Source organism: Litoribrevibacter euphylliae, from assembly GCF_042646085.1.
GTDB lineage: Bacteria > Pseudomonadota > Gammaproteobacteria > Pseudomonadales > Litoribrevibacteraceae > Litoribrevibacter > Litoribrevibacter euphylliae.
Map to the genome: position 1 here is coordinate 576,717 of NZ_JBHRSZ010000007.1, position 57,671 is coordinate 634,387.

At 46.4% G+C, this 57,671-nt stretch carries 43 protein-coding genes (2 of these 43 cut by a window edge); 21 read left to right on the forward strand and 22 right to left on the reverse strand.

Annotated elements, in window-relative coordinates; all coding sequences use genetic code 11:
• Positions 1–844, reverse strand: partial view of a substrate-binding domain-containing protein gene (locus ACFOEK_RS17740; RefSeq protein ID WP_386722811.1) — the 5' portion only. The gene continues 281 nt to the left of window position 1, outside the view; 844 of the gene's 1,125 nt are visible here — the first part of the coding sequence; its start codon is at positions 842–844; its stop codon lies off the left edge, out of view.
• A gap of 765 nt (positions 845–1,609) precedes the next feature.
• Between ACFOEK_RS17740 and ACFOEK_RS17745 the strand changes: the two genes are divergently transcribed.
• The gene (locus ACFOEK_RS17745; RefSeq protein ID WP_386722812.1) at positions 1,610–2,431 is read left to right on the forward strand and encodes a type IV pili methyl-accepting chemotaxis transducer N-terminal domain-containing protein; all 822 of its coding nucleotides are present in this window, start codon (positions 1,610–1,612) and stop codon (positions 2,429–2,431) included.
• A gap of 38 nt (positions 2,432–2,469) precedes the next feature.
• Positions 2,470–2,709, forward strand: a complete 240-nt coding sequence (locus tag ACFOEK_RS17750) for a DUF3565 domain-containing protein (RefSeq protein ID WP_386722813.1) — start codon at positions 2,470–2,472, stop codon at positions 2,707–2,709.
• 32 nt (positions 2,710–2,741) lie between these two features.
• Here the strand turns inward: ACFOEK_RS17750 and ACFOEK_RS17755 are convergent, their stop codons facing one another.
• Positions 2,742–3,422 (reverse strand): DNA-3-methyladenine glycosylase I, encoded by a 681-nt coding sequence (locus tag ACFOEK_RS17755; RefSeq protein ID WP_386722814.1) that lies wholly within the window; start codon positions 3,420–3,422, stop codon positions 2,742–2,744.
• A 137-nt stretch (positions 3,423–3,559) separates the two neighbouring features.
• Entirely contained in the window at positions 3,560–4,771 is a 1,212-nt protein-coding gene (locus ACFOEK_RS17760; protein ID WP_386722815.1) for an EAL and HDOD domain-containing protein, read from the reverse strand.
• 238 nt (positions 4,772–5,009) lie between these two features.
• Here ACFOEK_RS17760 and ACFOEK_RS17765 point away from each other — a divergent pair, with 238 nt between their 5' ends.
• The 3 genes from ACFOEK_RS17765 to ACFOEK_RS17775 all read left to right on the forward strand — a co-directional run bounded on the left by ACFOEK_RS17765 (position 5,010) and on the right by ACFOEK_RS17775 (position 8,073).
• Positions 5,010–6,818, forward strand: coding sequence for a GMC oxidoreductase (locus ACFOEK_RS17765; protein ID WP_386722816.1), 1,809 nt, complete (start codon positions 5,010–5,012; stop codon positions 6,816–6,818).
• Positions 6,819–7,026: 208 nt separating this feature from the next.
• The gene (locus tag ACFOEK_RS17770; protein ID WP_386722817.1) at positions 7,027–7,593 is read left to right on the forward strand and encodes a porin family protein; all 567 of its coding nucleotides are present in this window, start codon (positions 7,027–7,029) and stop codon (positions 7,591–7,593) included.
• Between the two features lie 78 nt (positions 7,594–7,671).
• On the forward strand, positions 7,672–8,073 hold the full coding sequence (locus ACFOEK_RS17775; RefSeq protein ID WP_386722818.1) for a hypothetical protein: 402 nt from the start codon (positions 7,672–7,674) through the stop codon (positions 8,071–8,073).
• A 90-nt stretch (positions 8,074–8,163) separates the two neighbouring features.
• Here the strand turns inward: ACFOEK_RS17775 and ACFOEK_RS17780 are convergent, their stop codons facing one another.
• From ACFOEK_RS17780 to ACFOEK_RS17790, 3 genes are all read right to left on the reverse strand, one after another.
• The gene (locus ACFOEK_RS17780) at positions 8,164–10,206 is read right to left on the reverse strand and encodes an oxidoreductase (protein WP_386722819.1); all 2,043 of its coding nucleotides are present in this window, start codon (positions 10,204–10,206) and stop codon (positions 8,164–8,166) included.
• 356 nt (positions 10,207–10,562) lie between these two features.
• The gene (locus tag ACFOEK_RS17785; protein WP_386722820.1) at positions 10,563–12,191 is read right to left on the reverse strand and encodes an alkaline phosphatase; all 1,629 of its coding nucleotides are present in this window, start codon (positions 12,189–12,191) and stop codon (positions 10,563–10,565) included.
• Between the two features lie 291 nt (positions 12,192–12,482).
• Positions 12,483–14,474 (reverse strand): DNA topoisomerase III, encoded by a 1,992-nt coding sequence (locus ACFOEK_RS17790; RefSeq protein ID WP_386722821.1) that lies wholly within the window; start codon positions 14,472–14,474, stop codon positions 12,483–12,485.
• A 135-nt stretch (positions 14,475–14,609) separates the two neighbouring features.
• Between ACFOEK_RS17790 and ACFOEK_RS17795 the strand changes: the two genes are divergently transcribed.
• The 3 genes from ACFOEK_RS17795 to ACFOEK_RS17805 all read left to right on the forward strand — a co-directional run bounded on the left by ACFOEK_RS17795 (position 14,610) and on the right by ACFOEK_RS17805 (position 17,481).
• Complete coding sequence (locus ACFOEK_RS17795; protein ID WP_386722822.1) at positions 14,610–15,389, forward strand: substrate-binding periplasmic protein; 780 nt, start codon at positions 14,610–14,612, stop codon at positions 15,387–15,389.
• Between the two features lie 209 nt (positions 15,390–15,598).
• The gene (locus tag ACFOEK_RS17800; RefSeq protein ID WP_386722823.1) at positions 15,599–17,077 is read left to right on the forward strand and encodes a DEAD/DEAH box helicase; all 1,479 of its coding nucleotides are present in this window, start codon (positions 15,599–15,601) and stop codon (positions 17,075–17,077) included.
• A 71-nt stretch (positions 17,078–17,148) separates the two neighbouring features.
• Complete coding sequence (locus ACFOEK_RS17805; protein WP_386722824.1) at positions 17,149–17,481, forward strand: PBPRA1643 family SWIM/SEC-C metal-binding motif protein; 333 nt, start codon at positions 17,149–17,151, stop codon at positions 17,479–17,481.
• Between the two features lie 43 nt (positions 17,482–17,524).
• On the opposite strand, the gene ACFOEK_RS17810 is transcribed toward ACFOEK_RS17805, so the two are convergent.
• Complete coding sequence (locus tag ACFOEK_RS17810; protein ID WP_386722825.1) at positions 17,525–18,292, reverse strand: helix-turn-helix domain-containing protein; 768 nt, start codon at positions 18,290–18,292, stop codon at positions 17,525–17,527.
• A 138-nt stretch (positions 18,293–18,430) separates the two neighbouring features.
• On the opposite strand from ACFOEK_RS17810, the gene ACFOEK_RS17815 reads away from it, so the two are divergent.
• Entirely contained in the window at positions 18,431–19,303 is an 873-nt protein-coding gene (locus tag ACFOEK_RS17815; protein ID WP_386722826.1) for an SMP-30/gluconolactonase/LRE family protein, read from the forward strand.
• Between the two features lie 114 nt (positions 19,304–19,417).
• Here the strand turns inward: ACFOEK_RS17815 and ACFOEK_RS17820 are convergent, their stop codons facing one another.
• Positions 19,418–21,520, reverse strand: a complete 2,103-nt coding sequence (locus ACFOEK_RS17820) for a lipoxygenase family protein (RefSeq protein ID WP_386722827.1) — start codon at positions 21,518–21,520, stop codon at positions 19,418–19,420.
• A gap of 352 nt (positions 21,521–21,872) precedes the next feature.
• Here ACFOEK_RS17820 and ACFOEK_RS17825 point away from each other — a divergent pair, with 352 nt between their 5' ends.
• Positions 21,873–22,112: a hypothetical protein gene (locus ACFOEK_RS17825; RefSeq protein WP_386722828.1), complete on the forward strand. Its 240-nt coding sequence runs from the start codon at positions 21,873–21,875 to the stop codon at positions 22,110–22,112.
• An 11-nt stretch (positions 22,113–22,123) separates the two neighbouring features.
• The gene (locus ACFOEK_RS17830) at positions 22,124–22,522 is read left to right on the forward strand and encodes a hypothetical protein (RefSeq protein ID WP_386722829.1); all 399 of its coding nucleotides are present in this window, start codon (positions 22,124–22,126) and stop codon (positions 22,520–22,522) included.
• Positions 22,523–23,139: 617 nt separating this feature from the next.
• Here the strand turns inward: ACFOEK_RS17830 and ACFOEK_RS17835 are convergent.
• From ACFOEK_RS17835 to ACFOEK_RS17855, 5 genes are all read right to left on the reverse strand, one after another.
• The gene (locus tag ACFOEK_RS17835) at positions 23,140–27,288 is read right to left on the reverse strand and encodes an RHS repeat-associated core domain-containing protein (protein ID WP_386722830.1); all 4,149 of its coding nucleotides are present in this window, start codon (positions 27,286–27,288) and stop codon (positions 23,140–23,142) included.
• A 270-nt stretch (positions 27,289–27,558) separates the two neighbouring features.
• Positions 27,559–28,599, reverse strand: a complete 1,041-nt coding sequence (gene gshB / locus ACFOEK_RS17840; RefSeq protein WP_386722831.1) for a glutathione synthase — start codon at positions 28,597–28,599, stop codon at positions 27,559–27,561.
• Between the two features lie 126 nt (positions 28,600–28,725).
• Positions 28,726–29,571 (reverse strand): crotonase/enoyl-CoA hydratase family protein, encoded by an 846-nt coding sequence (locus ACFOEK_RS17845; RefSeq protein WP_386722832.1) that lies wholly within the window; start codon positions 29,569–29,571, stop codon positions 28,726–28,728.
• Positions 29,572–29,833: 262 nt separating this feature from the next.
• The gene (locus tag ACFOEK_RS17850) at positions 29,834–31,747 is read right to left on the reverse strand and encodes a beta-ketoacyl synthase (RefSeq protein WP_386722833.1); all 1,914 of its coding nucleotides are present in this window, start codon (positions 31,745–31,747) and stop codon (positions 29,834–29,836) included.
• A gap of 341 nt (positions 31,748–32,088) precedes the next feature.
• Positions 32,089–33,054, reverse strand: a complete 966-nt coding sequence (locus ACFOEK_RS17855; protein ID WP_386722834.1) for a DMT family transporter — start codon at positions 33,052–33,054, stop codon at positions 32,089–32,091.
• 430 nt (positions 33,055–33,484) lie between these two features.
• On the opposite strand from ACFOEK_RS17855, the gene ACFOEK_RS17860 reads away from it, so the two are divergent.
• On the forward strand, positions 33,485–34,918 hold the full coding sequence (locus ACFOEK_RS17860; RefSeq protein ID WP_386722835.1) for an aminotransferase-like domain-containing protein: 1,434 nt from the start codon (positions 33,485–33,487) through the stop codon (positions 34,916–34,918).
• A gap of 120 nt (positions 34,919–35,038) precedes the next feature.
• Here ACFOEK_RS17860 and ACFOEK_RS17865 read toward each other — a convergent pair whose 3' ends face one another.
• The 4 genes from ACFOEK_RS17865 to ACFOEK_RS17880 all read right to left on the reverse strand — a co-directional run bounded on the left by ACFOEK_RS17865 (position 35,039) and on the right by ACFOEK_RS17880 (position 39,317).
• Complete coding sequence (locus ACFOEK_RS17865) at positions 35,039–37,186, reverse strand: PKD domain-containing protein (RefSeq protein ID WP_386722836.1); 2,148 nt, start codon at positions 37,184–37,186, stop codon at positions 35,039–35,041.
• A gap of 236 nt (positions 37,187–37,422) precedes the next feature.
• Positions 37,423–37,788, reverse strand: coding sequence for an SMI1/KNR4 family protein (locus ACFOEK_RS17870; RefSeq protein ID WP_386722837.1), 366 nt, complete (start codon positions 37,786–37,788; stop codon positions 37,423–37,425).
• A gap of 47 nt (positions 37,789–37,835) precedes the next feature.
• On the reverse strand, positions 37,836–38,693 hold the full coding sequence (nudC, locus tag ACFOEK_RS17875) for an NAD(+) diphosphatase (protein ID WP_386722838.1): 858 nt from the start codon (positions 38,691–38,693) through the stop codon (positions 37,836–37,838).
• A gap of 156 nt (positions 38,694–38,849) precedes the next feature.
• Entirely contained in the window at positions 38,850–39,317 is a 468-nt protein-coding gene (locus ACFOEK_RS17880; protein ID WP_386722839.1) for an aminoacyl-tRNA deacylase, read from the reverse strand.
• A 475-nt stretch (positions 39,318–39,792) separates the two neighbouring features.
• Between ACFOEK_RS17880 and ACFOEK_RS17885 the strand changes: the two genes are divergently transcribed.
• Positions 39,793–41,850: an acetoacetate--CoA ligase gene (locus ACFOEK_RS17885; RefSeq protein ID WP_386722840.1), complete on the forward strand. Its 2,058-nt coding sequence runs from the start codon at positions 39,793–39,795 to the stop codon at positions 41,848–41,850.
• Positions 41,851–41,924: 74 nt separating this feature from the next.
• On the opposite strand, the gene ACFOEK_RS17890 is transcribed toward ACFOEK_RS17885, so the two are convergent.
• Positions 41,925–43,064, reverse strand: coding sequence for a helix-turn-helix transcriptional regulator (locus ACFOEK_RS17890; protein WP_386722841.1), 1,140 nt, complete (start codon positions 43,062–43,064; stop codon positions 41,925–41,927).
• A gap of 190 nt (positions 43,065–43,254) precedes the next feature.
• On the opposite strand from ACFOEK_RS17890, the gene ACFOEK_RS17895 reads away from it, so the two are divergent.
• The 3 genes from ACFOEK_RS17895 to ACFOEK_RS17905 all read left to right on the forward strand — a co-directional run bounded on the left by ACFOEK_RS17895 (position 43,255) and on the right by ACFOEK_RS17905 (position 47,362).
• Entirely contained in the window at positions 43,255–45,738 is a 2,484-nt protein-coding gene (locus ACFOEK_RS17895; RefSeq protein ID WP_386722842.1) for a hypothetical protein, read from the forward strand.
• 231 nt (positions 45,739–45,969) lie between these two features.
• The gene (locus ACFOEK_RS17900; RefSeq protein WP_386722843.1) at positions 45,970–46,386 is read left to right on the forward strand and encodes a hypothetical protein; all 417 of its coding nucleotides are present in this window, start codon (positions 45,970–45,972) and stop codon (positions 46,384–46,386) included.
• 178 nt (positions 46,387–46,564) lie between these two features.
• On the forward strand, positions 46,565–47,362 hold the full coding sequence (locus ACFOEK_RS17905) for a crotonase/enoyl-CoA hydratase family protein (protein ID WP_386722844.1): 798 nt from the start codon (positions 46,565–46,567) through the stop codon (positions 47,360–47,362).
• Positions 47,363–47,512: 150 nt separating this feature from the next.
• On the opposite strand, the gene glpD is transcribed toward ACFOEK_RS17905, so the two are convergent.
• Together glpD and ACFOEK_RS17915 are read right to left on the reverse strand one after the other, a co-directional pair.
• On the reverse strand, positions 47,513–49,045 hold the full coding sequence (gene glpD / locus ACFOEK_RS17910) for a glycerol-3-phosphate dehydrogenase (RefSeq protein ID WP_386722845.1): 1,533 nt from the start codon (positions 49,043–49,045) through the stop codon (positions 47,513–47,515).
• Between the two features lie 222 nt (positions 49,046–49,267).
• Complete coding sequence (locus tag ACFOEK_RS17915; protein ID WP_386722846.1) at positions 49,268–50,023, reverse strand: DeoR/GlpR family transcriptional regulator; 756 nt, start codon at positions 50,021–50,023, stop codon at positions 49,268–49,270.
• A 206-nt stretch (positions 50,024–50,229) separates the two neighbouring features.
• Here ACFOEK_RS17915 and glpK point away from each other — a divergent pair, with 206 nt between their 5' ends.
• From glpK to ACFOEK_RS17940, 5 genes are all read left to right on the forward strand, one after another.
• Positions 50,230–51,723, forward strand: coding sequence for a glycerol kinase GlpK (gene glpK / locus ACFOEK_RS17920; protein ID WP_386722847.1), 1,494 nt, complete (start codon positions 50,230–50,232; stop codon positions 51,721–51,723).
• A 218-nt stretch (positions 51,724–51,941) separates the two neighbouring features.
• Positions 51,942–52,112, forward strand: coding sequence for a hypothetical protein (locus ACFOEK_RS17925; protein ID WP_386722848.1), 171 nt, complete (start codon positions 51,942–51,944; stop codon positions 52,110–52,112).
• A gap of 156 nt (positions 52,113–52,268) precedes the next feature.
• Entirely contained in the window at positions 52,269–52,610 is a 342-nt protein-coding gene (locus tag ACFOEK_RS17930; RefSeq protein ID WP_386722849.1) for a glutaredoxin family protein, read from the forward strand.
• Between the two features lie 243 nt (positions 52,611–52,853).
• Complete coding sequence (locus ACFOEK_RS17935; protein WP_386722850.1) at positions 52,854–53,975, forward strand: response regulator; 1,122 nt, start codon at positions 52,854–52,856, stop codon at positions 53,973–53,975.
• 13 nt (positions 53,976–53,988) lie between these two features.
• The gene (locus tag ACFOEK_RS17940) at positions 53,989–55,890 is read left to right on the forward strand and encodes a hybrid sensor histidine kinase/response regulator (protein WP_386722851.1); all 1,902 of its coding nucleotides are present in this window, start codon (positions 53,989–53,991) and stop codon (positions 55,888–55,890) included.
• Between the two features lie 70 nt (positions 55,891–55,960).
• Here the strand turns inward: ACFOEK_RS17940 and ACFOEK_RS17945 are convergent, their stop codons facing one another.
• Together ACFOEK_RS17945 and ACFOEK_RS17950 are read right to left on the reverse strand one after the other, a co-directional pair.
• On the reverse strand, positions 55,961–56,272 hold the full coding sequence (locus tag ACFOEK_RS17945) for a c-type cytochrome (protein ID WP_386722852.1): 312 nt from the start codon (positions 56,270–56,272) through the stop codon (positions 55,961–55,963).
• Between the two features lie 592 nt (positions 56,273–56,864).
• On the reverse strand, positions 56,865–57,671 hold the 3' portion of the coding sequence (locus ACFOEK_RS17950; RefSeq protein ID WP_386722853.1) for a PAS domain S-box protein. The gene runs 3,276 nt beyond the window's last position; the window shows 807 of its 4,083 coding nt (coding positions 3,277–4,083); its start codon lies beyond the right edge, outside the window; its stop codon occupies positions 56,865–56,867.

The window sequence follows — 57,671 nt, forward strand, 5'->3', positions numbered from 1 at the left end:
GGCCTAATTCTTTCAACGCATCCAAGGCGCCCAGAGCAATGTCGGTGGAGGTGGCATAAATAAAGTCGAGCTTGTTCGTGTGCGTGCCTGCGTTTGTGTCTGCACTTGCGTCTGGCTGATGGTGATCTTTGATCAGTTGCAGGGTAGCAGCTTTGGCCTTGGCACGATCGAAGTCCACATAATAACTGTCTTTTAGGTGGAAGTTGTGCGCTGCACGCATTTGGCTTTCAAAGAGACCACCACGAATCTTGCTGACATAGCCCTGGGTGCCAAACAAGATGCCGTAATTAGCCCCCTGAGGGAATCGGGTTTGATATTCCTGCACTAAGAGTTGTGTACCGATGGCGTGGTCAAAACCGACGTATAAGAAAGGCTGTTGCTTACTAAAGGCGCGTAGCGGGGTGGTGATGTTTTGCAGAATAATCTTGGTTTGGGTTTGATGTTTCACCTGCTCAATCAGCTTTTGGTGTTTGATGGCGTCCAGGGTAAACACCAGATAATCGGTGGTATCGCCCAGGCTTTGAGTCAGTAATTTCGCCTGAAGGTTGAGGTCGCTGCCTGGTTTGGTGAAATGAACGTCCAACTGGTATCGAATGCCCAGTTGTTTCAGCCGGTGTTCAAAGGCATGAATACTTCGACGCCAATAATCTGAAGTTTGTAAACCGGGATAAATGACTAAAATTCGAGCACTGTCCGTGTTGTTAATGAGCCGTTTGGGTTGGCTTTGAACTCTGAGGTTAAAGGCTTCTGAACGCTCAAGTTGTTCAGGGTTCGCTTTAAAAAACTCATCGACCATCCAGTATTCTTTCAAATGTAAGTCGGCCAACACACTCGAACTGATCATCAGCAAAAAACACAGGCTAATAACAGAGCGCAGTGCTTGAGGTAGAGACCAAAGATTAGGTTTAAGGTATCGGTGCATAGTGGAATCGAAGCTAGGATTTTTGAGTCAGGGTTGTTGAATCAGAATGTGGTGATTCTGACTCATCCTTTATTCTTATGTTTACAAAACTTTAGCCTATGGACTGTACAAGAGCAAATAATGATTCGCCTATCTTTTTGTATTTAAAGATGTTTTTAAGGAACCTCTGAATAAGTCCCTCTCTGCTCAGGCCTATAAGAGAAATGTCTCTTTGAGGCGCGGTTTTGCAGGCATAACGGGTTACGTCAAAAAGCCGCAACAAAAAAGAGGCATTTCTCTTAAGGCCCCGAAGGGCGGGGCTTTAAAAACGTTATAACTGCGTTGAACTTCTTGAAAAGGTCTAGACATTCTCTACGAAGCTCGCCTTGTTCTAACATTTTTCTAGCGCCCGCTGAGCTAGAGCGGACTTGTTCAGAGGTTCTTTAAAGTGTTCGATGGTTTTCTTTATGATCTGTTTTGGTGCATAAAACTCAGAGGAAAGAATGAGTTATCAGTAGTTGAGTGCTTTACTCGGATTATTCGGGTTTATTGAGCTGGAGCAGTACCCAGGATTCTTATCGGTCTATCTTAGGGAGCCTCTGAACAAGTCTGCTTAATTGGCCTGCTATGTGCTATGGCAAGGGTGATTAGATAAAGCGAACCACACAGGCACTGTTTCAGTTGGTGCCTTATTAAGAAGGAATGCCAATGAATATGCTCAACTCTCGTTCAATTAAAGCGCTGATCAAGCTACTGGTTCTGACGTTGATACCGCTTAGTTTCCCTATCTACTCATGGGGAATGACCGATGCTGAAGCCATCAACAAATCAGGTCGCCAGCGTATGCTGTCACAGCGCATGATGAAAAGTTATTTGATGTTGGGGGCTGATGTAAAAGTGGAGGTGGCTCAGAAGCAGTTGGATGACAGTGTCGCGTTGTTCGAACAGCAGTTTTTGGAACTGCGTGACTATGCGCCGAGTGAAGAGATCACCAATAAACTGGATAAGGTGGAATCGCTGTGGGTGGTACATCGAGAGCGCATTATTGCTCAACCGGATAAGCAACATGTTGCGGATTTGATGGATCAGAACCTGGCTTTGCTGGTGGCGTGTGATCAAGTGGTGAAGGCCATCGAAGCCCATGCCAATGTGGCCAGTGCCCAGTTAGTGAACATCTCTGGGCGTCAGCGGATGTTGTCACAGAAAATCGCCAAGGCTTATATCGCCTTGTATTGGAAAGTTGAGGATACGGAGCTTAAACAGGAATTCCAGCAGGCCGTTCAGTTGTTTGATGAATCATTGCAGACACTGGTGGATTCAGATCTGAACAACGAAGCGTTGAATCGTTCGCTGCGTAAAGTGGGTAATCAATGGCGTTTTTCTCAGTCCGGGTTTAAATTAGGTGACGACGGACGGTACGTACCGACGGTGATTTCCGTCACGACGGAATCCATTTTGAAAAAGATGGATCAAATTACCAAGCAATATGAAGAGCTCATGATCTCGCAGCATGCGCTAGCTCAGAATTAGCCCAGTTACGTTAACAGGCTGTTTTTACAGGAAGTGAAATGAAGCAACCCATCATAGGTTTTCATCAGGATGAGCTCGGCGATTGGGTTGCGGAATTGGCGTGCTTTCACGGGCAGCACGTTCGTCATCAGCCGCCCTTTATTAATCGCCCTTGGGTGACTACGGAACAAGGGCGGGCATCTATGCTAGGTCATGAGTTGGACTGCGTGCGGTGTGATCATGACGAGCCGGCCAATGAATATATTCAGAATAAGCACGGCCATTTAGAACATCCTTAAGTTTGATGACTGGCCGACCAGTTTGATTGCTGCTAGCCGACGGTGTAGGCCAGGAGTAAGCTGATTCGGGACAGTGGCCAGCCGGACTCGTCATGCCACTCATTGAATTTATCTTGTACGATTTTGAGGTCACGTTTAGCCGTCGGTTGTTTATCAATGATGTTTCGGGCTTTGAGGGCGGTGATGACATCTCGAGTAAAAATAAACGTGTCTTTGTTCACCATGCGCAAGAAATAAGAACCGGATGCACCGCCCAATTGCGTACCGTGTTTTTTCAGATGGTCCCATAAACCAACAATATCTGTGACCGGCCACTCGCCCAGAAAACGGCCAAAGCCATCGTATTCTTCTGACGTTCTTAGAATGAAACCGGCATTATTGCGGATGGATTTGATCTTTCCGAGATGGCGAATAAGGTCGGTGTTTTCCATGTGTTCTGCAATGGCGTCGTCACTGAGGTGGGCGTTACCGAGAATGTTGAAGCCATGGAAGGCTTTTTCAAAGGCGGGCCATTTTGCGTCCACTAAACTGTGTTTTAAACCAGCACGGAAGATGCGTAAGCTCATCAGGGATAAGTATCTGTCGTCCCCCACTGAAGCCAACTCATCGGGGGTAGCGGGCGTCTGTAAACGAGCATCGAGCATAGTTGCCAATGCTGTTTGTGACCCTTTTTGAGCGACGGCGTCTTGATAGATGGCATTGAAGCTGGTCATAGAAAACGTCCCTTTGTATTAATTCTGATTACCATGGTGTTGGAGTGGTACTGTACACCAAAAGTTCTGAGAAGGGACGTTTACTGTATATACCTGGGTGTCTCTAAATGCTTTCTGTTCTTAGATGATATCCGCTCTTAGATGCTTTCCAAAAGTGCGTTGGCTTTGACATTGCTTTCTATGAAGATAGTGTTCACCTCGTTCTGATCAAGCCCCAATTCGCGGAGTTGGCGCCAGGGAACCTCTAATAATTTAAACCGTTCATAGAAGGTTGCGGTTTTTAGAATCAGGCCCAGCAGCCCCTGGTATTCGATGAGCGCGGATTTGGATTCTTCATCTAAGGGGAGTTTTTCCATTAGATCATGAATCGAAATATCAAAAAATAAATCGAGGCAAGATAGCATACCGATCATGTAAAACTTCTCAGCTAATTGAGGAGTAAAGATGGCGGCGACGCTTTCACAGAAAATCGCTCGTTGCATAGAAATGGCGAGTAGGGATTTTGGTTTATCTTCCAACTTGGCCATTGCCAGCATAGACGCCCAACTTTTCAACCGGGTAATGCCCAACAAGGACACTGCCGTGTTAATGTTGCTCACTTCTACTGAACGCCTAAATTCGGCGGAATTAATCAGGCTTAGAAGTTTATAGGAGAGGTCGGCGTCACGTGTGATGATTGATGTCACGCTGTTTATATCGGCGTCGGATTGATTAAGTTCCGCGATGAGGTTAAGTACCGCTGCTTTGTTGCTGGACAGTGTGGCACCTTCCACAATATTGGGTTTGTAAAGAAAGTAGCCTTGAAATAGGGTGCACCCCAGCTTTTTACAGAACAGATATTCATCTTGGGTTTCAATCTTTTCAGCCAGCAACTCGACCTGATATTTTCCTAACTTGGCAATGGCTTCTCTGAGTTCAGTTCGGTTCATCGCCGGTACTTCGAGTTTAACGATGTCGGTTAACTCAAGCAGAGGTTTGTATTTATCGTCCCAGACAAAGTCGTCAATTACGATCTTGTAGCCTTTGGCTTTGATTTCTTTGACTTTAGTAAGTAACTCGGGGGTAATTTCAATGTTTTCTAAGATTTCAATATTCAACAGCTCTGATGCTATTGGTGGTAAGTTCTCGAGTAATCGGCTGGTGAAATTAACGAAGGCCGGTAAGCCTCCTGTAATGCGGTCGCATTCGCCCAGAGAAAAGGCATTAATGAGTACCTGTGAGGTGGCCTTGTCACCATCGACACTGCTGTTGATGGTGCCATCTTCAAACCGAAAAAGTAGCTCATAAGCTACTATCTCTTTGTTCACATCGCATATAGGTTGTCGTGCAAGAAGTGTCGTAGCAGCCACTGTTTATCTTTCCTTATCCAGTTCCTCAAGCTATCAGACTAAGTGTAGAAAAGATCTGAAAATTGAACAGGGCTTGAGCGTTGAATAGGGACAATTGCGTCTTTTCTTACATGATGAGCCGTTTATGAAAAATTAGAGTAATTACTCATGTTTCTGTTGACCTTGACTTACTGATCAATGAATAATCACTACCGAAAACGATAATAATAATCCAGATATTGATGTGAGGGAGAGATACGTGAGTAAGCAAAGCAACGCCAGTTCTGACGCGTTTGATTTTGATCAAGTGGTGATTGGATCAGGTTTTGGTGGTTCGTGCAGTGCGTTACGGTTAACTGAAAAAGGTTACAAAGTCTTAGTCTTAGAGAAAGGTAAGCGCTGGAAAGATCAAGACTTTCCCTCCTCAAACTGGAACTTCAAAAAATATCTGTGGGCGCCAAAACTTGGCCTGACAGGGCCTTGGCAGATGTCTTTTACTCGTAAGGTAGTGGCTTTACATGGCTCTGGTGTCGGCGGTGGTTCGTTGATTTATGCAAATACACATTATATCCCTCAGAAGAGCATTTTTGAGTCTGAACAATGGACGCGGACGCGCTCCAACTGGTACGACACCTTGTTGCCTTTCTACGGGCTGGCGCAGCGTATGCTGGGTACCTCGTCTGGCCGTTATGAGGGCGTGGCCGACAAGTTATTGAAAGACGTCGCGACCGATATGGGCCGTGAAGAGACTTATGAGCTGGTCGATACCGGTGTTTACTACGAAGACCAATATCAAGCAGCAGAGAACAAAGAAGAACCGTATTTTGCCGGGGCAGGGCCGAAGCGTGAAGCCTGTAATCTTTGTGCGCGCTGCATGATGGGCTGTCCTAAAAACGCTAAGAATACGCTGGAGAAGAACTACCTCTATTTTGCCGAACGTAATGGTGCAGAGATACGTGCAGAGTCACAAGTAACTCGTATTGATCCCTTACCAGGAAAGAGCGGAGAGTGTGATGGCAGTGCTGGATATGAATTAACGATAAAACAATCCACAGGTTGGTTAGGCAAAACCTATAAGATCCGAACCAAAGGCGTGGTGTTATCCGCGGGTGTGGTTGGTACCTTGAATTTGCTGATGGGAAGCAAATTCAAGACAGAGACCTTACCTAATATCTCAGACTTGATTGGTCGCCAGGTTCGCACCAATTCAGAAACCTTTTATTCCGTCGGTTTTGATACCAAAAATACCTACAAAGAAAACGAAATTTCAAAAGGCTTAGCGATCACCTCGTCATTCAAGCCAGATGACATTACCACCATTGAGCCGGTGCGTTTTAATAAAGGGTCAGACTCGGCCTGGCTGAGTTTCTCTATGGTGCCTTTGACCGATGCAGGCGGTATACCGCGCGGTATTCGTCTTCTACTAAATATGCTGATGCAGCCGTTGACTACGTTGAAGTTGATGAACCCGGTGGGCAAAGCCAAACGCAATAATGTACTGATGATCATGCAAAGCGCTGATAGCTACGTGCATGCCAAGTGGAAACGTGCCTGGACCAAATTATTCCGCCGACGTCTGACCATTGAACAAGAAGCCGGAGATCAAAAACTCACAACCTACTTCGATGTCGGGCAGGATGTTGCCCGCCGCTATGGTGAGAAATCACAAGGTGAAGTGGGTAACGTGGCCTTGGACATTCTGGTCAACACGCCGGTGACCGCACATATCATGGGTGGCGTGCCGATTGGTAAAAGCGCTGCCGATGGGGTGGTGGATGAATCCGGAGCGGTGTTTGGTTATCAAGGATTACGGGTGTTGGACGGTTCAGTCATTCCCGGAAATTTGGCGGTGAACCCGTCTCTGACCATCCTGGCATTGAGTGAATACGCGATGTCGCAAGTACCGGTCAAAGATGAAATGTCGGCCGCGAAAGTGGCTCCTGTTAACTTCTCTAAACCTTTGCCAGGTATGGTATCTGCGCTTGATGGTGAGGGGGATTTGTTGAAGGAGGCAGTAGAGCGTTCACAGCAAGTTCAAGCTGGTCGGCAGGAAGAAGTAGTGAAGTAACTGGACATAATTTTTCAATGTTGTTTGATAGGAAAAAAGCCTCGCGAGAGGCTTTTTTATTTCCAGAATGGGAAAAAATTTCTCTCCTTATTGATATAGATATCAAATTACATACAATGCCCCGCTTCTTTAGATGTTCTAGTAATAAAAATAAGAGAAGAAGAGCAGCTTTAGGATGTAATGCATTATTAACAACAAGGATTGAGAAATGTTTAAAAAATTAACTTTATCAGCTGCTCTTCTGGCAGCAACGTCAATCGGTTTCGCTCAAGAAGGCGAATATGCTAAGGGTGGCTACATAGGCACATTCTTTTCTTCAAACTCTATTGAAGTAGATGGTTCTGGGTATGATATTGAGGCAGAGCCAACTAGCTTTGGTGTTCGTGCAGGGTATTATCTAATTCCTCAGGTTGCTCTTGAAGTTCGCTATAGTGTTGAAGTTAGCGATGATAATGCCGAAGTTAATAACATTGATAGCGGTGTTGATGTTAGTCTGCCATACAACTACGGTGCTTTTATTAAAGCTGGTTATCCAACGAAGCACATTGAGCCATACATCTTATTAGGTTGGAATAAGTTTGAGTTAGAAGCAGAAGCCAACGGTTATAATGCCTCAACTACAGATAGTGGTGCGGCGCTTGGTTTAGGCTTAGGTTTTTTCTTTAATGAATCTTTAGGCATGAACCTTGAGGTATTGAGTGTTCACTCAGCTGAAGAAGATGATGTTGAGGAAACAATTGGACAAGCAAGTTTAGGTCTTGTTTATAGCTTCTAATTGATTTCCCCCTGATAAAGGGACATCAACTTTCTTCCCAAAAAGGAGTCTAATTAGCATCTCTCACTGGAGGTGGCTATGAGGCTCCTTTTTTCATTCTGGCTTATTTGTTTCATACCGATGGCATTTGCTTCTCAGTATTTAGACGATCAGAACTTCGACACCATCTGTGATGATTATCGGTGTAAAAAAGAGCGCTATGACCAACGCAAAGAGCATGAGGAATATGATCAGCCTGTAGTAACCGCTGTGGATGCAGAGAAAGAGGTGTGTCGATATTTTAGTTCAACCGAATCACGTCGATTAAAGATTGAGAAGCGCATAGCCAAGGGCATGACGGAAGCTCAGGTAAGGGCGTCCTGGGGAAATCCGAGCCAGGTTGATCAACTGTCCGATGAGCAAAGTCAGTGGTTCTATCGACGCTTTGGTGAGAGTTATTTTCTGACGTTTCTGAATGGCTGTTTGCAGGGCTGGCGGTAGTGCTTTTTGAAAGCGCATAAAAAAGCCTGAGCGACTTCCTTGTGGGAAACCGCTCAGGCTATTTCTAACTTTCTACATTTGGGTAAAAAATTAGATCTCTGCCGCCAGGCGAGCGCCTTGGTTGATCGCGCGTTTCGCATCCAGCTCAGCCGCCAGATCTGCACCACCAATTACGTGGACGTTCATGCCTTGCTTCTCTGCTCCTTTCTCTAACAAGTCGTCTGCCAACGAGCGGTTTGAGGTTTGACCGGCACAGATGATTACGTTGTCCACATCAAGAATTTGCTTCTCACCTTTAACGGTGATGTGTAGGCCTTGATCGTCGATTTGATCGTAGCTACAACCTGGGATCATGGTAACGTCTTTCATTTTCAGGGTAGCGCGGTGAACCCAGCCAGAGGTTTTGCCCAGGTTCTTACCAACCGAAGATTCTTTACGTTGCAGCAAGAAGACTTCGCGTTCTGGCGCTTGGACTTCCGGTTGCGCCAATGCAGAACGGTTTTCAAGATTGGTGTCGACACCCCACTCTTTGTACCACTGTTGTTTCTCTGCTTCCGCATCTTCCGCGTGCTTATGCACTAGGTATTCGCCCACGTCGAAACCAATACCGCCAGCACCAATGATGGCGACTTTCTTACCAACCGGTTTCTTATCACGCAGTACGTCCAGGTAAGACATTACCTTGCTGTGCTCGATGCCAGGAATGCCCGGGTTACGCGGCGTAATACCGGTTGCAACGATCACTTCGTCGAAGCCTTCTTTAAGAAGATCGTCAGCCGATACACGAGTATTCAAACGAACATTCACTCCATGCTTCTCGATCATCTTACCGAAGTAACGCATGGTTTCATTGAAGTCGTCTTTGCCTGGAATCTGCTTGGCGATGTTGAACTGACCACCGATCTTGTCATCCGCATCAAACAGCGTCACGTCGTGACCACGTTTGGCCAATACGGTAGACGCAGACATACCGGCAGGGCCAGCACCAATGACTGCCACTTTCTTCTTGTCTTGAGTCGGAAGGTACAGCAATTCCGTTTCGTGACAGGCTCGAGGGTTCACTAAGCACGAGGCACGCTTCATCTGGAAGGTGTGATCCAAACAGGCTTGGTTACAGGCGATACAGGTGTTGATCTCATCGCCTTTGCCGGCTTCGGCTTTGGCAACGAAAAACGGATCGGCCAATAACGGACGTGCCATTGACACCATGTCGGCTTCGCCAGAGGCAATGATGTTCTCAGCAATTTCTGGGGTGTTAATACGGTTACTCGCACACACCGGGATGTTCACCGCTTTACGCAATTTAGCGGTCGCGAAGCTGAAGGCTGCGCGTGGTACTGAGGTTACGATGGTTGGAACACGCGCTTCGTGCCAGCCGATACCGGTGTTGATGATGTTAACACCGGCTTTTTCAATTTCTTTCGCCAGGACTTCAATTTCTTCCCAGCTTTGACCACCGTCAACTAAATCCATCAGTGACATACGGTAAACGATGATGAACTTCTCACCGACCGCTTTACGCACGGCTTTCACCGTTTCGATGGCAAAACGCATGCGTTTCTCAGCACTGCCACCCCATTGGTCGGTACGGTTGTTAACACGCTCCGCTAGGAATTGGTTAATCAGATAGCCTTCCGAGGCCATGATTTCGATACCGTCGTAGTTTGCGAACTGCGCCATCTTGGCTGCATTCGCATAGTCGTCGATGGTTTTAAGAATCTGTTTATGGCTGAGCTTGCTTGGTTTGAACGGCGTAATCGGTGACTTTTTAGACGAGGCAGACACATTGTACGGGGTGTAACCGTAACGACCAGCGTGAAGCAATTGCAGGGCAATCTTGCCGCCTTCTTTATGAACCGCAGAGGTGACACGACGGTGAAGCAACGCAGTCAGTTTATTGTCCATGCGAGAACCGAACGGCAACAGCTCACCACGACGGTTTGGCGCATAACCACCGGTGATGGATAGAGCTACACCACCACGGGCACGTTCTGCGAAATAGGCGGCCAATTTTTCAATGTGGTAGAAACGATCTTCCAAACCAGTGTGCATTGAGCCCATGATGACGCGGTTCTTTAGCGTCGTGAAACCTAGGTCGAGTGGCTCAAGTAGATGTGGATAGGGTTTTGTCATGTCATCAAGCTCGCTGTATTAATATCCGGTTTCAACTGTGGTCAGTATTTAAACCGCTTTTTACTAAAAAAGAGTTAATTTTTAGGCCAAATTTATATCAGGCTAACTATACAGAGCCGCTGTTAGAAAGCGACATCATATGTTATTGACATTTGTTGTTAAGGTGGTTCTCGATTGAGTGCTTGGCGGGCACAAAAAAGGCGCTCAATTGAGCGCCTGAAAAGCTTGTCGTAACCTTGATGATCCAACCGTTCATAGAGTTAAGAAAAGTGCAGTTATCTTAGGGATGCCTATGAATGGCTGAGTCATCAATGTCACGTGTGATTATCGTTATTTACTTATTCGTTACCCGCTAATTACTTAGCAATCACTTCTTTGGCCATACGACCAATGTCTGTGTGGTGAATCATTTTGCCGAACTGTTTAGAAACGCTGTCTGGGCCAAATGCAATTACAGGAACCGGTGTGCTGGTGTGGGTACCTGTACCCCAAACCACGTTTTGATCTTCGGCAACGGCACGACCAAGTAAGTCATGACGTACTTCTTCGCCGTAAACATAGAAGGCTTTGAAGTCCATCACTTTAGGGAAGCGCTCAGCACTTAGGTATTTGTGGTCGTCTACTTTGTAGAAGTTAGGCTCAGACGCAAGGATCTCTTCTGCTTGCTCAAGAGTGATGTCGAACTCGCTGTTTTCGTTCACAACACGCATAAGGTCTGCAGGTGTTTTGTCTGTGTTACCAAACTCAGAGAAGATAGAAGGGTAGCTTTTCTTCTGCGCGTATAGCTTGTCTAGGATATCGAAGCTACCGAAGTTGAAGTTTGGCTTATAAGCGCGCTCAGCGAAGCCTGTGCCGTCCAATTTCTCTGGGGCTGGAATGTCAGCACGAGAGTAAGAGAAACCGAAACCGCCCGTTTCGTGGTCAGCTGTCACAACAACCAGTGTGTCATTACGCTCTTTTGCCCACTCGTAGACGTAGTTAATGGTTTCGTCGAACTTCAACATTTCGTGCAGCATAGTAGCTACGTCATTGTCGTGACCAGCCCAGTCAATACGACCGCCTTCGATCATCAGGAAGAAACCGTCTGGATCTTGAGACAGAATGTCCAACGCTTTGGCTGTCATCTCTTTCAAGGTTGGTTGCGTGCGATCCGCGCTGTCCTTGGTTAGCGTATGCTCGATACCATCGGCCATGCCTGAATAAGCGAACAAGCCAAGCAGTTTGTCGTCTTGTGCCGCTTCGAACTCTTTACGAGTCAATGCGACGGTGTAACCTGCTTTTTCAGCTTCTACTAGCAGGTTCTTGTCGTCTTTACGCTTCGACTTGATCTTAACGGTGCCGTCGGTACGGGTGGTCAGTTGCTTGTGAAGGTCACCGGCTTTGTCGTTTGCGCTCTTTGGAATCCAGTGACGAAGGCCACCAGAAAGCATTACGTCCACATCGGTTGCCAGCATTTCTTCTGCAATGCTGTTTTCCAGAGAACGGTGTGGTTTATGGGCAGCGAAAGATGCTGGAGTCGCGTGAGTCAGACGGGTGTCAGAAACCAGACCTGTTGCTTTGCCATGTTTCTTTGCAAGTTCCAGTACGGTTTCTGCCGGGTTACCTTTTGCGTCCAGAGCAACGGACTCAGAAGGTGACGGTACGCCCGTCGCTAGCTGAGAGGCTGAACTCGCAGAATCCACAACAATGTTGTAGGCAGGGTTATGTTGAGACAGCCCTACGAAGCCTGCATCCATCATTTTGCTCATGCCGGTCGGTTGACCTTTGTAGATAGAGTTCGGTGCATTGGTTGCGTACTCTTGCAACAAACCTACCTGCTGAGGGCCCATGCCGTCACCGATCATCATGATCACGTTTTTAACTTTGGCGGGTGCAACTGACTCAGCATTGTCAGTGGTTTGGCAGCCCGTCATCAGTGCTGTGGTAGTCAGCGCGGCACCAGAAACCAGTGCAGCAATTGTTTTTTTATTAAATAGTGTTTTCATCGTTCTTCCGTTTTTATACGAGTGATCGAGAAGTGTGAGTTAAGAATCCTTTCGCTATTGCGCACAGGAAATATTGCAAATGAGTGACTAAAAAACACTATTTTGGTGACACTTTCATTACATATAGGCTTTTAATTGAACGATTGTTCAATAAGTGACTGCTCTAGGGGCGAATCTGATACACAAGGGAGGTTCGAATGTTTGAGTGGCGTCGATTTACTTATTGATTTATAAAAGCTTTTTTCTCTTTTGATAGTGCGATTGTTTAATCGTTTTTCAATTAGTTTTCTGTTAACTGCTTTGCATGACTGACGGTTTTTTATTGGAGGTGCGGCGGCGTGTGGTGGCTGGTTTTTTACTGCGCGTGCTGTTTTTACTGTAGGGGCGTTTTCCTGTTTTCTGGATCGGGCTCATGCCCGTAATCGTGGTGGCTTTTGCCTGACTAATCAATTCATGCAGATTCGCTTCCAGAGGCTGCATAAAGGCTTGGTAATTTAGCTCACGCTCGCTGATACGACTGAGCTGTGACTCCCAGTCGGCGGTCATGTCGGGAGTGGATGCTTGCTCCGGTAAGGCGTTGATCAGCGATTTCCCGGTTTGTGTCGCTCGAATCTGTTTGCCTTGGCGAACCAAAAACTGGCGTTTAAACAGTAGTTCAATGATGGAGGCCCGGGTTGCTTCGGTTCCCAGCCCGTCGGTTTCTCGCAAGACTTTACGAATCTCTGGATCTTTGACGTAACGACTGATACCGGTCATTGCACTCAACAAGGTGGCGTCGGTAAACGGCTGAGGTGGTTGAGTCTGTTTCTCCAACAATTCAGCTTGATGCGATTGCAGGACTTGGCCTTGCGTTAGCTTCGGTAAGGGCGATTTGTGCTCGGTTTGACCTTCAACTGTTTTACTGGAAGATGCTTTGTTTTGAGAGAGAAATAACGCTTTCCAACCCAGATCAATGTCTTCCTTGCTTTGGGCAATAAATTTACCTTTTTGAATCTCTATTTCTGCTTTGCGTTCTTGATAACGGTACGCAGGGTAGAAGAGCGCCAAATATTGACGGGCAATCAGCCCGTAAACTTGCTGTTCTGCTCTTGATAATTTGTCCAGCGAGGTGCGCTTTGCGGTAGGAATGATGGCGTGGTGTGCTTCGACTTTCTTATCGTTCCACGCTTTGGTTTTAATTTTTGGATCGGCTTTGTTAATGGCGTCCTGTTGATCGCTTTGATTACTGGATAATGCGTTCAGCACTTGCGCTGCTTGTGCGTGATGTTCTTCCGGCAGATAACGATTGTCGGAACGCGGGTAAGTAATCAGCTTGTGTTGTTCATACAAGGATTGACAGGCATCGAGGGTTTGCTGAGCCGAGAGGTTAAACCGCTTGGAGGCATCGATCTGCAATGCGGAAAGATTGTAGGGCAGCGGCTGTGCTTGTTGCTTGTCTTTACTCTGATAGCTGGTGACACTTGCTGGCTGATGACTGATGCGTTTCACAACGTTTTCTGCCAGTGCCTTGGACAGCACACGGCCTTCGTCATCCATATAGGGTTGGCAGGCTTCACTGGGCTGCCATTTAGCGGTAAAGGCTTGGTTTTGTTCCGTAGTTAAGTGAGCCATCACTTCATAGAAGGGTTTGGAAACGAAGTTGTCGATTTCTTCATCTCGTCGTACCACCAGACCCAGTACCGGAGTTTGTACACGTCCTACCGATAGCACAGAGTTGTAACCGGACTTCCGGCCTTGCAGTGTATAGGCGCGAGTCATGTTAATGCCGTACAACCAATCGGCGCGGGAACGGGCCAATGCGGAGACGGATAACGGCACAAAGTTGGTATTTGGCTGTAGTTTTTGTAACGCCTGTCGTACCGCTGAAAGGTTTAAGTCGTTGATCAGCAATCGTTGTGTATTGGCCCGTTTGGTTTTTGGGACGTTCAAATAGCTGAGTACTTCGTCTACCAATAATTGACCTTCACGATCCGGGTCACCGGCATGGACGAGTTGGGTGGACTCCTTAACCAATTTCTTCAACACCGATAGTTGCTTACGGGTTTTAGGCTTGGGTTGCAGTTGCCATTGATCTGGCAGGATCGGAAGATGCTCCATTTTCCATTGTTTGAAGCTGGCGTGATAAGCATCCGGCTCTGCTTGTTCTAACAAATGACCGATACACCAGGACACCACATCGCCATTGGCTGCCGTGATAAAACCGTCGTTTTTCTTGAGAGGTTTGGGCAAAGCGTCGGCAATGGCGCGCCCGAGACTGGGCTTTTCGGCTATGTAAAGGATCATTTAGGGACTTTTCTGTATAAATAAACAGTATAACTATACCCGTCTCTTTCATACAGAGTCAAAATACTAAGCTATGCTTACGTCGAAATGGGCGCTTTTCGCACATGGATTTGTAAATTGAAAAGAGGAAGTACTATGAAATCAATGGTGTCTGCATGCTTAGCATTAATGCTTTCATCTGGGGCTGCTTTGGCAGAACAAACAGTAACATTCACGTATGAAAACGTGGATTCTTACCCATGGAGTATGAAGGATGGTTCCGGGGTTAATTTTATTCTGCTTGAAATGACGGATGAAGCACTTCCTGAGGTGGCTTTCAAATATATTCAGGCACCTTGGCAGCGTTGCCTTCACAATATTGAGAATGGCATTACGGAAGGTTGCTTTGCGGCCAGTTTTAAAGAGAAGCGACTACAGCATGGATTATATCCAGCTACCCATTCCGGTGGTGATGTAGATCCAGGCATGCGTTTGCATTCATCAAGCTATTCTTTGTACGTGAAAAAAGACTCTAACGTTAACGTCACAGGTAAAATGACCATTTCAGGATTGACTGGCAAAGTGGCGGCACCGGCAGGTTACTCCATCGGTGATGATCTTGCCAAAGCAGGCTATCAAGTGGATGCAAAGTCTTCCAAAACCCTAAACAACTTCCAGAAGCTGTTGTCCGGGCGAGTAGATGCGGTTGCAGCATTGACCTTAAATGGCGATAACATTCTTGCCAGTGATTCTAAATTCAGCGGCCAGCTGAAGGCCATTGAAACCCCGTTGGTCGACAAACCTTATTATTTGATGCTGTCTAAGCAGTTTGTTAATTCCAATAAGGCACTTGCTGAAAAGATTTGGATGAAAGCGGCCGAAATCCGTGAAACCAAAGCCTTTAAAGACAAAGCTGGTGAGTTCCTAGCTAAGTAATCCCCCCTTCTTACTGCGGGCATATTTTGCCCGCAGCATCTCCGTTCGATGGTTAATGTATTTCGCGGTTACTCTGTTTTTGGTATCCAAAGAAAGTCATAGCGATTCACTCGTACTTATTGTAAGCTGCACGCCCCTCCTGAAGCTGGCTAAATTTTATCCAGATCCTACGGTCATTTTTAACAGTTGCGACAATTAAACGAGAAGCTATGAGTTTTACTGACTTGGGTTTATTACCTGAAATCCTAAGAGCCATTTCCGATCAAGGTTATGAAACACCATCGCCGATTCAAGCGCAGGCCATTCCGCATGTGTTGGACGGGCGAGATGTGATGGCTGCGGCTCAAACCGGTACCGGTAAAACCGCCAGCTTTACTCTGCCGCTGTTAAACAAGTTGGTATTAGAAAAGCCCGTGGCAGTAACTACAGGAAAGGGTGGGGTCAAAGGAAAGGGCGCAAATCAGATACGTTCTTTGGTGTTGACACCAACGCGTGAATTGGCGGCGCAAGTGGCTGAAAACGTCGAGGCCTACAGCAAGTATTTAAATATTAAATCTGCTGTCGTGTTTGGTGGTGTGAAGATTAACCCACAAATGATGAAGCTGCGTGGCGGTGCCGATATTTTGATTGCCACGCCAGGCCGCTTGTTGGATTTGTATCAGCAAAACGCGCTTAAGTTTGATCATCTTACTACGCTGGTGTTGGACGAAGCCGATCGAATGCTGGATATGGGCTTTCAGCGCGACATTAATAAGATTCTTGCGTTGCTTCCGAAGCATCGTCAGACCTTACTCTTTTCTGCAACCTTTTCTGAAGAGATTCGAGGCTTGGCGAAGGGGATTGTGCATGATCCGATGGAAGTGTCTGTTGCGCCACCGAACACCACTGCTAAAACCGTGGATCAATGGATCAGCGCTGTGGATAAAAGCCAAAAAACAGCGGCACTGATTCAGCTCATCAAAGAAAACAACTGGCAACAGGTGTTGGTATTTACTCGTACTAAGCACGGCGCGAACCGTTTGACCGATAAACTGAGCAAAGCTGGAATCACCGCAGCGGCGATTCATGGTAATAAGAGCCAAGGGGCTCGAACCAAGGCGTTGGCAAATTTCAAAACCAATGAAATTTCCATCTTGGTGGCCACTGACATTGCCGCTCGTGGAATCGACATTTCGCAGTTGCCTCACGTAGTGAATTTTGAATTGCCAAACACCGCTGAGGATTACGTTCATCGTATCGGAAGAACTGGGCGTGCCGGTGCAGAAGGTGAAGCAGTTTCGTTGGTTTCTGCGGATGAATTCCAACAACTGAAAGACATCGAACGATTGATTCAGACAGTGCTTCCTCGCAAAGACATTAAAGGTTTCAAAGCCAGTAATCAGTTACCTGAATCGAAACTGGATACGCGTCCTATCAAACCGAAAAAGCCCAAAAAACCGAAGAAGCCGAAGCAAAATCATCAAGACGGTCAACGCTCTGTAGGCAGTAAACAGGCGGAGAAGAAACGCCAACACTCAAGACCGAAAAAGGCGGCTGATGGTTCTCGCGCTCAATCAAGAGCAAAGGCAGAAGGTGCAAGTGATAGTGCTCATCATCAAGATGATGCTGGTGTTCGTAGAGCGCCGAAGAAGCGTTTGGCAAAGCCTAAGAAACGTACAACCTCTGAGAACCCATGGGGTAATCGTTAGTCGCACACTTAGTGATTCAATCGCCAATTGATTAACCGTTAAGCGAATAGGTTTAGAACACAGGTATCACAATGTCGAAATTTTTCTACAAAGGTAAGATCGAGAAAAAACCAAAACATGCCAGTTATGGTTTCACCACCAATCGGGAAACCCGACCAGGGACCGAAGATGCGCCACTGACACTTCGTGTGGTCAGCGAGGCACGAAAAGTAGAGATTGAAGCCTTATTGGCCGAGCATCAGCTGTTTGCTGTGATCGACATCGACGCAAAGCAGGCGGAAGACATTGCTGAGCTGGATGCTTTGATCAGTACGCCGGAAACCCAGCGTGTAGAAAAAACTCCGGGTAGAAACGACCCATGCAGCTGTGGCAGCGGCAAGAAGTTTAAGAAGTGCTGTGGCTAGGCATCTCTTTAAGATGTAATCTGTTTTCGTTCATTGCTTTCGTTCATTGCTTTCGTTCATTAAACCGATCGACACTGAAATAGTGCGACAGGTTGAACGGAGTGAGTGTTGCGACCATTTTATAGGGTTTCAACTGATCTGTTGGGTAGTAGATTTGATCCAGTGCTGCCTGTTGTTGAAAACGCTGATAGATGCGGTCTATTTCTTCATGAAGCTGCTTAATGCTGTGTTCGCTGAACAATCGACTGGTTGAATAAAATGGGCTATCAGTGACGTGATGGTTGCACAGAGCTTCCTTAATAAATTGTTGGTTAATACGGACCAATAAGTCGTGCAAAGGCCCGTCGACGCGCCAGCGAATGGGCCGAGCCACGGTAAAGTGAAACGAATCATTTCGTCCCAGCCGGATCAACTCTAGCTTTTCGAGTTCCCTCAGATACAAATAGACATCGGCTTCCGTTAAATCGCTTTCTTGTGCAATGGCCTCTGGGCTGAGTTCACTGATTAATAACATGAAGAAAGACGTTAGCGATGGGTCAGCAGCCAACGCTTGTTCGGTTGTCAGTGGCAACTGCTTGGGCTCGGTTGGCGTTTTGGATGCCAACTCAATCAAGTCATTCAGCTTAATGCCCAGTATGTCGCATAGTTCAATCAGTCGACTGAGTTTACAGTCTTCCTCCTGAAAGAGCCGTTTGATGGTGGGCTCTGAAACCTGCATTAACTCCGCCAGATCACAATACCGAACCCCCTGTGCTTTAAGAATCTGTTTCAAGGTATGAAAGAGGCCGCCACGATATCGCTGTTCACTCATGATTTGATCCCGTTTCTTTATAAAAGTATTAAATAATGATCCATGATCTAAGTAATGTTGAAGATTTAACGTATATTTATATTCTTTTTGAGAAAAGACAACAGGGTTAGTTTCTTAAACTCAAAAAGGAAAAATTCTATGAAACGTTTTATCAATTCGCTGGTGGCCGCATCGGTAGTCAGCATTAGTTTAACGGCAACTTCTGTGAATGCAGCAGAACAGCAACCCCTCTGGCAACTGGATGGATTGAATCAGCCTGAATCGGTTTTGGCAGAGCCGAATGGCAAAGTACTGTATATCAGCAACATTAACGGGCAACCGGCGGAAAAGAACAAAAAAGGCTATATCAGCCGCGCAACCACCGACGGAAAAATCATTGATAAACATTGGGTTGATGGCCTGGATGCGCCTAAGGGTATGGCCATTAGCCAAGATCATTTGTATGTGGCCGACATGCAAACTTTGCACGTTATTCGCTTGAAAGACGGGAAAATAGTGAAGCGCTATCAGGTCAATGAAGCCAAAATGCTGAATGACGTGACTGTGGGTGATAGTGGCGAGATTTACATCTCCGACCTATTGGGCGGGGGAATCTACCGCCTTTCTTCAGGGCGTCTTGATGCCTGGTTCAGCCACGAAAAACTGCCGCATCCTAATGGTGTATTGTGGTCACAAGGTGCGCTTTACGTAGCCAACTGGGGGGAGGGGATGAACGCAGACTTCTCCACTCAGGTTCCTGGCACCTTGTATCGTCTTGATATTGAAAAGAAAGAACTGAAGCCAGTACCAACCGGATACGAGTTGGGTAATCTCGATGGCATAGTCGCCAACGGAAACAATCTTTATGTCAGTGACTGGATTACCGGAGAAATTTATGAATTGACTGAGAAGGAGCGCCGTAAGGTACTTCACGTTAAGGCGGGGTTAGCGGATATCGGTGGCTCAGCAAACGGTGTCGTCTATGCCCCCATGATGATGGACAATAGTGTAGTTGCTTGGCAGATGCCGTAAGGCGAGTGCTTGATGTTTCGATGGTTGTCTAAGAGACACTATTTCGTTTCTTATGTAAAACGGGGCGCTGTGGTTTTACCCTTAGCGCCCGAGATCGCTTAAAAGATCCACCGATTAGATATTAATGCTCTGCGGAATTCTTGAAGGCAACAAACTTTGATACATAGGCCGATGCAGGTTACGCTCGCCGATGATACTTTCAACCGCATCAAGATTATCTCTGAAGGTTTCCAAAGCCCCTTGTACTTTAGTGTTACTAAAGTAATTACCTCTTTGATGTCGGTTGTAATCCCCTAACCGGGTAAAATAAACCCCACCTAAACCATGTGTAATGAGCTGTTGCTGCAAGGCCTGATCTAAAGGCGGTAAGGTTGCCAGCAATCCCTGACTTTCAGTGCCCGTCGTGCTGGTTGGCGCAGGGGCATAAGTGGCCAGAGGCATACTGGGTGTATAGCTCATGACGGAAAGCTGAGGGAAGTTCACGGCAGCGTGTTGTGCGCTGGAAGTAAAGATCACCATGGTTAATACATCAATCAGATAGGATTTAGTGTAGATCCCCAGGTTTCCTTCACTGTCTTCTTCACCTAAGCCGTTGATTCTTCCTCCGTCCTCACTTGTCAGGTCAACCAACCAAGCCTGAAGAGCCTTATCATCAGCGACTTGTTTGTCGTCTAGATAGTAAATATCGACATAATCTTTTGCCCAACACTTAATGGCATTCCAGACATCCAGTGCGTCATCACGATAAGGATATGAAATGGGCAGATCTTGATTGGCCATGAATCGGCTTGCGAGTTGATTAGGCAACATTCGTTCGTTGAAGTTGAGTTCCGTTAATGAATTGGTGGTGACGTCCCAGGCGGTTTCAATAGTACCGCCCAATGTTCTGTCGACGCCGCCACCAGGATTAATGAGCGTCAGAATGGCCGCGTTATTAATGAACAAGGTGCCCTGGAAGTGAGGTAGTAGTAAGTTATAGATCGGGTGTTTGATGTTTAACTTACGTTGCGTACTGACGGCAAAGGGTTCTATCAGTAAATGAGTCAGACCTAAGTGGCTGATTAATTCATGATAATTGGCATTAGCTGCCTGGAAGTGGGCTTTGGCCAATGCCCAGGTTTCACCGTGGAACGGATAAAGCACAGGGTTGTTTGCTGAAGGGGTTTGATCCACCTGAATGGCAATTGCCTTGAGTGCACCGGTTGTATCACCTCTCTTAACCCCAAATAATCCCATTGAGGCGGCAATGTATTTTTGTTGTGGGAAGGTGCCAGGCTCCAAGACTGAAAGCGCTTTGTAATCGGTGAGATATAAACGGTTTTCGGCAATGGCCAGTTCTATGGAGTCATCTGGCCCCATGATTCGACGATAGGATTCATCGTCGACTGGAAACTTCGCAGGTAATTTATCAATAATCCGTTCGATGACTAACGGGTTTGGCCCTGAAACCTGAAACGCTGCGAACGCATCATCGTTTTTGAATGTTGAAGATACGTCCGGGACAACGAAGGTCTGGAATTGATCTGCGTATTGTCGAAGCGAAGTTGCGTCACCGCTTAATCCTGCGGCTCTTAGAACCTCCTGTACTACCGCATGGGTTAAAAATCCGAGCACGTCCTTAAGCAACGCTTGAAGTGCATCGCTTAGATTTTTGATTTCTTTCTGAACGGCCTTACCGAGTTCTTTGGCCAATTTGCTGCCAAGTGCAGAGCCGAAATCTTTCTGTAACTGGTCTTCAATGAATGCAGCAAGTTGAGCTTCTTTTTCATGAACATCTTTCTCGACTTTGCTGGTAACGATATCCGCAAATTCAATGATTTTATGTAATATCTCGAGCTTTTGTTTGATAAGGCCAATGACCTCCTTCAAAGACACAGGGTTTTCAGTTGATGTATTACTGGTTGGCCCCACAGAACCTATATCAAGTAGGTTAGTTAATTTGGTTGTGATGTTAGTGAGAAGTTGTACCAGCACTTCGCCGATTTCCATGATCTGAACCAGATTCGGGTTCTGATTCGAGGGGAAGGGGTGAGAATCATCAACTTTAAGGACAGCGATAGGTTCAAGCACTTTTTTCGAACCATCTTTAAGTGTGTAGGTGTATGAGTGCATGTACTCATAGTCACCTTGGCTAGCGACTGGAGCCGCCTTCTTTTTGCCGGTCTTGGTTGGAGTCTTAGTCGGGCTTTTGTTTAGTTCTGCGGTTGGTTCAGTCATGTTGATCTCCATCTCATCATTAGCTACGGACTAGCAGTTGTAGGTTTAATTGTTGGTGTGCTGATAAATCCACAAAAAGACTAGGCAAGCCTCTTTAGAAATGACATTACGATAAATTACATTAACTGTTCTTTGAGACGATCTTGTCCGGTCACTCCGTCGGTAAGTCCCTGTTATAAAAGGCGCTGGAGAGGTTTCGTAACGTAAATTGTGCTGATCTGAGGGGGCTGTGGCTAAGTTATCCCACAGCTATTCAGGTGAATGGCTGTGATGAGTTTTCCTTTGTTTTTTGAGTTGCCATCTGTTTATAGTGGGCCGATGAGAGTGTTTGTATTAAAACAGGGCATTAATTATGGATTGGCCTACAGTTGAGGATTGCCATGATGCTATGACTAAGTTCGTGGAATATTACATGGAAGGCGAACAAAAGGGATATTGGCAGAGCTTAATTAAAGAGTGTCAGGAAGAAGGGCGCTTTCCTGCTGGGAAAGCGTTTCTGCATGAAATAGATCAGGTGATTAGGAATTCATCGAAATCACGAATGCCTAAAACAAAAGAACTATACGAAGTTATCTGTGTCGTTTGCATCTGAAAAGGTCTTGGATGAAATCAAAAAAACATCAAATTAATAACCTTGAAATGTTAGAGGTTTTATTCCGTGAGTCGGAAGCTGCGTATGTTGATTTTCAAGGCAGTTACGAAAAAAGTATATACGGAACACATCAGCATTTGTCTGAAATGTCCGTTTATGAATTGGCTTTTTCTCCTTACATTGAATTGGCCAAAGAATGCGGAATGGGCTCAATCAGTTTAAGGCGCAGCAACAAGACCGGTCGAATCTATTTGTGGAATGTGAATTTGGGAGGTCATGCCCCGAAATTGGAATTGAGGCCAGTCTCCTTAGAACGGGTTCTAGATTTAGCTGTAATGAAAACACTGCATGATAACTGGGCCTATCTTCTAGGGTGCAATATTGACCTTGAACCGGGTTATGAGATATGAATTTCAAGAGATCAGTAAACTCCTGCGAGGGAGGACTGTCATAATGTTCAATGTAGTGCAGTATCAGGCATGGAGATGAGTAACTTTTATTGTTGGATTTGACTATTAAATCCAAGTTACTTAACAGGAGTTGTTCGTCAGTTTTTTTGTGTTTCCAGCGTAATAAAGTTGTTTTCTTTCCAATAGATATTGTTATACCCATACAAAATACACTTTGAGTCTATGTTGTACCTTATGAATTAAAGTCCTGAATTTATTACTCAGGTACAGCTGACAACTGATTTTTTGTAAATGTTATATCTCTGCGGCTGTATTTCTTTAAGGCCAATCAAAATATTGTTTCTAGTACTACACTGGCTGCATTGGCATGAGACGATGTATGCAGGTATTCCTGATTTAATAAAGAGAGCATTATTGGCTTGAGAAACTAGTTTATTGTTGATTAAAAATGTAGTCAGTTCTTTTTCGGCTAATGTTCTTAAGTCTTTTATGTCCCGAAGCTGGTACTCATTTTCTTTATTACAATTATTGCATTTGTAAGAATATGTTGACTGAGTGATTCCTGAGTCATCTCCGTCCCATATGAGAGTATTTCTTTTGCCTGTATAGTTGTACATCTATAATTTACTCGGATCAAATTTTGGTTTTACTGGTTTTAAATAGCCATCCGAAACCAACTTATCAATATTGTCTGGCAGTTCATATTGAGTTCCTTCACCCTGCATTCCAAACCATGGAATTGCTTTTGCGGACTCTGCTGGTAATGGTTTCAATACTTCATAGGTCATATATGGCTTTGTTTTAGTTGCATTAGGTAAGGCTCTCTTGTCAAACTTCTCTCCTTCAGGAGATACAAATGCTCCTAGATCATGGAACTCTCCAGAACTGTCGTACCATCCTCCAAACCTATCTATTCTATGACCAGTGGGTAGAACAACATTTTCAGAGTTTATAGCTCCTCTATTAGGTGGCCAACTATTGGGGCCTAAAAGAGCTTCTAGCTCATCCCACTCTTCGTTTTGCCAATGCTTATATCCTTGAGCGGCTTGTTTACTATTCGTAAAGACTCCCTTTGATCGTTTTTGAAACGTATTCCAAGAGTTTTCCTTACAACTCAACCCAAACGGGTCAGTCCAGCTCACCGGATTCGGCACGTACTGGTAATGGTTGATTCCGCCCGCTAGCCCAATCGGGTCCTGGTGGATGAAGCGGCCAATGGTCGGGTCATAGTAGCGGAATCGGTTGTAGTGCAGGCCGCTTTCCTGGTCGAAGTATTGGCCTTGGAAGCGGATCGGGTTGTTGATTCGTTCAATGCGGATGTTGGCAATGCCAAAGGCGCTGTAGTCGGCTTGCCAGGCAATCTGACCATGGTTGTCGGTCAGGGTGATCGGGGTGCCCAGGTGATCCAGGTGGTAGTGATACACTTGGCCGTTGTCGATCAGGGCGACGGGCAGGAAGGTACCGGGTTCGTAGAGATACCAGCGGAAGTGGCCGTTGTGGTGTTCGCCGATCAGTTGGTCGCCGTCCCAGAGATAATCAATCTTGCCTTGTTCGGTCAGTTTGGAAGCGCGTCGGCCGAGAGCATCGTATTGATACTGATGTACTTTGCCTTGATGTTTGAGTCGGGCCAGTTGGTTAAAGGCGTCAAACTCGCGGCTTTGATGCTGATCTGGATTGTTGCTGGTGACTTGTACCTGGTTGCCACAGGCGTCGTAGCGATAGTGCTGCTGCTTGTGTTGAAGCAGTCGATCGTTCTGAACGTGATCGTCCGGGCCGATGGGGTTACCAAAACTGTCCCAGTTAAACTCTTCGGTGGTTTCGCCGTTCTTATCAACCTTGGTTAGCTGTTCGAGTTGATCGTATTGGTAGTGCTTTTCGCCCAGCAGGGAATCAGCGACTTGGGCGATCTGATCGTTCTTGTATTGATAGTCGCGGCGGTGAGTGCGCTCTTCCGAATTCGATGTGTTATCAACGGTTGCTGCCGCTGAGGAATAAGAAAACGCTTGTTCGGTCAGTCGTCCAAAGGCATCAATCTGTTGGGTGAGTAACACACCGTTACTGCATTCCCGTTCGATTTCATGGCCAAGGGCATCGAACTTACGCAGAATCAGCGGTTGTGCGTTGAGGCCGATTTGATGAAGCCGGCTGTTTTGATCGTAGCGATAGTCGACGACTTGTCCATCAGGGTAGGTGGTTTGGGTTCTTCGTCCGGCCAAATCGTATTGATGTTGGATTTTCCATTGGTCTTGCCAATGTTCAGTGGCTTGCCCTACGGCATTGTACTTGAACGAGAGCTTGCGATCGGCATTGTTGGCAAAGGTGACTCGGCCCAGTTTGTCGTACTTAAAGTGATTGCTTTGTGTGTTGTGCGAAGCATGTTGAGTGTCGTGATGACGACCAATGGATTCAGTGACTCGACCGAGCGCATCTCGCTTTAGTCGGATACCACGTTCGCCGCTGTCGTCGGACTCAATCAAATGCCCTTCGGGATCGTATTTTAGGGTTTGCTGACGGCCATCGAAGCCGGTGAGCTTAATAGGGAGTTCTTCACCGTTGTATTCAATCTGATAGTGGTTGCCGTCACTGCGGGTAATTCCGGTGAGGTTGCGTTCCTGGTCGTAATCAAAGGCTAACCAACTGCCATCGGCGCGAATTTGTTTAACCGGTTGTGACAACCCTTGATACTGGTATTCGTGAATATGACCTTTGGTATCGGTGTAATGGGTGAGGCGGCCAGCCTCGTCGTAACGATAGCTTTGTGTTATCTCTTCAGGCGGTGCCGTTGCATTGTCGGGCTGAGTTTTATCATCGGGCTGAGATTGCTCAAACTGACGAACCTGAGTGAGCTGGCCTTTGGCATCACGACGATATTCGGTGATGAGCCCACCCGCATTAAGCACACCGTTTAAACGGCCCAGATCATCGTAGCTGAAGCGGGTTTGTTGGTTACCGCTTTCCTGCGCTAATAATTGACCATCTTCGTTCCATAGGTACTTAGTGGTTTGATCTGGAGTATTACTTTTTAAGGATTGGCTGCGTTCTATGAGTTGGCTGCGCTCATTATAACGAAACTGAATGGTCGCGCCGTTTGGATGAGTCTCGCGTTTTAGGTGCCCAGCGACGCTGTATTCTCTGCGCCAGATATGGCCTTCGGCATCGACTGTAACGATGCGTTGGCCAATGTCATTGTATTGATATTGGGTGGTGGCGCCGTCCGGTTGAGTAATGGCGCTGAGCTGACCTAAGTCGTTATAGGTGAATTGCGTAGTTGCTCCGCTTGGCGTGATTTCCGCAACTTTCTTACCGTGCTCATCAAATTGATAGTGCCATTGATGACCGGATGGTGATTCTTTCGTGGTGAGACGTCCTGCTTCATCATGCCAAAATTTCCACACTTGCCCTCGGCTGTCGGTACTGATAGCTAGACGCTCTTCATCGACGTACTGGAAGTGGTAATCGTATTGGTTGTCGTCGCCCCAGTTGTGGATACAGCGTGCGGTTGGGCCTTCGCCTTGCCATTCGAAATAATGGCTGAAGCCGCTGGCGCGGGTGCGTTGGGTGAATAGGTGCCCTGTGTATTGGTAACGTTCGGTTTGTTGTTGTGCGTTGGTGGCGGCGATTAAATCGTTGCGGGTATCGTATTGGTACTCAGCCAGTGTTTCCGGATGATGGACAACCCCTTTGTCGGTGCGCTTAACGGCTTTGATATGAGTTAAATGACCACTGTGGTCGTAATAGAGCTCAATGCCTCGGGTTGGTGTGGTGTCAATGCGGGTGAGGCGGCCGGCTGCGCTGTAGAACAGGCGAAGCTGATTGCCATGAGTGTCGCTTATTCTGTCCAGAACCCAGGTGTTTTTAGTTTCAGTAAATGAACCGCGTACAAAGACCCAGTGGCTGTTGTCATTTTTAATCAGTCGATGGCTGCCATCGGCTTCATGATGAAGCGCTAGCCCTTCGGACAGTTGATAACTGGTTTGACCCTTTTCGACAGGCAGGAAGGGCAGTCTGCGGCCTTCTTCGTCAATAAGTACTAGAGATTCCAGCGCGGGTGTCTTTTGCTGATTTAGCTCTTTCTCATCCAGAGTTTCATAGACTTCGATGAGTTGCAGGTGAAGATTACTTCGCCAGCCAAAGCCCATGCCAATGTTTTCGTGGCATTGGCTGGAACGATAGCTGCGAAGCCAGCGAATGGGCATAGGGCCATCGAGCTCGAAATCCAGCAGTTCAAGAATTTCTTCACCGCTGCTCATCGCGACTGGGTCACCTTGGCAAATCTTATCGCTGTTCTTTTGATCGCTTTGTCCGGCGGCATTGGTGCCTTGGGCGTCCGTTCCCTTGGCGCCATTTTCGCTGGTTTGCTCGTCGGTCTGACCGCCTTGCGGTGGCGTCTCAGAGCGTACTTTGGGTTTCTCTGTATTTTGATCGTATTGAATGACTGGTTCTGCTTGTTTTTCCACGTACATGTGGAGATCACCGCTTAGCAGTAATTCAGCGATGCGCTTAACGATTTGTTGCTTGGTGTTGAGTGTGCGAATGCTGTGGCTAAGTTTGCGTACATCCGCACTGTCGAATGCCGCTAAGACGTCGACTAAGCTGGTGTCATTCAGGTTCTCATTGATACCGACTTGGCTTGTTAAATGAGAGATGGCTTCATTGATCGTTTGAAAGCTTTTTTTGTTACCAAATCCACTTTGGTTATTGTCGGCGCAGAAGAGAATATTTTGTCCATTCTGTGCCTTAATCGTGATGAGTTTCTTCGCATCCATGCGTCGCTCGTTCCTTGAGTGCACGTTCCTGTATGCGTCATTTATACACAAAAACTTTGTGAGGCTATCGGCAAAATGTAATTCTGAGATATAGACCCAAAAAATTTTTCTTTTGATGGTTTGTTGAGCGGTCGGGCTAATGCCTTATTCTGAAGCTTGTTGTGAGTGGGCTTTAGGAAAAAGTTAGGAAAGGCGTTAGCTAATGAGCTAAGTAGAAAGCAATCTGACCACCAAGAGGGTGGTCAGAAAGAGCTTGTGGTAATGGGGAATTTATTGCTGATTACGGATGTCGTTGAGCCGCTTAATCAGGAACTCTAATTCGGCGTGTTGTTCCTGCTTCTCGTTCACTTTCTCTTCGATGGCATCCACCACTTGGCGTTGCAGCTTAACCTTATTGAGTCGATTGATGTTGGTGATGCCGCCAGGGTTACAGACGTTTACTTCCAAAATTTTATCGCCAATCATATCCAGGCCAACAAAGAACAAGCCATCAGCGGCCAGTTTCGGTCCGACTTTTTTACAGACGTGCAATTGACTGTCGGTCATCACGTATTTGTGAGCCGAACCACCTTGTTGAATGTTGGCGCGAATATCCCCTTCGGCGGGTTTGCGTTGATAGGCACCGATGTATTTACCGTTGAGCATTAATACTCGAACGTCGCCTTGCTCCGCGCCTTCGATGTATTCCTGCAGAATCACGTAGTTGCTGTTGCCCTGACCGCTGATGTAGAAATCCAGCAGCGAGTTGATGTTCGACTCGGCATTTTTCTCAAGCACGATCACACCGCGACCGCCGGAACCGTCCAAAGGCTTCAGAATCATTTTCTCGTTTTCAGACTCGCTCACTACACGTCGCAAATAATCTTTATTCTTCGAAACATGTGTCACCGGTAAGAAGGTGTTGTGTGGGTCATGAAATGTTGTGGTGTAAAGTTTATTGCTGGCTTTTCTTAAGCCATCAATGTCGTTCAAAACCACAGTTTCATTTTTAATGGAGTCGAGGAAGTTCAATAAGATTGGATCGATCGGCGGATCTTTACGAATAAACAGCGCATCAAAGGCGTGCAAAGGCACCATTTTTTCATTGAAATCGACACGCTTATAAAAGGTGTCGTATTTCTCCGGAACTTTATCCATTGGCTGAATATTTTTAACAAAGCCGTGTACCACATTTTCGCGTACGGTAAGGTTTTGCGGGTACAAGATGGCAACTTTATGCTTGCGCACCAAGCACTCTTGAATGATTGATAACGTTGCGCTTTTACCGGGTTCGATATCTTCCCAAGCGTTGATGATGAATCCTATGTACACGGGCGTGATTCCATAACTAGAGTTAAAAATCCCGTATTTAACTCTAGTTATGTGACATTAGGAATAAATTTTCAGATCAAAAAAATCAATACTTTCGAGTTCTAAATGATTGATCTGGAAATATATTTACAGGTCTGAAAATAATGGCTTTTTCGGCATGATTGGTTCGAATTCGGCCTGCGTTTTTTGAGCGCTTGCAGCAAAGCTCTTCATCATGTCGTTCGGGCGGAACATACCGGACTGCCACGTCGCCATGTATTTAAGGCTGTCTGCGATGGAGTGATCACGACTGAAATTGATCATTTCCTTACAACCGGCCACGGCCATAGGTGATTGTTCTGCGATTTGGCGTGCAATTTCCATCACGCCGTCGAGCATGGCTTGTTGAGAGTCAAAGACGCGATTTACAAAACCCATCTCCTTGGCTTCTTGAGCGGAGAATTTACGGCCGGTGTAGGCTAGCTCACGGGCAATGCCTTCCGGTACCAGTCTTGGGAAACGCTGCAAAGTGCCTAGGTCAGCGGTCATGCCGATTTGTGTTTCTTTGATGGTGAAGAAGGCGTCTTCGGTACAATAACGGCTATCGCTGGCACAGACCATATCCACTGCACCGCCTATGCAACCACCATGTATGGCAGAAAGCACTGGCATGCGGGCGTTTTCAAGAACGTTAAATACGTCCTGTAGGTCTAACACCAAACGACGCAGGTTCTCGGCCATACGTGCCGGATCGCCTTTGTTTGGTAGGGCTTTGGGGTTACTGAAGACCGCCAGATCCATACCTGCACAGAAGTGTTTTCCGGTTGAAGAGAGGACGATGACTCGGGCTTCGGCTTGTGCATCAATCTCTTCAATGACGCCACGGAACTCTCGCCAAAAGTCGATGTTCATGGAATTCATTGCCTCTGGGCGATTCAGAACTACATGGGCGATGTGATCTTTGATGTCTACTTTTAAACTCTTTAATTCCATGATCTATCCTCTGTTCAGGCACTTGGTATGACGCATATGTGTGCTATTAGATTTAGAACTATACACTGTAAAGTGGTTGTGCAAAGTACGTTAATGTTCTGAGTGTAGGATGTCAACGCAAAGTCAGTGACGCTATGTAAGTGATACGGTGTTTAGAGGAGAAAAAGTTAAGATGGGGTGGGGACGAGTTGTGAAGAAAGAGGTTAAAAGACAGGCCGAAGGATCATCTCTTAGGCCTGTCTTGATTCGATGGTGGTGCTAATTAACACATATCATCGAACGGGTTTTTAAGATCCAGCGAAATACTGTTCTTATAGCCCGGAAGTGTCATTGACTCTTTCGATAGGCGGATTTCTTTTTCATCAATCATGTCTTGGCCGTAACGATAGAACAGATTGAACTGGCCGTAGTTGGCTTCCTGACGATACGCTTCTTGATTTTGTTTTACCTGAGCGCGTTGTGCTTCCTTCGCTTGAATGGCTGCTTCACCATGACGTTTCTCGATCATCTTGTTGGTGATGTTCGGAGATAGAATCACCGCGGTAGCGTTGTTGCCGCCGAAGCCTTTGGAGTTAATGAAAGCAACGTCTTGTGGCTGACACTGGTAATGTTCTGTACTGATCGTTAGGTGTTGATCAAAGACATCGTCCGCCACTTCGTTGATGGTGGTGATGCCTGGCATGATGTTGTGTTCAAAGACACCCAATGCCCACGCTAATTGATCGCCACTGGCAGGGCCTAATGAGTGGCCAAGATAAGCTTTCGGTGCCGCAACTGGCCAATCTTCAATGCCGAACGTTTCAGCGACAGTATGGAAAATATGAGATTCAGTGACTCGGTTTTGCGGGGTACTGGAGCCGTGTGCTAAAACGAAACTGTGTTTCTGAATGGTTTCTTCGCCAACGATATTCTTGGCCAGTGCCACGGCTTTCGCCATCGACACATAGTTACCTGGGCCAGGTGCGGTAATGGACTTTTTCACGCCGTCGGCGTTCACGAAGACATCCGCAACCGAGCCTAAGATGTCCGCGCCTAATTCAAGTGCTAGCGCGTCGTCCATTAAGATAAAATACTGTGCGCCTTCGCCCAGCGTGAAACCACAGTTTTGGCCGAATGGGCGACTGGTACGACGGTAATCTACCTGATCGGTTTTATCGATCATACGCAGGTATTTTTCATTTGCTAACGCACCCATATTGCCAAAGCTCTCGGCGGCTTCCGGTACGATTAATGCGTCTGAATTACCTACGATGGCGGCGCGAATTTTTCCGCTCTGAATGTCATGAATGGCAGCCTTTAAGTTGTATAGGAAGCTGGCACAAGCGCCGGTGGCACTGATGGTTGAACCAACATTGCCCGTTACATAAGCGTTGATGAAGTCGCTTGGCGCGGTGTTCAAGCTCATGGCTGCGTTTTTAGAACCAACGCGACCGCCTTTTAAGCGCGCTTGCATGGCGTTACCCATGCCTTCGGCGTGGAGCTGGCCTTGGGTCGAACTGGAATAGGTGCCGATTTGATCCGGGCTGACGTGATCTAACACGTCTTGCCAATCGATACCGGTAGATTTGATTGCATCGGTCGCTCCAAAGATGACGTTTTGCAGACCGCGCGGTTGGTGATGGCTGTTGTACAGTTTCGCAGGCTCAAAGCCGGTTGGCAGTTGGCCGGCAGCTTTGATTGGGTTGTCGAGGGTTGAGTTATGCAGAATTTCCAGCGTACCTGCAACGCTGACTTCGCTCATGCCGGTTGCTTGACCGTCTGCGTCGGTGCTTTCTGTGGTTTGCCAGTTTTCCGGGATTGGGCGAGGTAAGTCTTTGGTTTTAACAGTAAATGTGAAGTCAGACTGTTTCGAATCAAGAGACATTTTTTGATGCCAAGGCGTTGCATCCGGGTCGAAGTGTTCTTTTTCAATCTTACGAATAAGTGTTCCGGCTAACACTTGTTCGCCGAATAGGTCTTCGATTTGATTTGCTTCAATAACACGATCGTTCTGATCAACTAGCTTTCCATCCTGATAGCGAACGAGATTCATCAAACAGGCAAGGCCCAAGAAGGTCTCTTGCCTAAGATTTGCGGTTAATTGATCAATTACAATGCGTCTGAAGCCTTGATGAAAAGATGTTCTGCCTGAGGCATTGATGCCACCCATGCCGACGATAACTGGTAATGCTGTCATATTGATCCCGTCCGTACCCAAAAAATATGCAAGTGTACGCTGTTTTTTGTTTAAGGTTTAGTAGGGGAAGGGAATCCAGTGTAAAAAAATAGTAATTTTGGGTGAGTATTTGTTGTGAGGAATGGTAACCAAAAAATGGCAAGCGAGAACAAGGCAAAAAAAGGCCAGTTAAAAACTGGCCGAAGACTCTCAGTGAGAGAATCGAAGTTCTCAACGACTCTTTCGAGTAAGGGAGACGAGAACTTCGAGACTTAGGTAAAACGTGTGTGGAGGCTTTCTTGTGAAAGCCTCCAGTAAAGGAAAGTGCAGTTATCCTTCAATGTTGTAAGCAATACCTCTTCTTATCTGAATTTCAGGGCACCAAATACGGCGGCTGCAATCAGTAAAACATAACCCAGTTGACTAAATTCTAGGGTTTCACCGAGCAGTAGCGCTGCAAAAACCAAGGTCAGGAAGGGTTGCAACAACTGCAGTTGGCTGATGCGACCGATGCCTGCTTGCGCCATGCCGTCATACCAGAAATGGAAGCCTAACCATTGGCTGATCAGAGCTAGGTAGATCAGGGCTAAGCCCGCTTCCAAATTCCAAGAAAACCCTTCCATTGCGTAGTAACCAAAAATCAACCCCGATACTGGAAGATACAGAATCATCATCCAGCAGATGGTTTGCCATCCGCCCAAAGTCTTAGCAACGTGACCTCCAATGGCATAACCGAAACTGGCCGATGCAAGTGTCAGTAGCAGTGATGCTGGTAGATCAACCGATAAGCCGTTACTGAAGTAATGGCTCAATAATGCAAAGCCTGCAAATGCGCTGATCCAAAAACCGATATTGTGTCGTTCTTTCGAGACAAAGATCGCTAAAATTGCGGTCAACAATGGCAGAGCGGATAGGGCCACGCCCATTTCGACAGCGCTCGTTTGCTGTAAGGCTAAGCTGATGCCGTATGGGAACCCGACACAGATGCCAAGGCCTGCCACTAAAAGACCACCCGTTTCTTTTAAGGTAGGCACTCGACTTGATAATTTACCAATCAAGAAAAGACTGAATACCCCTGCCAAAAGCACTCGTACTGCGGCGATGGCTTCTGGGCTAAAACCTGTTAATGCAATCTTAGTCATTGGGACCGTCAGGCTGAACAGCACCACGGCTGCTAAACCTTTGGCAATGCCCTTGTAGTTTGGGGCATCAATCGTCATCGCGCTGTCTTGCAGATTGCTCTTAATGGCACCTGCATGTGTTTGAGTCAATGCACGCTCCCTGGAGGAGGATGCAGTTGATAGTTGTGGCCTTGTTAATAAGTCCATTGTTAACCCTCCAGTGTTATGACGTCTGTACGGTGATGTGTTTCTTTCAGCGCAAAAAACAGTGCTAAAACCCCATCATCAGTGCATAGGTCGGTTGCTAAGTATTGTTTTATTAGTGATCAGCTTGGTTGTCTTAATTTCGCTGATTCGATGAAGGTGTATTGTCTAGAAAATATTCAAGTACAGTTAGAGGCAGTACAGTTTTAAAAAAGCAGTACAGTTGAAGAGATTTCTCAAACTGTACTGCCTGTTTTTGTCTAAACTGTACTCGTATGCATTACAGGAAAGGGTGTACACTACGCTGAATGCCTTATAAATAAAGGAATAGAGTAGATAACAGTAGGTGATTACAGGCTTCTTTCTTACATGATGTAAGTAATTAACTGTACTGTATTTGAATGAATACTATAAATTATTGAGGATCACAGTCATGCCTTCTTCAGCGGAAAAAAGTACGTTATACCAAGTGGTGGCGAATGAAATTGCTGAGGATATTCAGAGTGGTGTCTATCCGTCTGGTCAAAAAGTGCTCAGTGTGCGTAAGTTGAGTAAGCAACGCGGTGTCAGTATTTCAACCGTGACTCAAGCGTATGCATTACTCGAGGATCAGGGTTTTTTAATTGCGCGTCCGCAAGCAGGCTACTTTGTGCGCGAAGGGGCGAATGAACCGATTGAGCCACCTCCGATGTCGCCTGGCTCGGAACCGACCATCTGTTGTAAGAGCGATATGATTCAACAGATGTTGGCTCACTGTAATCGTCCAGACATGGTGAACCTAGGTGCGGCGATTCCTGACTTGCACTTTGTGCCTGCCAAAGCCTTACAGACCTACATTCAGAAAGTGACTCGATTCAATACCCGCGAAGTATTCAGTTATCAGTTCACGCCTGGTCACGAACCGCTGCGTGCCCAGATTGCTCAGCGTATGAGGTACAGTAATGTACGCTGCTCGGCCGAAGACATTATTGTCACCAATGGCTGCTCGGAAGCGCTGAACATTGCCTTGCGTGCGACCACCAAAGCCGGGGACATTGTAGCGGTAGAATCCCCCTGCTATTACGGCTTCTACCAATTGGCCGACGTGTTAGGGCTTAAACTGATTGAGATTCCAACCGATCCGGTGGAAGGCATTGGCTTTGAAGCTTTAAAGTTGGCGTTGCAGCAGTGGGATGTGAAAGCGGTGGCGTTGACCTGTCGTCACAGTAATCCCACCGGCGCTTCAATCCCGCTATTCAAACAAAAGCAGATTTATCAGCTCTGTAAAGTCTACGATGTGCCGATCATTGAAGATGATATCTATGGTGATCTGGGCTTTGCTGGCGAGAAAACCCATACCATGAAAGCCTTGGATGTGGATGGGCGCGTTATTTATTGTTCCTCGTTCTCGAAAACCATTGCGCCAGGTTTACGAGTAGGTTGGACCATTCCGGGACGTTATCGAGAAAAGTTGGAATGGCTACAGACCTTCAATACCTTCTCGGCGGCCAGTATTTCTCAATTTGCACTCAGTGCATATTTAGAAGGTGGGCATTATGATCGCCATCTACGTACGGTTCAGGAAGCCTATCAGGAGAACCTGAATAACTTTAAGCAGACGATCAAGTGCAACTTCCCTGACGGCACGTTAATTTCAGAGCCTCGCGGTGGCTTTATTCTGTGGATTTGTTTGCCTGAGAAAGTGCGAGTTGTGGAGCTTCAGGAAAGGGCGTTGCACGAAGGTATTACCATTGTGCCTGGTGAGGTGTTTTCGGGTACGGACCATTTCCGGAATTATCTGCGTATCAGTTGTGCGGTGCCGTGGAATGACGACGTAAAGAATGCCATCCGCCTGTTAGGCAAGATGGCATGTGAAATGGCTCAGTAGTTCATTTTAAGTAACTATTTCAATAACTGACTTCAATGAACTGACTTTAATAAGCTGACCTAGATGAACGGTTCAGCCTGAAAGCGTTAACTGCTGTAAAAGGGTTGGTAGGACCTTGTCCTACCAATTGATTCTCACGTCCAACGCCTCACCGGCATTGAGTGAGGAGCAAGGGTTTTGCACGGCGTATTCACCGGCAATACGCATATACTTAGGCTGACCGTCGTTGATGAACTGTGACAGGTCGAGTGAAGTCGTCAGTTGATACGCTTCCCCTTGTGCAGCATCGATATCGATTACCCGCTCTTCTGCGCTATCTTCAAAAACACCATCGTCGTTCAGGTCAATCCAGACGATCCAACTGACAGGACGGGTTGTTGCTGCGGGCGTTCCCTGAATCTGAATCGGTACATTGGTAGCATCCGCCACAGTGATAACAGGGTTCGTGTAATCGGAGACCAACGCGTCGTAGTTCAGGTTTTGGCCATCGATGATGACCTGGTTAATTTGGTTTTCGCCGTTGTTATTATCACGAATCGGGCAGTACTGATCTGTAACCGAAACGGTACGCGTGAAGCTGTCCGTTCTGTTGTTGGTCGCATTGACGGTCAGTGTTACATCGTAGTCGCCGCTGGTGGCATAACTGTGTTGTGGGTTTTGATCGGTGGATGTGGTGCCGTCGCCAAAGTCCCAAAGCCATTCATCAACTTCAGCTGGTGTTTGACTGGTCTCGGTAAAGTGCGACGTTAGTTTATAGTTTCGGTATTCAAAATGACTCAGGACGTCGCTTTCATCAAGGCGAATCTTAACGCTTCGGAACGCGTCTACCACGTCTGCCCTTGCATGCCCTAAATCTTCTGCCGAATCCGCCATACACTCAGCCGCATCTGCTAGAGTCGAGTCAGCTTGCCAGCAGTTGCTTGCGGCATCGACCACTACTTGATACGCAGGTTCTATTCCCCACTGATTAGCAAGCACGTGGAAGGGATAGGTGATCATGCCAATTCTTAAATAAGGGTTATTGCCAGCATCGTCATAGTCAAGATAGCTATCAATTGCTGAAGTCTCTGTTTTAATCTGGTTTAGATAGCGATAGCGGCTTTCGTGGGCGGATTCCAGACCATGAGTCCAGTCGTCGGTGGTGTTGGTCAAGTAATATTTAACCATCACCCCAGAGATATCGCTGAATGCCTCGCTGAGAGTGCGTGTATCTGGACTGATATCATCCTCAAAGTTCATCAGGTTTCCTATTCTTAGGAGTACGCCGTGAGCGACTTCATGAGCAATAATATCCAATGTCGCGTAAGTGTAAGCTAGGCCATAGGCATCGCTGAAGTTTGCATAAGCGCCGTCCCAGAACGCATCGAGAGCCAGTTCGTCGCCATAATGAACACGAAGCCTGATTTTGTCTTCTAGAGGCGGTTCACCTAAATATTTCAAGAACGCATCGTAAACTATCGTGCCGTAGTACATCGCATCGTTTAATGTGGAATAGGTGTAAATATCCACATTATTATCTTTCAGAATTGGACGTTCAGTATTTTCAGGCGTGTCATTACATAAAAACGAGTAGGCTGGGAAGGTGGTATCGTTAGCCGTGTTGGCTTGATCGTTGGCGTTTTCCCATACGGTATCCCGTTCATTGCCCATGTCGATTACTTGTACCAAGCCATTATCTAAATAACACAGGCCGCCTTGTTCACTGGTGCGGCGGATACTGATGGTTGGGCGATCGGTGCCATAGATCCAGTTTTGCTGTTCATTGCCGCCAGGCCCGGTCATTTCTACATTGCCTGTGAAATCGTGGAAATGAATCAAGGTTCCATCTTCTGACTCACCAGTGTTATTTGCAGGGAAGAGTAGTAAACCCTTACTTCCCGCAGGAATCGCTGTATTAGCAGGTATAGAGAGTTGGAATGGTGATTCTGCTTCTGAGGTTAACCAGGCATCTCCCAACTTAACCCCTGTATTGGTAGCCCAATAGACATTGACTTGTTCAGTATTGGAGTCGTTGGCTGTGGTATTAGCGATTAACTGAATTTCAATATCGCCAGAGATTTGGTTGGGATCGCCATCCTGGTCTCTCAAAACAGCGTGCTGGATGACGTTCTCTGGTACTTCAGACGCTGGTGTGCCGGTATCAGGAGGTGTAGTCGGATCGCTGGAGCTACCACCTCCGCCACCCCCACCACCACACGCGGTAAGCAGTAGAATTGAAGCGCAGCTCAATACTCGGTAGCTGGATCGGTGAATTACAGAAAACAGCATGGTCTGTCCTTAGGCCATTGGGAAGTAATATGTTCGTTGGAGTACTTGAACGAAAGTTCGTTGTTATATCATCAAATTTTAACTGAACAGTTAATGAGTTCTTGAAAGTATAGAAATTCTAACGATGGAGGCTTTTAGTGACTATATTAAGGATGTTTTTGACAGGTACTTATCAGGTTGATGCATGAAATAAGCTTCTGCCCAAGACTGGCTTGGGCTAGCTTGGTTTTATTGGATTACTCCTCAGACCATTCATCAATAAATTCTTGGAGAAGCATTGTTTCTTCAGGATTAATATCTCCGATCTCATGATCGAAGAGATAGATTGTGTCTCCAGATTCCCCTTCTTTAATACAATAAATGCTCCCTCCTCCATTCCATCCCACGGCTAAAAGATCATTCGTATAGCCCACTGGCCAATCTTCTTCACGGTAGTTTCTTGAGCTAAGTGTTTCAGATATGATTTTTTTGGCCGTTCCAAATATACCTTCATCTTCATCAGTAATTAGGAACTCTGGGAAGCTTGATAAGAATTCTCGATATTTATTGGGTATTTGAATTCCTAATGTGTCTTCGATGTTTTTTAATTCATCTTCGGTCATACTATTTCACTTCTTCTGATTTAATGTGTTGGCGCTGAGAGGCTCTGTTAATCCTGAGATCGCTGATACTCTCGAACCCCTTCCTCAATCAAACGTCCAGCAATGCTGGTGATTGGCGGATGCGTTGGAAGCTCATCAAAATGGAACCATTGCGCGTCTTCAATTTCGTCGGGGTTGATGGTGATCTCACCATCGCGGTAGTCGGCGATATAACCTAACATCAGTTGTGACGGGAATGGCCAGCTCTGGCTGCTGAAATAACGGATATTTTTTACTTTGATGCCGGTTTCTTCCCAGACTTCTCGCTTCACTGCTTGTTCCGGGGTTTCCCCTGGTTCCATAAAACCGGCTAGAGTACTGTAGAAGTTCGAGGTGCGATGTGCGCCTTTGGCTAACAGACATTGATCCCCTTTTTTGATCAAGACGATCACACAAGGAGAAATTCGAGGGTAAAAGTAGAGGCTGCAGGAGGTGCATTTGAAACTGTATTCTTGTGGCACCTGCTCTGTGGTGCCGCCGCAACGGCCGCAAAATTTATGATTTTCATGCCAGTCCAACAGTTGTCGAGCGCGTCCGAGCAATTTCGGCAGGGTTTTGTGTTCTAGCAAAATCAGTGAGCGCAGGTTGGACAGTCGCATGTTGTCTGGGAGCCGGGTGTGCTCAGGTAATCGACAGGTATAAATATTGGCACTTTGCTTTTCTTTGCTGTGACCGATAAAGAGCCGTGGTTCGTCTTGCATCAGCGCGTCAGCGTCGTCGGCGGAAAGAAAAGGGGAGTGGCTTTCATTGAGCACAACTTGATCGCGCACAAAGAGCACAAAACAATCCGTTTCCCCGATGTGTAGCTGAATAGAAAGCCTGAGGGGATGTTCGAGTTGATCCTTGTCGATATGTGAATTGCTCATGAATGCTGTCCTAGCGCGATACCTTGTGAAGGTTTAACAAAACGATGTTTCGAAAACCATAGGGAAGCTAACGCTATCATGAGCTCAGACCAGAGTAAAATCTCTGGCCTGATGAGTCCGAGTTCCTAAATGATCACTAACGTGATGTGTTTACCATCAGTGAACCACAGTAAAGCGAGCCACTCTGGGACGAGTCAGGGTGCAGTAATCAATCATATCCATCTGAACAATTTCGGTGTGTGATCCAGCATTAAAGCTGATGCTGTCTTGGCTGGATAAATACGCCGATAGAATCACTGGCATCCCGTACAGGTTACCAAACGGCGGCATGCTGCCCGTTTCACAGTTTGGAAACTCATCTTCAAATTCGTCTTCGTGACACAGACGGACTTTTTCTCCACCAAGGGCATCGGAAAGTTGATCGAAGTTGATTCGTTCACATGCGGCGGTTACCACCATAAGGTGTTTGCCATCCACTTCGATGATGATCGGTTTGGCCATTTCTTTTCCAGAAATATGGGTGGCTTCTGCCGTTTCCTGAGCGGTAAAGGTCGGGGAGTGGTTGTGTGCCATATATCGGACGCGATTGGCGTCGAGATATTCGGATAGTAGTCTGACAGGCATGGTGAAACCTCCAATACGGCTTGAGGAGACAGAACTCAATTTATCCTTCTGATGTGTCTTCCTCGGTAATTAAATGTACTGTCTCTTACATTGGTTAATGCCTTAATAGCCCGATAGCGTCGAGGATCGTGGACGATCATGTTTCGCTATTCGATGTATCTCTAATTAAGGTTCAAAGGCACTATTTTGCAAAATCGAATCAGGAAAATATGACAGGCGGTTGTGATTGAGTGTTGGGCGCTATGTGGGGCTTATGGATGGTTTCTATGGCGTGGTTAATAAAGCAGGAGAGAGGCTGGTGTTAAGTTTACGTTTACGTTAAGGTAATCTTTTTGGTAGGTCGATCATCTATAGATCGTTTGGTGTATCTATACTAGTGATCCAATGGCAGGATCTTCATGTCATATCAGATCCTTATGGCCTGCTTTAAGAACAAACAAGTGCAGAATATAGAGTGAAGAGTAAGGACCCCATCATGGCTCAGCAACCGCTTTGGCAACCTTCTGAAACACAACGTCAGCAAACGCAAATGTCGGCGTTTATGAGGTTTGTTGGTAAGCAGGATTTAGATTATCAGCAACTGTGGCAGTGGAGTGTTGATCAGCCAGAACAATTTTGGTCGCAACTTTGGTCCTTTGCTGAGTTGGTACCAGCCCTGAATGATCAAACGTTCAATCATCCAGAGAAGGTGCTTGAGAATTCTGGTCAGATGCCAGGCGCACGCTGGTTTCCCGATCTCAAAATGAACTTTGCTGAAAATCTGCTAAAGCGCTGCCGGGACGACGACTTTGATGCCTCAAAAGCCGCGTTGGTGTTTCGGGATGAAGCCGGTAACCGATCTTCTCTTAGTTATATCGATTTGTATTTCCAAGTGGCTCAGCTGGCCGCATCGTTTAAGGCGTCGGGGGTTCAAGCCGGAGACCGAGTCGTTGGTTTTATGCCAAATGTCCCGGAGACTGTGGTTGCGATGCTAGCGGCTACCAGCATGGGCGCAATTTGGTCATCGTGCTCACCGGACTTTGGTTTGCAGGGGGTACTGGATCGTTTCGGACAAATCGAGCCGAAAGTGCTGATCACCACCGATGGATACTACTATGGCGGTAAAACACTGGATTCTCTGTCTAAGGTGGAGCGCATTGTTGAACACTTACCGTCACTTCAACAGCTGGTGGTGGTTAACTATATCAACAAGCAGGCTGATTCTCTTTTTGGTGAAGCCTCGGATAGTAAAATCTCGAACAGTAAAGCCGCTGACTTAAGCGCTTTTGATGGACAAAACTTCAAGACTACCCATTGGGTTGATTACCTCGATGAGCGAGCGACTGCCATTATTTATGAGCAGTTACCCTTCGACCATCCTTTGTATGTGATGTATTCCAGCGGCACGACGGGTGTCCCTAAATGCATGGTTCATAGTGCAGGTGGCACTCTAATCCAGCATGCGAAAGAACTCATGCTGCATACCGATCTCAAGCAAGATGACACCATTTTCTATTACACCACTTGCGGTTGGATGATGTGGAACTGGCTGGTGTCCAGTTTGATGACAGGTGCGACGCTGGTGTTGTTCGATGGTTCGCCGTTTCATCCTGGGTCAGAAGTACTTTGGGACATGGCGGCACAAGAAGGTGTGTCTATTTTTGGTACATCCGCCAAATACATTGCGGCGTTGGAAAAGGCTGGCGTAAAACCGGCTCAAAGTCATGATGTGTCTGCATTAAAAGCCATCTTATCCACAGGCTCACCGTTAGCGCACGAAAGCTTTGATTATGTCTATCGGGAGATTAAGTCTGACTTGTGTTTATCCTCGATTTCCGGGGGCACCGACATCATCTCCTGCTTTGTTTTGGGCAATCCGAATTTGCCCGTATGGCGGGGTGAATTGCAATGCGTTGGCTTAGGGATGGCAGTGTCGATCTACGATGAGAGCGGAACGTCGGTGCAGGATCAAAAAGGGGAGCTGGTCTGTGAGAAGGTGTTCCCGTCAATGCCGGTAGGTTTTTGGAATGATGCCGATGGCAAAAAATTTCACAAGGCCTACTTTGCGTCTTGGCCGGGGGTGTGGGCGCATGGCGATTACGGTGAGTTAGTTCATCATGATCAGCAGGCGCATTTGGGCATGATCATCCATGGTCGCTCGGATGCGGTACTGAATCCGGGCGGTGTGCGTATCGGAACCGCAGAAATCTATCGCCAGGTCGAGCAAGTCGACGGTGTTGTCGAGAGCATTGCTGTTGGTCAACACTGGCACGATGACGTGCGAGTGGTGCTGTTTGTGGTGTTGGCGGAAGGACGCACTTTGGATGACGCTCTCATTAATGAGATTCGTACGACCATTCGTAAAAACACCACACCGCGTCATGTTCCAGCCAAAGTCATTCAAGTGGCGGATATCCCTCGAACGATTTCAGGCAAGATTGTGGAATTAGCGGTACGAAATGTCATTCACGGCGAGCCGGTAAAGAACACCGATGCCCTTAAAAACCCGGAAGCGTTGGCGCTCTTTAAAGATCTTGAGGAATTAAAGGTTTAGCAAAGGGCTGTAGATTAAAGGGCTATAGATTTAAAGAATTGGGCCTTTGCAATACCACATCAACTGACATCGAGTTATTCGACTAAAAGCTGGCGCAAGATCTTGTTGATCATGTCCTGCTGACTGTTGGAGTGGGTTTTAGCAAGGCACGATTTGACTTGTTGTCGTACGGTGCTGAGTTCGGAGTTCCTGACGTCTGCAATGGCATCAATGGTCATGCCGTTGAGTAAGCGACTGCAGATGTCTGCTTCCGAACGGGTCAGGGTATAGAGTTCTCTGATTTCTTCTGCGGCGATGTAACGAGACAGTGCACAAGCCTCAACAGAAATCACCACGCCAGGCATGGCCGTTTCTCCCCAGGGTGTCATGCGCTTGTGCAGCCAAGGCTTGAGTTGAACGCGATAGCGGGTTGCTTGATCCGAGCAATAGAATTGTTGTTGAAAGCTGGGTGTGACGGTTTGTTGAATGCCGTGCAAACTGTTCAAACAGGCGTGAGCGGCTTGAGTATATTTCTTTTGGAATGCCGGGTTTTGGAAGCGTAATTGGTTTTTCCGGTTCGGCTTGAAGAGCTTGGTTGTGGTCAGAAGTTGCTCTGCAGCGCTGTTGTAAAACTCTATGTGATCCAAGTCTCGGCAAACGATTAAGGCTTCATTCAAGCCATTAAATACTTGGTGTACTTTAATCTTCTCTTGCTGTGTACCTTGCAGTTTCTGGGCAAGCGAAAGACTTTGTTGGATATGGGGTAAGAAAGTATTTACTGTTTCTATGGTTGATTGGTCGTAATGTTCTTGCTTTGTACCTCGCATGAAGGCTAATTCGGTAATGATGTTTTCGGAAGGTGGTGCCAGCAGACAACCGATGGAATGGCGAATATCGACCGGTTTCGCAAAGTCGTTATAAATCTCGGTGTTCAAAAACCCCTTGTCATCACAGACGTCATGGCTGGCATGAAATTGATTGTAACGGTTGTTGCCTAAGCCCTGTGTCCAAACGTCTACTTGATAGAAGTGCTCTTGATAGCGTTCGAAGTGGCCGTCCTCAAAGCCTTGCTCATAAAAGCCAATGGGTTGCTCGTCGATATCTGATCGCGCGGCCATAAAGGCGTGCGTGGAATGTGTTCTTCGACTGATTTTATCTAATACTGCCTGCCAGGTGTCGGGTGACTCTATGGTGCCGTAGATCATTTGTATGATGTCTGACTGCTCGATATCCATTGCTTTTCTCGTAGCTTCTGTGACATGTCTTCATGTTTTTATACCAAATGGTAGATGATTGATAAATATTGAAACGGAATACTCTCAGAAGTTGGTCTACCTTTTAATGTGGATAGTTTGGAGTTATCCACAAAGTCTGTTTAGACAATGATCCCAGGGACACTTATATAACGCATCTCAGGAGAGATACATGAAGTTGATTCGAGAAAATAAGTTTAAAAAAGGCGTATTAGCGGTCGCCATATCAGCAGCACTTACCGGATGTAATCTTTTTGATGATGACGATGATTCAAGTTCATCATCCAGTTCTACAAGTCAAACAACGAGCTTCAATGTTTCTTTAGGCAATGCCCCTCAAACCTTGGCATCTGCCAGTTTCGATTGGACCAATCCATTATCTGCCATTGTTCCTCAGGCGTATGCGGCTACCACAGGCTTGGATGAAACTAACTTCAAAGTAGTGATTGTTGATGAAAACGGAAATGCCGTTGAGGTCTTCGAATTAACGGCTGATCAGGTGGAAGAATCTCCTGCTGGTTCAGGGAACTACATTATTGAAGCTCCGGGTGTGCCTCAGTTGAACTGTGTGATTGCGGTAAATGTGGACGGTGAGTTACAAGTGCAGGCGGGTGAATCATTAGCCGCGTCGAATGCGCTCTTTGCTCCAACTACAGCTACCGATATTGATGTCGACTTAGAATCTACCGTTGCTTATCAACAGTTTTTAGATTCGGTTCAGGAGAGCGGTGGGTTTGATCAATACGATGTGGATGATCCTGGTCAGGTCGCAGCCGTTGAGCAGTTGGTGAATAACGTTCAGCAACAATTAGAAGAATTGGATCTTGAGGATTACCTGGGCAATAACAGTCTTGAAACCATTCTTTCTGGTGAAAATATCGTTGACGAAAATGATCAGGCGGTTGATTGGGAGGCAGTTGTAGAGCAGGTTGTTCAAGAAGTTATTCAGGAGCAAATCGATGATATTCAGAATGCAACCTCTACCACCATTGCCAGCTTGATTCAAAGTGGTGGCCTGAATTGGTTCGATGCCGATGTTGATACTGAATTCAGTCAGGATAACGAGCCATATATTCAAGACTTCAGAGAGCTGGAAGTAGAGCGTGGCACTATTAGTGCGACAGGTGTTGAGACCTTCTATGAGTACGATTTTGAGGAAGATGCTTGGAGCGAAGGCGAAACCTTTGATCCTGATACTGAAGAGGCAGATGACGACCTCGTACTCACCGCTGATGGCTGGGTAAATAGCTCTGATTCTTTTGAAGTAGTAGAAGTGGATACCGAGGAAGGTACGGTTCTGATTCAGGACGTATTAGTAAATAGCGTTCAATCTCTGGTTAGTACTTTGCAGGCGATTGATCTTGAAGGTAAGAACATTGAGGAGTTCCTTGATGAAAATGCAGACCAAGAAGATCTGGCAACCTTTATGGATTCTGATGCTGTCTTTAGCGAAGGCGCAACGGGTGTGAAGATCAGTGTTGCAGAAGTGAACGATACGTATTACTTGTGGTATGAGCCAGGTAATGACGATGGCACCTGCTGGGATAATGAAACGCCACTTGCGGCGGACTTGGGTGGTAATTGTGAGCGAGTTTGGCAAAACAACTCGGAAACAGCTCCAACTACGCTGGCACAGTTAGTGACGGATACGGCATCAACGGTGGATAATATTAACGCATCGACCACTGCTATTTGGTTCAATAATGCGTTGGTTGAGTTAGTTGAAACCACTGAATTGAATGAAGAAACGGAAGAAACTACTACGGTACGTACTGCCCAATTCTTCCTTCAGGACAGTGCAAGTGGTGCTTATTCGTTATTCACGCCAGAGGATGAGTCCACCCCGGAATGGTCGTATCAAACACCGGACGGTTTGGCAGAGGGTGAATCTTTAATCCACTTGCCAATTCCCGATGAGTTACTTGATGAATTGGATATGGACGATGATGAAAGTGTCCGTGTCTTTGCCGTTCATCAAGGCTTTGTCCGTCAGGGTAGCTTCATTGCTGCAGGATCCACTGAAGATGACAATGGTGAGTGGGTCTTCAATGCAACCGCTGCGGAAGATATCGTCGAAACTTTTGATAGTATTTATCAGGATACTTTCTTGGTTGATTGTTTCTATGAATCTGGCTGGGATGATGATGCCTTTAATGGTTTAGGTGCACCTGTCGAACCAAATACTCTGAAAGCGTTTGACGCAGTCGTAAATGATGAGGAATGTGGCGGGATTGATTCGGCTGTGACAACAGCCGTGCTGACGGCTAATACTTGGTACGATGAGGATGAGTCGGTTACCTTCAATGATGATGGCACAGGAAGTTTTACCGAGACGACGGATGCAGGTGTTGAAACGACTGATTTCACTTGGTCGATAAACACCACTGCAGGGGATTATATTCCTAATGGAACCGTTGAAACGGTTATTGAAACTACCATCAATGAAGGTGAGGCGGATGAACAGGACATTACTTTCACTGAGCGTTATGCGCCAGTGGGGTATGACGACGAAGCGGGTCGTTTGTCATTGATTAACTTCTCAACCAACAGTGCATGGTATGTTGAAGGCTCTGACATTCCTGATGGTACAGGTGAAATCTGGAATACCGTTTTCTTAGATACCGAACCTACTGGTGTAGCCGAAGAAGCTCAGTAACTAAAACGTTGTTCGGTTTAGGGGGCGTACTCGAAAGAGGACGCCCCTTTTTTATGTCTGCAGTTAGAGATGCACTTTGTCATAAAGGTGTAAAGAAACGTTAACAATACTTGTTCTCACCCGACAAACCTCGTAAAGTCCTCCGTCCTTAAATTGTTTAAATAATAACCATTACAAAAAGTAGGTGTTATCACCTAAACTTGATGATGTAGATGAGTTGAAGAGGTCTTTATGGCAAAGCAGCATGGTCATACTGATATTACACGCGAAGGGCAGTTGTTTGTTTGTCGTCCTCAAGGTGGCTTCAACATGGAAGGTGCTCAAGAATATGAGCAAACCTTTGCCAGAGAAGTAGTGCATATCAAAGATCAGCCTTGGGCAATCATGGAAGTTCTGCAACAATTCGAAGCGGCTTCTCCTGAAGTGATGGCTCGTATTGGTGCCCAGTTTACCTGGTGTGCTCAAAATAACTGTCGTTGGTTAGCGGTTGTCAGTGATTCTTCGTTAATGCAGCATTTGGTCGCTCAGTACTTGGGGGAGTCCGGTTTGGAGATTGAAGTCTTCACTGACGAAACTCACGCGTTGGAATGGTTGCATCAAAAACTGGAATCTTCGACTTCTGAACCTGAAAGTCTAACGGGTTCTTAATTCGTTCTATATTCTTTGACGCCTGTATTTCTTGATCTTTTTATTGAGATCGAGGTTCCCTAGAGATTCCTGATTCCTGTCCATGCTAAGCTATTCCGAAATGCCGGGATTGAACTCATAGAATGAGTGAGTTTGACCTGTCGAGTCTCCGTAATTCAGCCTTGTGTGGAATTAATTCATGTCTTGCTTACTTGTTCGTTACGATGGGCCAATTGTCACGGCCAGATTGAATTTACCTGAACTTAGAAACCCCATCTCTGAACCCGAAATGATTGAGGCGATTGAGTCTCTGTGTGCTGAAATTCAGCAGAATCCGAGTGTCAGCGTCTTGATTATTACGGGCGAAGGCAAGGGCTTCTCATCGGGTGGAAACCTTCAGCATATGAAAGAAAAATCCGGTATGTTTGCGGGTGAGCCTGAAATCTTGGCTGAGAATTATCGTACTGGCATCCAACGCATTCCTCGCGCCATTTATCAGCTGGATGTGCCTGTGATTGCTGCGGTCAACGGTGCTGCGGTAGGGGCGGGCTGTGATTTGGCGATGATGGCGGACATTCGTATTGCCAGCGACAAGGCGTGTTTCTCTGAGAGCTTTGTCAAACTGGGGATTATTCCTGGGGATGGCGGTGCGTGGTTTTTACCGCGTGTGGCAGGTTACGCGCGTGCTGCGGAAATGGCCTTCACCGGTGATATGATTTCTGCACAACAGGCACTGGAATGGGGAATGGTTTCAACCGTTGTGGCGCATGAAGCGTTAATGACGGAAGCACTGGCGTTGGCACATCGTATTGCTGCGAATCCACCTCAAGCCCTTAGAGAAACTAAGAAATTAATGAGATTATCCCGGTCGGCCTCGTTGGATGAGGTGTTAGAGGCGTCAGCGCAGGTGCAATCCTTGTTGCATCAGACAGAAGACCATCAAGAGGCGGTGGCAGCGTTTCTGGAAAAACGCGTTCCAACATTTAGCGGACGTTAATGGCGCTTTGAGTTCAGAAAAAAGAAAGGCTGCTCGGCCGGGGAACTGAGCAGCCAGGAATGGCATAGTAAGCGTCGTGACTGCTTACCAGGTGCCGAAACTTGCTAATTCGTTTATGACTTACGTCTATATTCGTTAAGCCAATGAGAGTTACTGAAACTTAGGTCGCATGTGGTAATGCTTTTCCAGATAGTAATTCAAATGATTCTGTTGCTGGTGATCCAGGAACAGCCCCATTTTCGTACGACGCCACAATAAGTCTTTGGCTGACGTCACCCACTCATTTCGAACCAGGTAATCCACTTCACAGGAATACAGGCCGTGACCAAAGTGTGTGCCCATGTCTTCCGGCGAACGTACGGTGTCCAAAAACTTCATGGCTAAAGTGCCATAAGCATCGGCGTAGCGATTGATGGTGTCTTCACGCAACCATGGGTAGCGCTCTTCCAGCATAAGCTTGAATTGCGCTTTGCCATGCGGGAAGTTTCCGCCAGGCAGAGACTTGGTTTTGGTCCAAGCTTGGCTCATATCTGGGAAGTAAGGTGCCAGCTTTTCCATGGCGGCTTCTGCCAGCTTACGATAAGTGGTGATTTTACCGCCAAATATCGACAACAAAGGTGTGGTTTCAGATTCTGTCATCGCCAATGTATAGTCACGGGTAATCGCCGAAGGGTTATCGGATTCGTCGTCGCATAGCGGACGAACACCGGAATAAGTCCATATCAAATCGGCAGGTGTGAGCTGGCGTTTGAAGTGTTTGTTGGTAACTGCCAATAGATAATCGACTTCGTCTGAGGAAATCGCTACCTTTGCCGGGTCGCCTTTATATTCGACGTCGGTTGTACCAACCAGTGAGTATTTATCGAGGTACGGAATCACAAACACAATACGTTGATCTTCGTTTTGAAGAATGAAAGCTTCATCACCGTTATGAATCCTTGGAACCACGATATGACTGCCTTTAATCAGGCGAATACCGTAAGGTGACTTGGTTTCGATTTGGTCTTTAATGAAGCTGGCTACCCATGGGCCAGCGGCATTTACCAAGGCTTTTGCTTTGATTGTGTATTGTTTGCTTTTGCCGCCTTCCAGAGGAGTGCCGTCCATGGCCGTTTCTTCCATAACGCAGTGCCAAAGGCCATCCTCGCGTTTGGCATCAATACAACGGGTTTGATTTCGAATGACGGCACCGTTTTCCTGGGCGGAAAGTAGGTTAGTTACCACCAGTCGAGCATCGTCTACCCAGCAATCGGCGTATTCAAAGCCTTTCTTAATCTTGTCATCCAGTGACGATTCACCACGGAACTTGACTTTATGAGAGCCTTGCAACTTCTCGCGTTTACCTAGGTGATCGTACAGGAATAAACCACTGCGGATCATCCAGGCAGGGCGCAAATGCGGTTGGTGCGGCAAGATAAAGCGCATTGGCTTTACTAAGTGCGGCGCAATTTCGAGCAGCACTTCACGTTCTTTTAGCGCTTCTTTTACCAGGCGAAACTCGTAGTGCTCCAGATAGCGTAATCCTCCATGAATCAGCTTGCTGCTGGCTGAAGACGTCGCGGAAGCGAAGTCTTTTTGCTCGCAAAGATAGACCGACAGCCCGCGTCCTGCGGCATCTGCTGCTATGCCTGCACCGTTAATACCACCGCCAACAATGACTAAATCAAAGGTTTGAGTATTCATAGAGTCGCACTTCTGGGTAGTTAGGCGACTGAATAAAAGGACTGTCAGACACCTTTGTGTGTTCGTATTTGTTGTTTCGAAAGCATAATAATCAATAAAAGGTTCGAAAGTAAACATTTCTATTCGAAAGCGAACATTTTTCGGTTGGAAGTGTGCTTAAGTGAACGAAATACTTTGCTGAATCTGAAAGGTATAAAGGAGTTGTTCTGTGTTCTTAGTCAATCAGCACAGGGTAACGCTGACTTGATGTTCATTTAAGAGTGCTTGGATGCCAGCCGGCGTTGCCTGATCGGTAAAGACTTGATGAACTTCGGTGATGTTGCCGAGGCGAATGGTAGCGTTACGACCGAATTTAGTATGGTCGGCAGCCAGTAGGACTTGTCGTGAGTTCTTGATAATGGCTTGGGATACGCGCACTTCTCGATAATCGTAATCCAGTAATGAGCCGTCTTCATCAATGCCACTGATGCCAAGAATGCCATAGTCGACTTTGAATTGGTTAACGAAATCTTCGGTGCCTTGACCAACAATACCGCCGTCTTTTCGGACCGTGCCGCCAGCAATTAAAACATCGAAATCTTCTTTTTCGCTCAGGATATTGGCTACGTTGAGGTTGTTAGTAATGACTTGCAGACCTGTGTGCTTGAGTAATGCCTTGGCTACTTCTTCGGTGGTGGTTCCGATATTGATAAATAAAGATGAGAAATTCGGAATCTGTTGAGCAATGGCTGTGGCAATACGCGCTTTTTGATCATGCTGCATGATTCGGCGTTGTGAATAGGTGGCGTTGGCAATGCTGGTGTTGGTGCCCGCACCGCCGTGATGGCGTGACAATTGTTGGTTGTCGGCCAGTTCATTAAGGTCACGGCGGATCGTTTGAGGGGTGACCTGACAACGGTTGGCAAGCTCTTCATTGCTGATGTAACCGTATTCTTGCACCAGCTTTAAGATAAGTTCATGTCGAGTTTGCTTTGCCATTCAGTAGACCCTTAAAAAGTTGTTCCAACCCGGAGGCGTGTTTAATATGCCTGCGGTTTACTCAATATATGAATCGATGCGCGTTTTTTTCGTTATTATGAAGTATTATGTTCGCAAACGAAAATAGTCCAAGTGATGGTGTTTTCCCATCCAGGTGAACAATAATAAAGTAACGACCGCATTTATAGAAAGTGAAAGGAACGCTCATGTCTCAGTATATTCTTGCCATTGACCAAGGCACGACCAGTTCGCGTGCCATCGTGTTTGATCATAAAGGACGTCCGTTGTGGAGTGATCAGCAAGAGTTTAATCAAATCTTCCCGCACGATGGTTGGGTTGAGCACAATGCAGAGGAAATCTGGCAAACGACCTTGAGCGTATGTCGTGGTGCATTAAAGAAGGGACGATTATCGGCGTCTGATATTTCAGCCATTGGTATCACCAATCAGCGTGAAACCACCGTGGTCTGGGATAAGCAAACCGGCGAGCCAATTTATAACGCAATTGTTTGGCAAGATCGCAGAACGGCGGACTTTTGTGAAACCATTCGACAGCAAGGCTTCGAAGAGAAGATTGTCGATAAAACCGGCTTGTTGATTGATCCTTATTTCTCGGCAACGAAAATTCGTTGGATTCTTGATCATGTGGACGGTGCAAAAGAGAAAGCTGAAGCGGGTGAGTTGTTGTTTGGCACCATCGACAGCTTCTTATTGTGGCGTTTGACCGAAGGTGAGTCTCATAAAACCGATGCCACCAATGCTTCTCGGACGATGTTATTTAATATCCACACCCAAGAGTGGGATAAGGAACTGCTGGAACTATTTGGTGTACCAGAGCAAATGTTGCCTGAAGTGATGGATTGCAGCGCGGATTTCGGTAAAACCTCCTCTCATTTGTTCGACGGTGAAATTCCTATTACCGGCATGGCGGGTGACCAGCAAGCGGCGTTATTTGGTCAAGCCTGCTTCAAACCGGGAATGGCGAAAAGTACCTATGGCACCGGCTGTTTCCTGGTGCTGAATACGGGGAATAAAGCGGTGAAATCGGAGAACCGATTATTGACCACAGTCGGTTATCGCCTAAACGGTGAAGTGACGTACGCCATTGAAGGCAGCATTTTCATCGCCGGTGCCGCTGTACAGTGGTTGCGTGATGGTCTGCGTTTGATCGAACATGCACGGGAAACCGAAGCCTTGGCAGAAAAAGCCAACGATGAATCCGGAGCTTACCTAGTACCGGCATTTACCGGTTTGGGTGCGCCCTATTGGGATCCAAACGCGCGTGGTGCCATCTTTGGGTTAACGCGTGATACTGGCATTGCTGAAATTGTTCAGGCGGGTTTGCAGTCGGTGTGCTATCAAACCAAAGACCTGATGAAAGCGATGGAAGCCGATGGTGCTGCTAAACCAACGACATTACGCGTTGATGGTGGCATGGTGAAAAACAACTGGTTGGTGCAATTTTTGGCAAATATCCTAGATGCACGTGTTGAGCGCCCAGAGATCACTGAGACCACCGCATTAGGTGTCGCTTATCTGGCGGGAATGCAGGTGGGTATTTTTGAATCCCTGGAAGAAATCAGTGACCTTTGGTTTTGTGAACGCTCTTTCGATGTTTCTATGGAAGAAGATCAGCGTGTTACCTTATACCGTGGTTGGCTGGATGCGGTAGAGCGGGTCAAGAGTAAACCTGCTTCATAAGAAATTCGTTAAACCTCAGTGTATTGCAGGCTAACGCGGAAAAACGCAAATTAGTCGAAGAGAAAACAGTTAAGTTCCATATCGAGTTAGACTGTTTTCTGATTATATTATGAACAATTGGTCTTATAAAAGCCTGAACCATAAAGACTGATTTTCCCTCTAATCTTCTGACAGTTAAATAACAGAAAATTGATAACCGATAAGGTTAGGGGGATATTATGAAAACCATTACTTCAACAATTTTTGCCATTGCTTTTGCTTCTTTCGCTACCATTTCAACGGCACAAGAAGTTCATCAAACTGGCTTCACTGCAGTAGATCAAGCAAACCCAGCGTGCAAATTTATGAAGAAAGCTGATCGTAAACGCGACTTGGATTGCCTTCAATAGTACAGACCTTAGTGTTCTGATTTAAAAACCACTGGCAATACACCAGTGGTTTTTTGTTTACAAATTCTTACATAATTAACAAAACTACTAATGTTTGTGTTGGTTAAAAAATATACAGTTTGCTCATCTTGAATTCAGTTCGGTGAGTAGTACTACATGATGCAGTTCTTTTTTAACTATTTGGGCAAAAGTACGGCTATTTTAGCTGTCGCTTTCTCGGCCAATAGCATGGCTAAAGAGCCTGTCTCTCTTAATCAAAATAAGATAGAAAGTAATGCGGTTTTATATTCTGCGGAATGGTGTGGTTACTGTAAAAAAGCGAAAGCATTTATGAATGAACACAATATTCGCTTTACTGAACTGGATTTAGACAAATCTGATGATTATATCGATCAATTTGAAGCCGATGGCGGTGAAGGGATTCCTTATTTGGTAGTTGGTGACCGTAAAGTGTCCGGGTTTAGTGAGAAAGATTATTCCAACGTATTTCATCTCTAGTGATCATGATGCCTTTCGTTAAGGTGTTTCAAGCGGAACAACCCACTAACTGATTTGGTGGATTGCTCTGCTTTTTTAGTTTTTGCGTTGAGTGAGGCACCTGTAAGACTATGGCACCTGTAAATTCATCGATAACTCACACAAAAAAGTAAAATCCTCTAAAAACAGTAAGTTGAGCATTGTTGGAGTTGGACCATACTTAGTTCTTGACCATAGAGTTAATAGAGCTAAGAGAGGTTGGCTGTGACGGTAAAAGTGCTTTCAATTGATGATACTCCGCCCAATCAAGCCTTAATCAATAAGGTGTTGTCTCCACATTTCGATCTGGATTTGGCCATGAATGCCGAGGAAGGCTGGCTCAAACTCAATGAATTCAGCCCGGACATCATTCTGCTGGACGTAAATATGCCGGGTCAGAACGGCTACGATTTTTGTCGAGTACTGCGTGAGGACACCGAAAAAGATAATGTCGGAGTGATTTTCTTATCGGCGCTGACCTCGCTTGATGAGCGTTTGGAAGGTTACGCCGCTGGCGGTGATGATTATGTGTGTAAGCCTTTTGACCCTACGGAGTTGAAAGCCAAAATTGATGCAAACTCCGTGGTTCGACAAAAGTTGGTCGCCGCAAAGAATTTTGCAGCGCAAGCTCAGAGTGCGGCCTTTACGGCAATGACCAGTAGCAGTGAAATGGGGCGAGTATTGGATTTTCTGGTGCATTCGCTTCAAACCTCTGACTACCATGAAGTGGCCAATCACTTACTGAGTATGTTGAAGTCCTTTGACCTATCGGGGGCGATAGCTTTTCGCAGTGAAGAGATGGGGAATCAGTACTATTCGCCCAGTGGCGTGATCAGTCCGCTTGAGCGCGAGCTGTTTGAACAGGGCAACGGTGCGGCACGCATCGTCGCTCATAAACACCTCTATATGTTTAACTCGCCGCGTACCTCGATTCTCATTAAGAATATGCCCGCGAATGAAACCGTTTTGGGGCGTCTTCGGGATCACTTAGCGATCGCTGTTACGGTCGTAGAAGAAAAGGTAAAAAGTCTCGACGTTGTTCATCAGGCAGAGAAGCATAAACGCGCCTTACTAACTTCAGGCATTGGTTTGATTGATAGCTCGATCACACGAATGGACTCAGGCTTTAGCTCCTTTGTGGATACCCTGAAAAGCAGCGTAGACAGTGTCATGAACGAGTTGGAAGAACACATGATGTTCTTAGGTCTATCTCAAGAACAAGAGGCGTCTTTGATTCAGAAAGTCAAAGAGCAGCACTCAAGACTCGATGATTTATATGAGCAAACCGACGACTTTGAGCGAGAGTTAATAGAGGCATCGGCCACGCTTCGTAAAGTCTTGGATTAAAGGCTGTTCGTTCATGCTGTTCGATTCCAATCCTAAGTCCAGTTTGATCCAGAGCTTACTGAATACGGTCACTGATCCCTGCATGGTGATTAATCAGGAAGGGAACATTGTTATTGCCAATCCTGCGGTGGAGCACGTATTTGGCTGGTCACCGAGTGCGTTGGAAGGGCAATCGGTGAATTGTTTGATGCCTCCAGATATTGCGGCTCAACATGATGGCTACATCGCTCGCTTTTTAGAGACGCGAGAGGCTGAGGTCATCGGTCGGGGGCGTGAAACTCAGGGAATGCATAAGAGTGGTCGTGTCTTTCCGATCCATCTTTCCATTGATCATTGTATTGTTGCGGGGGAGCACTTCTTCACAGGCTTGGTGAAGGATTTGTCGGCTCAGTATCTGGTACAGGACAGGATGTCCCGCCACGAGCAACTATTGGACGGCGTACTGAACTCACCGGAAGAGCTGATTATGGTATTTGATCCGTCCGGACGAATTCTGATGGCTAACCAGTCCGCTGAAGCCTTATTGGGAGGAGTCTCGTCGGGGGCGATTGTTGGACGACACTGGTCGGACTTATTCCAAGAAGAAAGCGCCTTCCAGCATGGGCAACTAATTTCCGAAGTATATGCTCATGGTCAGGCTGAGCGTTTTACGCATTCGTTTGCGGGACGAGAGTTTGATACTCAGTTTTCGCCGGTAAAAAATGCTCAGGGAAAGGTGGAATTTGTCACTTCGTTTTCTTTGGATATCACTGAACTCAAACGTTCAAAAGCTCGCTTACTGAAAGAAAGTAAACGGGCCGAATTGGCTAATCGCGCGAAGACCGAATTTCTGGCAAACATGAGTCATGAATTACGGACGCCGTTAAACTCGGTGTTGGGTTTTACCTATTTATTGAAAGAAGACAGTGCGCTGACTTCGGATCAGTTGGATTCTGTACACTATATTCACGAAGCCGGGCATTATCTGAAACGTTTGATAGAAGATATTCTCGATTTGGCTCGGATTGAGTCAGGCCATTTGTCTCAAAGCCCAGTCATTACGGATGTGGTGTCAGTGTTAGAGGAGGCCATTCACTTATCTTCCATTGAATTATCCTCAAAGCAACTGTCTTTAAGTAAGCGTTATCCTGATGTATCTGTATCAGTGATGGCCGATAGGACTCGCTTGAAACAGGTCTTTCTGAATTTCCTGGATAACGCCGTGAAGTACAATGTAATTCAGGGATGCATTCAAGTGTCTGTACAAGTGTTGGAGCCGAATCAGGTGCGTATTCGCATTAAAGACACAGGGGTAGGAATCCCGGAAGATAAACAAGGCTATTTGTTCAAGCCTTTTAATCGATTGGGCTATGAAGCGTCAGGCGTGCCAGGCACTGGCATCGGGTTGGTGTTATCTCGACGACTGATTGAAGCCATGGGCGGGCGGATAGCGTTTCGCAGTCAAGAGCAGGAAGGCAGTCAGTTCGATGTGATCTTGCCTATAGTGGAAGCGGATACGGATAACGTGCCACAAGATTATCAAGAATTACAGGCTGGATATGGTGGCACCAAGCCATTGCATGTTTTGTATGTGGAGGATAACAACAGCAATGTGGTTCTGATGCAGCAGTTTGTCAGTAAACGACCTCATTGGATTATCAGCATTGCGAGCAATGGCTTTGAGGCCATGCAGTTGGCGCAACAGTGTTTGCCTGACGTAATCCTACTTGATATGAGTTTACCGGACATGAGTGGCCTTGAATTGGCGATCATGCTGAATTCAAATGATCTGGTATGTCATATTCCGATCATTGCGGTGACGGCTGATGGGCGTTATGAAACTCGTGAGGCGTGTGAATATGCGGGTATTTATATGATTCATACTAAGCCGATTGATTTTGTTGCCTTGGAACGGATACTCCGGGAATTAAGTTGAAGGCATTTTACAAAATAAGACGGGGGTAAAGACCGCATAGCATGGCTTACGCGGTCTTCGGTGAAATTTTCTATTTCAAGCTGCTGTAATAGGCGGCCAGGTTTTTAATGTCGTCATCGCTCAATGGCATGGCCATGCTTTTCATAATTGCAGCTTGAGGACTGGTGCGCTGTCCTGCCTTGTAGGCTTTCAATGCGGCTTCTAGGTAAGCGGCATTCTGGCCTGCTAAATGAGGGTACGTCGGAATGGCTGCATGTCCGTCCGCTCCGTGGCAAGATGCACATACAGCGGCTTTTGCCTTACCGGCATTAATGTCAGCTGCTTGCGCTGTGATGCTTGCAGTGGTCATTACCAAGGCTGCTACCAGTGTTTTTATTTCCATGAAAAATCTCCTAATCATTGCGTGTTGTTTTGTTATACGCAGTCCAAAGAGTAGCCGATCTCCGAAGGTAGGCATAGCGTCTTTTTTATCGAGGTTCCCTAGGGAACCTCTGAACAAGTCCGCTCTAGCTCAGCGGGCGCTAGAAAAGTGTTAGAACAAGGCGAGCTTCGTAGAGATTCCCTGGTCTTTTCCCTAGTTTGGTCTACTCTGTTTGTTGGCTGCTGAGTAAGTTCGATCGTTACTGAATAATCAGTGGTTCTTTAGTCACAAACGATGTGAATAACCGGCTGTTAAATGACACATTTTACTTATGCACAGTAATTGTGGATAACTTTGTGTGTAAGTTCTGTGGAAATCTCTCAAACGCCCGTTTTAAGCCGAGTCCCGTAAATAGATGCTAAAATAGTCTATTTTAAAATACATAATAAAATCAAAGGCTTATATGCTTTCCTTTGGAAGGTTATAAAAGCATCAATTATTATTGATAAAGATATTGTCAAGTACTTGACTTGTTAATAGTGCCTAAAATTTCACGATTTCAAGGTGATTTTTATCGGAAATTTATCTGAGTTTTGAGTCCGGATTAGACACTTCATTCAGAGCTGTTTTGATTTTCTACCGTGAGCCACTTAGTTAATACGCCGATCAGTTCATTGTGTTTAAAAGGTTTGCTGACAAAATCGTCCATTCCAGCAGCCTGGCATTTATATTTTGCATCGTCCAACGCGTTGGCGGTAAGGGCGCAAATCGGGGTATGACGGTCGGAATCTGCTTCAGAGATGCGTATTTTTCGTGTGCTTTGATAGCCGTCCATCACGGGCATTAAACAATCCATGAATACCAGATCGTACTGATTGGCGATGACCATCTCCAGCGCTTCTTGACCATTTTCCGCCAAATCCACAGTAAGGCCCAGTTTGTTCAGTAATTCCTGGCCGAGCATTTGATTGATTAGCGTGTCTTCCACCAACAGCACACGACCAGAAAACGAGTGCGATGGTTCAGAGTGTTGATCGTCTGGTTTTTGTTGATGAGGGCTTTGATGTGTCACCAGATTTACCAATTCATCCAATAAATGATCGGCATCCAGAGGTTTCATTAAATATCTGAGATTCGGATCTTCTCTGAGATTGAGGTGTTCGACGTCGGCGGACGATACCAACACGATCGGGAAAGCGTGATCTTCGGCGCGAATCCGCTGAATAATGTCTGCGCCACTGACTTCAGGCATCATGTAATCCAAAATCAGTAGATCAAAATCCTGATGCTGAATCTCGTTAAAGAGACGAGAGGATTCGTTACATGTAACAGGGCGCATTTGCCAATGGAGAAGGTGTTCTTCGAAGATGGTTAGGTTGATCTCGTTGTCATCAATAACTAAAACATCAAGATCTTTCAA

What these genes read in the sequence shown, in the direction of transcription:
- ACFOEK_RS17745 (WP_386722812.1), top strand. Translation starts at nt 1,610, where the DNA reads ATGAATATGCTCAACTCTCGTTCAATTAAAGCGCTGATCAAGCTACTG.
- ACFOEK_RS17750 (WP_386722813.1), top strand. Translation starts at nt 2,470, where the DNA reads ATGAAGCAACCCATCATAGGTTTTCATCAGGATGAGCTCGGCGATTGG.
- ACFOEK_RS17755 (WP_386722814.1), bottom strand. Translation starts at nt 3,422, where the DNA reads ATGACCAGCTTCAATGCCATCTATCAAGACGCCGTCGCTCAAAAAGGG.
- ACFOEK_RS17770 (WP_386722817.1), top strand. Translation starts at nt 7,027, where the DNA reads ATGTTTAAAAAATTAACTTTATCAGCTGCTCTTCTGGCAGCAACGTCA.
- ACFOEK_RS17775 (WP_386722818.1), top strand. Translation starts at nt 7,672, where the DNA reads ATGAGGCTCCTTTTTTCATTCTGGCTTATTTGTTTCATACCGATGGCA.
- ACFOEK_RS17780 (WP_386722819.1), bottom strand. Translation starts at nt 10,206, where the DNA reads ATGACAAAACCCTATCCACATCTACTTGAGCCACTCGACCTAGGTTTC.
- ACFOEK_RS17785 (WP_386722820.1), bottom strand. Translation starts at nt 12,191, where the DNA reads ATGAAAACACTATTTAATAAAAAAACAATTGCTGCACTGGTTTCTGGT.
- ACFOEK_RS17790 (WP_386722821.1), bottom strand. Translation starts at nt 14,474, where the DNA reads ATGATCCTTTACATAGCCGAAAAGCCCAGTCTCGGGCGCGCCATTGCC.
- ACFOEK_RS17795 (WP_386722822.1), top strand. Translation starts at nt 14,610, where the DNA reads ATGAAATCAATGGTGTCTGCATGCTTAGCATTAATGCTTTCATCTGGG.
- ACFOEK_RS17800 (WP_386722823.1), top strand. Translation starts at nt 15,599, where the DNA reads ATGAGTTTTACTGACTTGGGTTTATTACCTGAAATCCTAAGAGCCATT.
- ACFOEK_RS17805 (WP_386722824.1), top strand. Translation starts at nt 17,149, where the DNA reads ATGTCGAAATTTTTCTACAAAGGTAAGATCGAGAAAAAACCAAAACAT.
- ACFOEK_RS17810 (WP_386722825.1), bottom strand. Translation starts at nt 18,292, where the DNA reads ATGAGTGAACAGCGATATCGTGGCGGCCTCTTTCATACCTTGAAACAG.
- ACFOEK_RS17815 (WP_386722826.1), top strand. Translation starts at nt 18,431, where the DNA reads ATGAAACGTTTTATCAATTCGCTGGTGGCCGCATCGGTAGTCAGCATT.
- ACFOEK_RS17820 (WP_386722827.1), bottom strand. Translation starts at nt 21,520, where the DNA reads ATGACTGAACCAACCGCAGAACTAAACAAAAGCCCGACTAAGACTCCA.
- ACFOEK_RS17825 (WP_386722828.1), top strand. Translation starts at nt 21,873, where the DNA reads ATGGATTGGCCTACAGTTGAGGATTGCCATGATGCTATGACTAAGTTC.
- ACFOEK_RS17830 (WP_386722829.1), top strand. Translation starts at nt 22,124, where the DNA reads ATGAAATCAAAAAAACATCAAATTAATAACCTTGAAATGTTAGAGGTT.
- ACFOEK_RS17835 (WP_386722830.1), bottom strand. Translation starts at nt 27,288, where the DNA reads ATGGATGCGAAGAAACTCATCACGATTAAGGCACAGAATGGACAAAAT.
- ACFOEK_RS17845 (WP_386722832.1), bottom strand. Translation starts at nt 29,571, where the DNA reads ATGGAATTAAAGAGTTTAAAAGTAGACATCAAAGATCACATCGCCCAT.
- ACFOEK_RS17850 (WP_386722833.1), bottom strand. Translation starts at nt 31,747, where the DNA reads ATGACAGCATTACCAGTTATCGTCGGCATGGGTGGCATCAATGCCTCA.
- ACFOEK_RS17855 (WP_386722834.1), bottom strand. Translation starts at nt 33,054, where the DNA reads ATGGACTTATTAACAAGGCCACAACTATCAACTGCATCCTCCTCCAGG.
- ACFOEK_RS17860 (WP_386722835.1), top strand. Translation starts at nt 33,485, where the DNA reads ATGCCTTCTTCAGCGGAAAAAAGTACGTTATACCAAGTGGTGGCGAAT.
- ACFOEK_RS17865 (WP_386722836.1), bottom strand. Translation starts at nt 37,186, where the DNA reads ATGCTGTTTTCTGTAATTCACCGATCCAGCTACCGAGTATTGAGCTGC.
- ACFOEK_RS17870 (WP_386722837.1), bottom strand. Translation starts at nt 37,788, where the DNA reads ATGACCGAAGATGAATTAAAAAACATCGAAGACACATTAGGAATTCAA.
- nudC (WP_386722838.1), bottom strand. Translation starts at nt 38,693, where the DNA reads ATGAGCAATTCACATATCGACAAGGATCAACTCGAACATCCCCTCAGG.
- ACFOEK_RS17880 (WP_386722839.1), bottom strand. Translation starts at nt 39,317, where the DNA reads ATGCCTGTCAGACTACTATCCGAATATCTCGACGCCAATCGCGTCCGA.
- ACFOEK_RS17885 (WP_386722840.1), top strand. Translation starts at nt 39,793, where the DNA reads ATGGCTCAGCAACCGCTTTGGCAACCTTCTGAAACACAACGTCAGCAA.
- ACFOEK_RS17890 (WP_386722841.1), bottom strand. Translation starts at nt 43,064, where the DNA reads ATGGATATCGAGCAGTCAGACATCATACAAATGATCTACGGCACCATA.
- ACFOEK_RS17895 (WP_386722842.1), top strand. Translation starts at nt 43,255, where the DNA reads ATGAAGTTGATTCGAGAAAATAAGTTTAAAAAAGGCGTATTAGCGGTC.
- ACFOEK_RS17900 (WP_386722843.1), top strand. Translation starts at nt 45,970, where the DNA reads ATGGCAAAGCAGCATGGTCATACTGATATTACACGCGAAGGGCAGTTG.
- ACFOEK_RS17905 (WP_386722844.1), top strand. Translation starts at nt 46,565, where the DNA reads ATGTCTTGCTTACTTGTTCGTTACGATGGGCCAATTGTCACGGCCAGA.
- glpD (WP_386722845.1), bottom strand. Translation starts at nt 49,045, where the DNA reads ATGAATACTCAAACCTTTGATTTAGTCATTGTTGGCGGTGGTATTAAC.
- ACFOEK_RS17915 (WP_386722846.1), bottom strand. Translation starts at nt 50,023, where the DNA reads ATGGCAAAGCAAACTCGACATGAACTTATCTTAAAGCTGGTGCAAGAA.
- glpK (WP_386722847.1), top strand. Translation starts at nt 50,230, where the DNA reads ATGTCTCAGTATATTCTTGCCATTGACCAAGGCACGACCAGTTCGCGT.
- ACFOEK_RS17925 (WP_386722848.1), top strand. Translation starts at nt 51,942, where the DNA reads ATGAAAACCATTACTTCAACAATTTTTGCCATTGCTTTTGCTTCTTTC.
- ACFOEK_RS17930 (WP_386722849.1), top strand. Translation starts at nt 52,269, where the DNA reads ATGATGCAGTTCTTTTTTAACTATTTGGGCAAAAGTACGGCTATTTTA.
- ACFOEK_RS17940 (WP_386722851.1), top strand. Translation starts at nt 53,989, where the DNA reads ATGCTGTTCGATTCCAATCCTAAGTCCAGTTTGATCCAGAGCTTACTG.
- ACFOEK_RS17945 (WP_386722852.1), bottom strand. Translation starts at nt 56,272, where the DNA reads ATGGAAATAAAAACACTGGTAGCAGCCTTGGTAATGACCACTGCAAGC.